Genomic DNA, 54759 nt, shown 5'->3' with positions numbered 1-54759 from the left:
CAGGTGATATTCGATCTGCTCAGGAAATACGGGCTGAAGATGGGTCTCATCTTTCCGCTGACTTCGGTCGATTCCAGCCGCTATTTCTTCCGTTACGATGGAAGCCGCCCGCCGCTGACCCAGGCCGAAATCAACGAACTCGGCATGATCACACTGCAGGCCTTCGACGTGTTCGACCGCATTCGCCGCGCCGAAAAGGCCTGCGCCAACCTTCTCTCGGCGCGTGAACTCGAAGTGCTTCGCTGGACTGCGCAAGGAAAGACCTCGGTCGAGATCGGACAGATCCTCTCCCTCTCCGACCACACGGTCAACGCCTACATGATGAACGCGATCAAGAAGCTCGACTGCGTAAACCGCACACAGCTTGTCGCCAAGGCGATCCGGCTGAAACTGATCTGACGGCTTTCCGTCCTCCCGATCCTGCAGACAACCAGCGCCGCGCTGAAGGACGGCGTCCGACCGCCTCAGCGATCGAGCACCGAGCGGAGTTCCACCATGTTCGAGCGGACGCGAAGCATGTAGAAGCCCATTGTCGCGAGATGCGTCGGCATGATCCAGCCGTCCTCGCTGCCGTTCGAGATGATCGCGGGCTGAATTCTGAGCGCCGCCTGCAACTGCTTTTCCATCTCCGACCATATGGCGGTCAGATTGCGCTCGCGGATGACGTCGACGAAATCGGCGCGCGCCGCCTGCAGCACCGCATACTGCCCATAGAGCTGGCCATAGGCGAACCAGAAGCGGTCGTCCGCGCGGGTGTCGAACCAGCCGGAGTTGAAGTCCTCCGAGCGTCGGCGCAGGATGTCGGACGTGCTGCCGAGATCGCTCGCCAAGCGGTCGAGAAGCTGGACCAGATTGTCGGCGCGCGGATCGACGACGGCCTTGCAGGCGGAAAGATCGGCGTTGAACTTCGTCCAGTTGCGAATGGCCGCACGGTAGAAGCTCGGGGTCGGCGTCTTGAGACCGAAGGGACTGATGCCGAAATACCATGTACCCTCGTCGAACTGGATATTGCCGCGTGCATCCTGCAGGTCGTTGTTGATGCTCGACGTGCCACGCACGCGGCCGAGATTGTCGACGAGCTCGATCGCCATACGGCGGGCGACCTGGTTGACGCCGCGCTGGAAGGAGGCCTTGTTGTCGAAGAAGGGCGTGTGATCCCAGTCAACCCCGAAGAAGCCGAGCTTGTAGATCAGCGTCGAGGAAATCCAGGTGTTCTTGTTGACGTTGGCGTCGGTGAGGTCGGTGACGACACTGACGACCGCCGAATTCTGACAGGTTCCAGGCCGCTCCGCGACCGGCTGGCCGGCCGGAACCGTGCGTTCCTCGAACTTGTAGGCTTTCACGAATTCGGGATCGAAATTGTACCAGACCTGTGTGCGCCAGAAGAACTGGGCGTAGAAGACGAGGACGAGCAGGAGGAACAGGAGGATAGGCCCCCTGACCAGCCAGGTCCGGCGCGAATACCATCCATGGGCGGCGAGAAAGGGCCAGAGCAGCCCGGCGACGACCAGTCCGACACCACGACCGACGGCGCTGAAGACGCGATGGAAGAATGCAATGATCGGATCAAGCATGGTCGTCTCCTTATGCCGTCGCAGCCATGGCGAGAGCTTCTCTCGTCATGCACATATGTCTCGACGGGGCGGGATGCAACAGCCTGACGAAGCACCCGCCGATCGCCTTTGACAGCATCATAGAAGCAGCTTCCGCCGAGACCAAGCGCGACACAGCGTCCGGGAAGCGGCCGACGCCCGCCCTATTTGGTTCCGATGAACGGAACGGCTGAACCCGGAATCATCGTTGCCGGCAACTGGCCGTTCCAACGCTCCGCAGCGATGAGGTCGATTAGCGCCGGGTTGTCGCGCAGCGCCGCCCCCTTCGCCCGGATGGCGTCAGCTTCCGCCTCGCCGGCAAGCCGCGTCGCCGCAGCCTGCGCCTCCGCCTGCGCGCGCACGGCCTGCGCCTGGGCGTTCGCCTGGGTCACGGTGATCTCCGCCTGCACCTTTTCCCGCTCGGCGTTCTGTCGCAGCTTCTGCACTTCGACCTCGGCCAGCATGCGGTTTTCGATCGATTGCTCGTAAGCGTCCGAAAAATCGATGTTCTCGATCTGCACGCTGTCGATGAGGACCGGTCCCTTCACCGCATCGCGGATCGCGGTTTCCGTTTCCGCATTCAGTCGCACACGCTCCTGGATCGCGGTCACGGCGTTGAACTTGCCGAAGACGTTCTTCGCCTGTTCGAAGACGCGCCGGTCGATCAGGCGCTGCACCACGCCGTCCTCGCCACCGTACTCGGCGTAGATGCGCTCGACCTCGTTCGCCGGAAGCCGGTAGTTGACGGAGAGCTTCATCGTCGCAGCCTGCTGGTCGCGGGAATAGGTTTCCACCTGTTCGTAGATCTGGGCACGGCTCTGGACGCTGATCTTCACGACCCGGTCGAGAAACGGGATCTTGAAACCCAGCCCCGGCTCGGCGGTGCCGACCACCGCCCCCATCCGCAGGATCACGCCGCGCTCCCCTTCGTCGACCGTATAGAACGACTTGCTCCCCATGACCGCGACGATCGCGGCGACACCGACGTAGAGCAAAATTCTCGCCCGCCCGCTGCCGCCGGCAGACGACCCGCCGCCATTGCTTCCGAGTGCGTGCCCCAATGCAAGCTTTGCCATTTGTCCCCCTGAACCTTTCCCTTGCGATGTCGTTCGACACCGCTGAACACACCGCAGCCGCGCGCGACGTGGCCGCCCTGCCGGAAGTCTTAGCCGGACGCGTCGTGCTTTTCCAGAAGCCTGACGAAACGACGAGCAAAGGCGTCGTCGGCGAGCGTCTTGCGACGCCGGATCTCACGTGCAGTCTGCGCGCCCTGGCTTGTGGCGTGGATCTCGCCCGCCACGCCCGGCGTGAAGCCGCCGAAGCCCCAGCCCTCGACCGCCCGACAGAGGAGACGTCGTTGCTGCCCGTCGATCGCGAGCTTGTTGAGCAGTGTCTGCATGGCGGCGATGCCGTCGTTCAGCGATTCGACCAGCGCCCGGAAAATGGACGTGGCGCGTTCCAGCAGGGCGTCCTCGGCGAACAGTCCGGACTCGTCGGGCTGCCGCGCCGCCAGGTCGAGCAGGCGCGCCGTCCCCTTCCGGCGTTCGATCAGGTGGACGAGGTCTCCCTCGGCCCTTTGCTGCTGCTCGGAGGCAAACGCACGCTCATCCTCGATCAGGCGAAGGATCGCGCCGGATTTCGAAAGCAGGTCCTCGAGCCTTGCGGCAAGCGTATGCTCCATCGTGCGCGAATGCCGCATCCTTGCGGCTTTCCGCGCAGAGAAGAACGCGACGAAGCGTTCGCGGCGCGTGAACCGCTTGATCGCCTCGAATTCGCCGGCAATCGCCGCCGCCGCTTGATCGAGGCCGAAAACGAGCTCGGCGATCGTCGCGACAATCGCCTCCTGCCGACGGATGGTCTCGGCGACACGGGCGGCTTGCGCGTCGAGTTCTCCGCCCTCCATCCCGCCTTCGGCGGCCGCGATCCTCGCGAGTGCCGCGGTCGACTGCGCCGTCTCTTCTCGCAGGTCTCCGAGGGCGACACGGACCGTCTCGACTTTCCGGTCGAACAGTTCGAGCTTCGCCATTGTCCTTCCCTCCCCTGCGGTTCGCCGCCGATCAACGGTTACCACGTAAGGCTGCGAAAGATCAGCTGAAATCTCCGGTCCGACCATTGCGGCCCCGCCTGCCCGCAGCCCCTCCCGCGCGAAGTACCGGAACGCGCGCGAACAGAAAACCCCGCCACCGAACGGCGACGGGGCTTCGCTCCAATGCCGCAAGCGCCGCTTACTGCGCGGCGGCCGGGTCCTTCAGGTAGGCGATGACGTTCTTGATGTCGTCTTCCTTCTTGAGGCCAACGAAGGTCATCGTCGTGCCCTTCACGAGATCGCGCGGCTTGGGAAGGTAGGACTGCAGGAGGTCCTCGGTCCAGGTCTTGCCGTCAGCTCCGAATTCGGTCATCGCCTTGGAATACTTGAACCCCTGAGCGGTCGCGACCGGACGGCCGATCACCCCCTGCAGCGTCGGACCGACTTTGTTCTTGCCGTCGACCGTATGGCAGGCGGCGCATTGTTTAAAAACCTTGGCGCCGGCAACCGGGTCGCCGTCGGCAGCGGCGAAACCTGCAGGCAGGACCAGCGCGGCGGCCAGGACAAGACAGTTGATTTTCATAGAATACCTCTCTCCACGTCGTTGATGCCCCTGGGTAGCCAGTGACGATCGGAAGATAGACGATTTTAAGGCTTTTGCCACGAGGCGGGTTGCCGCGGCGACACGCATCCGACGGCAGATGCGGAAACCTCAGGCACTATTGAATTTTTCGTCCCAGTGCCGGCGGCAGAAGGAATCATACTTCTCGTTGCCGCCGACATCGATCTGCGCGCCCTCCCGGATGAGGTTACCTGCGGCATCGAAGCGGGCGGCCATCGTCGCCTTGCGGCCGCAATGACAGATGGTGCGTATTTCCCTCAGTTCGTCGGCGAGCGCCAGAAGCGCCATCGAGCCGGGAAAGAGCCGGCCCTGGAAATCGGTCCTCAGCCCGTAGGCCATCACCGGGACGGACATCCGGTCGGCGACGCGCGCGAGCTGCCAGACATGCGCCTCGGTCAGGAATTGCGCCTCGTCGATGAAGACACAGGCGATCGCCCCTTCGGCGGCAAGTTCCTCGATTGCGCAGTAGAGGTCGGTCCCGGCGTCGAAGGTCAGCGCATCCGTCGAAAGCCCGATGCGCGAAGCAACCTTGCCCGCACCGCTGCGGTCGTCGAAGGCGGCGGTGAAAGTCACCGTGCGCATGCCGCGCTCCTGATAATTGTAGGAGGCCTGCAGGAGCATCGTGGACTTGCCCGCGTTCATCGATGCGTAATTGAAATAGAGCTTTGCCATGCTTGTGTCTCCGGTCGCAGCCCCTTTCGGAAAAAGCTCGGCCGGATGGAAGCCCGTGGAGCGAAGAATCACAGCTTTTTCCGGAGGCGGCGACAGACGCGCTTTGCGGGAAAATAAATGTCGAGACGTCGCAAAGGGGGTAGGGAGCACGGCGCAAACGCGCGGATGCGCTTGCTTTTGTGGTGTATAGAATGTTGACTTGGGAACATTAAAACAAAAGGGAGTACCACCAATGCAAAAAATCAACTTGCGCCGCCTTTCGATCGCCACGGCTGCGGCCGTGTTCGCGCTCGGAACCGCTTCGGCCTTCGCTGCCGAGCCGGCGAGCTGTTCGCCTGTCCGCTTCTCCGACGTCGGCTGGACCGACATCACCTCGACGACCGCCACGGCATCCGTGATCCTCAAGGCGCTCGGCTACGAGACCTCGGTGACCGTACTCTCCCTCCCGGTCACCTACACCTCGATGAAGAACAAGGACATCGACGTGTTCCTCGGCAACTGGATGCCGAGCCAGAGCAACGACATCAAGCCTTACATCGACGACAAGTCCGTCGAATCCTTCGGACCGAACCTGGAAGGCGCGAAGTACACGCTCGCGACCAACGCCAAGGGTGCCGAACTCGGCATCAAGGACTTCGGCGATATCGCCAAGCACAAGGACGAACTCGACGGCAAGATCTACGGCATCGAGCCGGGCAATGACGGCAACCGTCTCGTTCTCGAAATGATCGAAAAGAACGACTTCGGCCTCGAAGGCTTCGAAGTGGTGGAATCCTCAGAACAGGGCATGCTCGCCCAGGTCGCCCGCGCCGAACAGGAAGGCGCACCGGTCGTCTTCCTCGGCTGGGCTCCGCACCCGATGAACTCCAACTTCAAGCTGACGTACCTCACGGGTGGCGACGACACCTTCGGCCCGAACTTCGGCGGCGCCTCGGTCTACACCAACGTTCGCGCCGGCTATCTCGACGAGTGCCCGAACGTCGGCAAGTTCCTGAAGAACCTCGTCTTCTCGCTCGACATGGAAAACGTCGTGATGGGCAAGATCCTCGATGAGGGCAAGGACCCGGAAGTAGCCGCGACCGAATGGCTGAAGGCCAACGGCTCGGCGGTCGAACCCTGGCTTGCCGGCGTCACCACCAAGGACGGCGGCGACGCTCTGGCAGCGGCAAAGTCGGCGATCGGTTTCTGATCGGTTCGTTGAAACAAACGCGCGGGAATGGCACCATTCCCGCGCGAGCTTTATGAGCGTTTGTTTGGCGCCAGATTCCGGGAACATTCATGAACTTCTTGACCGACTACAAGATCCCGATCGGGGTCGGAGCGAAGGAAGTGGTCGCTTGGCTGACCACCAACCTTAAGATCTTCTTCGATGCGATTGCCGCGATCCTCAACGCGTCCATCAATGCCATGCTCGTCGTCCTGCAGGCGCCGTACCTGAAAGGAACCGGGCTCGAAGACTTTTACCCGCTCCTCATGATCCTCGTCTTCACGGCGGTCGCCTGGTTCGTCAGACGTTCCGCAGGTGTTGCGACCTTCACGCTCATCGGCCTCCTCGTCATCTATAACCAGGGCTACTGGAAAGAGACGATGGAAACGCTGGCGCTGGTGCTCGCAGCCACCGGCGTGTCCATGGTGGTCGGCGTTCCGATCGGCATCGCCTGTGCGCGCCGTCCGTGGCTCTATGCCGGCGTTCGCCCGATGCTCGACCTCATGCAGACGATCCCGACCTTCGTCTACCTGATCCCGGCCCTCATCCTCTTTGGCCTCGGCATGGTTCCGGGCCTCATCGCGACCGTCATCTTCGCTATTCCCGCACCGATCCGCCTCACCCGTCTCGGCATTATCTCGACGCCGCCGTCGCTCGTCGAAGCCGCCGAGGCCTTCGGTGCCACCAAGACGCAGGTGCTGACGAAGGTGGAGCTGCCATTCGCCACGCCGCAGATCATGGCGGGCCTCACGCAGACCATCATGCTGTCGCTCTCGATGGTGGTCATCGCCGCCCTCGTCGGCGCAAGCGGCCTCGGCGTGCCGGTGGTTCGCGCGCTGAACACCGTCAACATCGCCAAGGGCTTCGATTCCGGTCTCTGCATCGTCATCCTGGCCATTATTCTCGACCGTATATTCCGGTCCTCCGACGAAGGAGACGCATGATGACCGCGGTCAAGTTCGATAACGTCTCCATCGTCTTCGGCGCCAATCCGGAACGGGCGCTTGCGCTGGTCGACAAGGGCAAGACGCGCGACGAGATCGGTGCCGAAACCGGCCTGGTGCTCGGCGTCGCCGATGCCTCGCTCACCATCGAAGAGGGCGAGATCCTGGTGCTCATGGGGCTCTCGGGCTCCGGCAAGTCGACGCTCTTGCGTGCCGTCAACGCGCTCGCGCCGGTCGTGCGCGGCGACGTCAGCGTCTCCAACAGAGGCAAGTTCACCAATCCCTACAAGTGCGACCCGGCGGAACTTCGCGACCTGCGCATGCATTCCGTCTCGATGGTGTTCCAGCAATTCGGCCTCCTGCCGTGGCGCACGGTTGCCGAGAACGTCGGCTTCGGCCTCGAACTCGCCGGCGTTCCGGATGCCGAACGCCACAAGATCGTCGGAGAGCAGCTCGAGCTCGTCAACCTGACCGCCTGGGCGGGTCGCAAGGTGCAGGAACTGTCGGGCGGCATGCAGCAGCGGGTCGGCCTCGCCCGCGCCTTTGCCACCGGCGCCCCGATCCTGCTGATGGACGAACCGTTCTCCGCACTCGACCCGCTGATCCGCAACCGCCTGCAGGACGAGTTGCTCGAGTTCCAGAGCCGTCTGAAGAAAACCATCCTCTTCGTCAGCCACGATCTCGACGAAGCGTTCCGCATCGGCAACCGCATCGCCATCATGGAGGGCGGACGCATCATCCAGTGCGGCACGCCGCAGGAGATCGTCAAGAATCCGGCCGACCAGTACGTCGCCGACTTCGTCCAGCACATGAACCCGATCAACATGCTGACTGCCCGCGACGTCATGCGCATGGGCATCGACGCCGCCGCCACCCGCAACGCGGTGATGGGGACGGCAAAACCGGAAACGCCGCTCGTTGACATCCTCGACGCGATGGCGCGTCAACCTGGCGCAATCGGCGTGGTTGACAACGGCACGGTCGTCGGCTCGATTTCCGCCGAAGACATCGTGGCCGGGCTGACGAGGCACCGGCAGAGAGGCTGACCGGCTCGAAGATCAACGTCGGTGTCGCAGCTTTCTGCGGCACCGGCGCGCATCGCGCGCCGCATGGGCGACGGATGACTGCCCCCGGTCCCTCCGACGAAGAGAGGCGAGCAGGAAAACCATGACGGACAAACCTTCGGTCATTCGTGAAACCGACGACGAGGCGCGCGGGCTCGCCCGCCGGCTGCTGCGCTCGGCCCGTTACGTCGCCCTTGCCGTCCTCGACCCGGAGACCGGCTTCCCCTTCGTGAGCCGCGTGCTGCTCGGCACGGACACCGATGGCTCTGCGGTCATCCTCGTCTCGGCACTCTCGGCACACACGCGGGCCCTGAAGAACGATCCGCGCGCCTCCCTGCTGGCCGGCGTTCCCGGCAAGGGCGATCCCCTCGCCCATCCCCGCGTAACGGTCCAGTGCCTCGCCGACGCCGTCGATCGCGACAGCCCCGAGCACGACCGGTTGCGGGCGCGCTTCATCGCCCGCCATCCGAAATCCGCGCTCTACATCGACTTCGGCGACTTCGGCTTCTTCCGGCTAGTGCCCCAGTCGGCAAGCCTCAACGGCGGCTTCGGACGCGCCTATCTGCTGACCGGAGAAGACTTCCGGATCGTCGCTCCTGAGGCGGGAGATATCGCCGGATACGAGGCGGAGGCACTACTAGATTTAGCTGAGGTGGCACCGGATCTGGCAAACGCGATCGCCACCCAAAAATGCGGCCAAAAGCCCGGAAAATGGGCGTTTTGCGGGCTCGACATGGCCGGCATCGACCTCATTTGCGGCGATTCACTCATTCGTTACGAATTCGGTTGCTTAATTACCAGGCGCAAGGACTTGTCATCAGTCCTGACTAATACAGAAAAACCGATACCTTAAATTTAGGAATATACAATTTTTCTTGGATCGCTAGAGTTTCATAGCGGCTTATTTGACTGATTGTAAACGGCACTTTCTCAACCGGAAGGTGCCGTGCATAGGGAAGACTGAACGTATGAAGACCAAATCATTGTCCGAACAATCGACCGTAGCAGCAGGACTTCTGTCGGCCATGGCGAACCCCAAACGATTGATGATTCTCTGCAGCCTGGTGAAGGGAGAAGTACCTGTCGGCGTTCTCGCAACCCAGGTCGGGCTCAGCCAGTCGGCGCTGTCCCAGCATCTGTCGAAGTTGCGTGCCCAGAAGCTCGTGAAGACACGGCGCGACGCACAGACGATTTACTATTCCAGCTCCTCGGAATCCGTCATCAAGATTCTGGAGACGCTGGAAGACATTTATTGTGAGGCAAATACTAACAGAACGGCCGCGTAACCAAGAAGCCCGCATGAGGGGGACAGAGAAGCTGTCGAGAGGGCGATGAACGCCTGAACTCGATACAGCGGCGATTTCGACTGACGAGCATGCTAATAGCCCTGGCCGGCAGATCCATGATCTGCCGGCCTTTGTTTTTTGCGGCAGGACGGGTGGCGAGGCGGAAAAGGACTTCGCAAGTCCGGGCGAAACCCGTTCTTTCCAGCGATTTTCGCCCCCAATCCATAACCACCGAACAGGGCATCCATGACGTTTTGTGATGCCGGGTTGACGCTTGTCCAAGCCTTGATAATTTGGCCCGGCCATTCGCTTTTTTCGGCAGTTTTGCAGCCAATCGGGAAATGGCCGCCCACAAAATCAACGGCCATGGAGAGCATCATGTCCAACCGCCTGACTTCCACCCCCAACGACCTGCGCGCCTTCTGGATGCCGTTCACCGCCAACCGGCAGTTCAAGAAAGCGCCGCGCCTCTTCGTCGGGGCGAAGGATATGTACTACACGACCCATGACGGACGGCAGGTGCTAGACGGCACCGCCGGCCTCTGGTGCGTCAACGCCGGCCACTGCCGCCCGCAGATCACCGAAGCGATCCGCGAGCAGGCCGGCGAACTCGACTACGCGCCGGCCTTCCAGCTCGGCCACCCGAAGGCCTTCGAGCTCGCCAACCGACTGGTCGACATCGCCCCGGACGGCATGAGCCACGTCTTCTACACCAATTCCGGTTCGGAGTCGGTCGACACCGCGCTGAAGATCGCGCTCGCCTACCAGCGCGTGAAGGGTGAAGGTACCCGCACCCGCCTGATCGGCCGCGAACGTGGCTATCACGGGATCAACTTCGGCGGCATGTCGGTCGGCGGCATCGTCGGAAACCGCAAGATGTTCGGCACGCTGCTCGCCGGCGTCGACCACATCCGCCATACCCACCAGCCGGACAAGAACGCCTTCACCAAGGGGCAGCCGGAATACGGCGCCGAACTCGCCGACGATCTGGAACGCCTGGTCAACCTGCACGACGCTTCAACGATCGCGGCCGTCATCGTCGAGCCGGTCGCCGGCTCCACCGGCGTCCTCATCCCACCGAAGGGTTACCTGCAGCGCCTGCGCGAAATCTGCGACAAGTACGGCATCCTGCTGATCTTCGACGAAGTCATTACCGGCTTCGGTCGCCTCGGCACGCCGTTCGCCACGCAGTATTTCGACGTCAAGCCTGACATCATCACCACCGCCAAGGGACTTACGAACGGCGTGATCCCGATGGGTGCCGTCTTCGTCACCTCCGAGATCCACGACGCCTTCATGACCGGCCCGGAGCACCTCATCGAGTTCGCCCACGGCTACACCTATTCCGGCAACCCGATCGCGTCCGCGGCCGGCATCGGCACGCTCAACACCTATCGTGACGAAGGGCTGCTCACCCGCGCCTCCGAGCTCGCCCCCTACTGGGAAGAACAGCTCCACTCCCTGCGCGATTGCCCGAACGTGATCGACATCCGCAACATCGGCCTCATCGGCGCAATCGAGCTCGCGCCGATCGCCGGCGAACCGACCAAGCGCGCCTTCAACGCCTTCCTGAAGGCGTATGAAGACGGGCTGCTGATCCGCACCACCGGCGACATCATCGCGCTGTCGCCACCGCTGATCATCACCAAGGACCAGATCGACGAACTCTTCGGCAAGCTGCGCAAGGTTCTGCTGAACAATATCTGATCCGCCGTTTCCCTCCCCCGCCTCGCGGGGGAGGCTACCCCGCCGATGCATATTTGCACGCAAAGCACGTTACCTTTCATCGCCTTTCACGCTATTGTCGCATCCGCGACTTCGATAGCCATGAACGAAGCACCGACCCGGCGGCTCCTGAACCGGGGCCTGCCGGAGACGAACGGTGCCGAGCCTGGGCCGAAGGGCCCATCCAAGGAGACGAAAATGAACCTGAAACTCTTGACCGGCACCGCCCTGGTTGCCTCGCTGGCATTCGTACAAGCAGCCCATGCCGAAATCGTCCTCGGACTGATCGCACCGCTGACCGGCCCGGTCGCCGCCTATGGCGAGCAGGTGAAGAACGGCGCCGAAACCGCCATCAAGGAAATCAACAAGAACGGCGGCATTCTCGGCGAGCAGGTCGTCCTGAAGGTCGCCGACGACGCCGGCGAACCGAAACAGGGCGTTTCGGCGGCAAACCAGCTGGTCGGCGAAGGCGTCCGCTTCGTCGTCGGGCCGGTGACCTCAGGCGTCGCCATTCCGGCCTCCGACGTCCTTGCCGAAAACGGCGTCCTGATGGTGACGCCGACCGCCACCGCCCCGGACCTCACCAATCGCGGCCTCACCAACATCCTGCGCACCTGCGGTCGTGACGACCAGCAGGCGGAAGTCGCCGCGAAATACGTGCTCGACGCGTTCAAGGACAAGCGTGTCGCCATCCTCAACGACAAGGGCCAGTACGGCAAGGGCCTCGCCGACGCCTTCAAGAAGACGCTGAACGAGGGCGGCATCACCGAAGTCTTCAACGACGCGCTCACGCCCGGCGAGAAGGACTTCAGCGCGCTCACCACCCGTCTGAAGGCGGAGAAGGTCGACGTCGTCTATTTCGGCGGCTACCATCCGGAGGCCGGTCTGCTCGTGCGGCAGATGCGCGACCTCAACATGGACGCGACGCTCATCGGCGGCGACGGCCTGTCAAACACGGAGTTCTGGACGATCGGCACCGAGGCTGCGGCCGGCACGGTCTTCACCAACGCCTCCGACGCACTGAAGAACCCGGACTCGAAGGCTGCCGCCGACGCGCTTGCTGCCGCCAATATTCCGGCCGAGGCCTTCACCCTGAACGCCTACGCAGCCGTCGAAGTGCTGAAGGCCGGCATAGAGAAGGTCGGAAGCGCCGAGGACGCGGAAGCCGTCGCAACCGCGTTGAAGAGTGGCGAACCGATCGCAACCGCGATCGGCAAGGTCACCTACGGCGAAACCGGCGACCTCACCTCGCAGGCCTTCTCGCTCTACAAGTGGGAAGACGGCAAGATCGTCCCGGCCGAGTAAGGTCGAAATCACCACGACTCCGGGAGGCGGCTGGCGACAGCCGCCTTCTTGCATTTCGAACATGCAGGAAAGTCCGTGGCCGGTCGATCGCCGCGTCAGTCCGCGATCATGCCCGAGGTGAGGTTCACATAGGCGGCCGTCATGGCGCGCGCCCTGTCCGACATCAGGAAGACAGCCGTCTGGGCAACGTCCTGCAGGGTCGGCAACCGTCCGAGCATGGTCGTTCCGGCCGCCGCGCCGAGCCATTCGTCGACCGCCAGCCCCATCGCCGCCGCCTTCGCCTCGAACAGCTTCGCGGTGTAGGAGCCGGCCCTTGGCGCATCCGCGAGCGCATGCGGACCAAGACAAACGGCGCGAATGTTGCGCGGACCGAGCTCCGCTGCCAAGACCCGGGTAAAGGCCTCGACGCCGGCGGACGCGACGCTGTTTCCGAGATGGCCGGGCACGGCAGTGCGGCCTCCCGGCGTCGTCAACGTCAGCACCAGACCCTGACGTGTCTTGCCCATGCGCGGCAGGGCGGCCTTGGTGGTGTTGAACAGCGAAGCGAGAACGCCGTCGACCGGAACCATGAAGGTGTCGACATCGAGAGCGTCGATCTGCGTGCCCTGGTCGTGCGGCACGCTCGTCGCATCCATGACGACGTCGATCTCGTCCACCCCCGCCGCGATCCCGGCGACCGACCGGGCGACCACGTCGGAACGCTGCGTATCCACCACAAAGGTTTCGAGCCTCCCGTGCCCGGTGTCGAGCAAGGACGCCGCTGCCGCGAGCCGCTGAGCATCCCGTGCGCCGATGAAGACCCGGGCGCCCTCGGCGAGGCAGGCACCGGCGACCGCGGAGCCGATCGCCCCCGAGCCGCCGAAGATGACGATGTTTTTGTTCGAGAGAAACATGATGACCTCCACGGGCTGGTGCGAACGGCAATGCCTGCCGCGCGCTACGGCTTTTATTCACCCATATGGTTGAATATCTTCTTCATAGACCGCAGAGACAAGATAATCAACCATGCGGTTGAATATTCATTGCCGGTCTTCGACCAAGGCATCCGGTGACAGCGGCGACCGGGCTGCTATGGTCCGTTCCACGATAGATCGGGAGAACGGCGTCCTCGCGCCGCAGGGGGGGACAAAATGAAGAAGGGTTACAAGGCCTTGCTCGCGGAGGCGAATGCGGTCGTCGAAGCGATCGACGCAGCTGAGGGAAGGACGTTGCACGGTCGCCGTGACGTTGTCTTCGTCGATTTGCGCGATCCGCGGGAGCGGGAACGGGAGGGCACGATCGAGGGTGCCTTCTCCTGTCCGCGCGGCATGCTGGAATTCTGGATCGACCCGGAAAGCCCCTATCACAAGCCCGTCTTCGCCGGGAACAGTCGCTTCGTCTTCTTCTGTGCAAGCGGCTGGCGCTCCGCACTCGCAGCGAAAACGGCCGGCGAGATGGGCCTCGAGAGCGTCTGCCATCTTGAGGGCGGCTTCACCGCCTGGCGGGCCGCCGGTCATCCGGTCGAGGCGGTGGCGGCGAAGCCGCGGACGTGAACCGGAAAGCGCCGCGCACGTTGCTGCTGGCGGCAACCGCCGCGCTTGCGCTATGATCGGTACGTGAAAGGCGGGTGTCATCATGTCGGAGACGATTCTGATCGAGAACGAAGAGCTCGCCGTCGAGGTGCATCATCTCGGTGCCGAGATGCAGTCGTTGAGAACCGCGGACGGCCGCGATTTTCTCTGGAACGGTGACGCCCGATGGTGGACGGGCCGCTCGCCGATCCTCTTTCCCATCGTAGGCAAGGCGCCGGACGACGTGATCGCCGTCAACGGCAAGACCTATCCGATGGCGCAGCACGGCTTCGCCCGGCGACGCATCTTCGACCTCGTCGATCACACGACAAACGCCTGCCGGCACCGCCTCGTCTCGACGGAGGAAACGCGCGAGATCTATCCCTTCGACTTCGGCCTCGCCGTCGAGCATCGCCTCGACGGCCGGACCCTGACTGTCACCGCCGAGGTGACCAATCCGGGAGACAGCCCCCTTCCCTTCGGCATCGGCTTCCACCCGGCGTTCCTGTGGCCCCTGCCCGGCGCGACCGGAAAGGCGCATCACGTGATCCTCGACAACGGCGCCGAACCGGGCGTCGTGCAGCTGGAGAACGGCCTGATCGGAAAGACACTGCACGGCTCGCCCTTCAAGGCGGGGCACCTGGAGCTCGCGCCCTCGCTCTTCGAGAACGATGCGCTGATCTTCCCCGAAGGCACCGGCACCGGCCTCACCTACGGCGCCGACGGCGGACCGAAGCTGCATTTCACCTTCGAGAACCTGCCCATCGTCGCGCTCTGGCAGAAACCCGGAGCCCCCTTCCTCTGCATCGAACCCTGGCACGGCATGGCGGCGCATGCCGGCGGCACAGCCGAACTGGTCGAGCGTCCCTATACGGTGGCTCTCGCCGCGGGCGAGAGCATGCGCTTCGGGTTTGCGGTCGAGATCAGGGCGTAGGTCGCTGGCGGCACGGGCATCGCAACGTCTCGTCGAGATCGCAGATGCCCTGCCGCTTGCTGCCGGAATGCGTAGCCTCGAGGTCGGCTGCGGCCCCGGAGTGCTCGCCAGCCTCATCGCCGAACGGCTGTCAGGCGAATGCTTCGTCCTCGGCATCGACCGCTCCGTCAAGGCCGTCGCGGCGGCGCGTGCGTCGGTTACCGCCTTCGCTTTTCCGAATGCCCTGTCCTTCCGGCAGGCGAGCGCGGAGGAACTGGCGCTTCCGCGCACCTGACCCACTCTCCCGGCCGGCCGTGCCACTTGCCGAACCTTCCGCATCCTCTACTCTCTGCCTGCCAGTCCATTTGGAGAGGATGAAATCCTATGTGCAATCATTGCGTGATCGAGAATGTGAAGCAAAACATGCTGTCGCGACGCTCCCTGTTCACGGGCATGGCGATTGCGGGCGCAGCAGTCGTCGGAAGCGGCATGAAGACGCCGGTGCTCGCACAGCAGAGCCCGGGCAAGGTGGTGGACCTGACCCACGCCTATGACGGGTCCTTCCCGACCTTCGACGGCAAGCCGGGCATCGAATACGAATGGGCCGTGGAGATCGCGAAAAACGGCTATCAACTCCACAAGCTGACGATCTTCGAACACACGGGCACGCATATCGACGCACCGTTCCATTTCAGCGCCGACGGCAAGAGCGTCGACCAGATCGAGCCGGAGAAGCTGGTGGCGCCGCTCGCCATCATCGACATCACCGACCGGGCGAAGGACGATGCCAACACGACCGTCGAGGCCGCTGACATCGAAGCCTGGATCAGCGCCAATGGCGAGATCCCGAAGGGTGCGGTCGTGGCACTGCGATCCGGATGGTCGAAGAAGGTGACCGATCCTTCCTTCCGGACGGACGGCGACGGCAAGTTTGCCTTTCCGGGCTTCGGCAAGTCGGCGACCGATCTGCTCGCGACGCTGGACGTGGCCGCCATCGGAGTCGACACCCTGTCGCTCGATCCCGGCAACTCGGCCGACTTCGCCGTACACAACACCTGGCTGCCGGGCGGGCGCTACGGGATCGAATGCCTGAACAATCTCGAGGAACTGCCGGTCAAGGGAGCGACGATCGTCGTCGGCGCACCGAAGCACAAGGGCGGCACCGGCGGCCCCGCTCGCGTTCTGGCGCTCGTCTGATGGCGGTCTTTCCCGTGCTCACCGACGAGGAGGCGAGTGCGGAAGCACTCGCCGTCTTCAACGAGATCCGCGAACGCCGCAGGACCGATTACGTCAACAACTTCTGGCGGGTCCTGGCCCATGATCCGGTCCAGCTTCGGGCCGTCTGGGAGAAGGCGCAATCGGTCATGGCGCCGGGCGCGCTCGACCCTCTGGTCAAAGAGCTGATCTACATCGCCGTATCGGTCGTCAACGGCTGCAGCTATTGCATCCACTCCCATTCGGCGGCGGCCAGGGTGAAAGGTATGACACCGCAGATGCACGCCGAGCTTCTCGAAGTCATCGCGCTCGCCAGCCAGACGAACGCGCTCGCGGTCGCGCTCGGCGTACCCGTCGACGCCCGTTTCGATGCGGCACAGGCCGACGCAGACCGATAGGGCGAAGTCAAGCGCGGCAGAGGAGCGTGGGGGCGCCGACGCTGGGACGACGACGGCGCGTAAGGGTATGTGGATGTCGCGGCTCGCTGATATCGCTGCCCTTCCCCACCCCCCTCGCAAGTCGCTACAGTGATGCCGGATGGACAAGAATCGGAGACACCGCATGACTGACCTCGAACGCCGCATCGACCAGGGAACGGGACGCGAACCGGCCGACATGGTGCTCAAGGGTGGGCGCTTCTTCGATCTCGTGACCGGCGAACTGGTGGCCTCCGACATCGCAATCTGCGGCGGCACCATCGTCGGCACCTGCGGGGACTACCACGGCCGCGAGGAGATCGACATTTCAGGCCGCATCGTGGTGCCGGGCTTCATCGACACCCATCTCCACATCGAATCCTCGCTGGTAACGCCCCATGAGTTCGACCGCTGCGTCCTGCCCTACGGCGTCACGACCGTCATCTGCGATCCGCATGAGATCGCCAACGTTCTCGGCACCGAGGGCATCCAGTTCTTCCTCGACAGCGCGCTCGAAACGATCATGGATATCCGCGTCCAGCTCTCCTCCTGCGTTCCGGCGACCCATCTCGAAACCTCCGGCGCCGACCTGCCGATCGAGCGTCTCCTGCCCTTCCGCAGTCATCCGAAGGTGATCGGCCTCGCCGAGTTCATGAATTTCCCGGGCGTGATCCACAAGGATCCCGTCTGCATGGCGAAGCTCGAAGCCTTCCAGGGCGGCCATATCGACGGCCATTCGCCGCTTCTTTCCGGCAACGACCTGAACGGCTATCTCGCCGCCGGCATCCGCACCGATCACGAATGCACCACAGCCGAAGAGGCGCTCGAAAAGATCCGCAAGGGCATGCACATCCTCGTGCGCGAGGGCTCGGTATCGAAGGATCTCCACGCGCTGATGCCGATCCTCACCGAGCGGCTCTCGCCTTTCCTCGCGCTCTGCACCGACGACCGCAATCCGCTCGACATCGCCGAACAGGGCCATCTCGACTACATGATCCGCGAGGCAATCGAAAACGGCGTCGACCCGGTCGCCGTCTATCGTGCCGCCTCGATCTCGGCGGCCCGCGCCTTCGGGCTCCGCGACCGCGGCCTCGTCGCCCCCGGCTGGCGCGCCGACCTCGTGGTCATCGACAGTCTCGAGAACTGCAAGGCTGAAATGGTCTTCGCGGCCGGCCGGCGCGTGACGGACGAACTCTTCGCAACCCGCAAGCCGGTCGCGCCCGTCGGCCTCGACAGCGTCAAGGCGCGGATCGTCAAGGCGGCGGATTTCGGCGTGCCGGTAACGGAGGGCGAGACGCCGGTGATCGGCGTGCTGCCGGGCAAGATCATCACCGAACATCGCCGCTACCATCTGCCGACCTCCGGCAACCAGACCGCCGTCGATCTCGACCGCGACATCATCAAGGTCGCCGTCATCGAGCGCCACGGCAAGAACGGCAACCATGCCAACGGCTTCGTGCAGGGTTTTGGACTGAAACGCGGCGCGATCGCCTCCACCGTCGGCCACGACAGCCACAATATCTGCGTCGTCGGCGTCAGCGAGGACGACATGGCGCTTGCCGCCAACCGCCTCGGCGAGATCAAGGGCGGTTTCGTGGTTGTCGACGGCGGCAAGGTGACCGGCGAGATCGCCCTCCCCGTCGCCGGGCTAATGAGCCTCGAGCCGTACGAGACCGTGCGCGACACCCTGCACGACCTGCGTCACGCGGCCTATGCGCTCGGCACCACGCTGCAGGAGCCCTTCCTGCAGGTCGCCTTCCTGCCGCTGCCGGTCATCCCGCATTTGAAGATCTCGGACATGGGCATGGTCGACGTCGACAAGTTCATGCTGCTCGGGTGAGGAATAAAGCGGTCTCCGGCACGTTCGGCTGCAAGCCGCCGTTTTCCGGAAACGCTCACAGCTCCTTGCGGAAATAGACCACCCGTTGCGTCTCCTCGAAACCCAGATGCCTGTGCATCGCATGTGAGACCGTGTTGGCAAGATCGGCGTCGGAGGCAAGCTCCCGCACGCCGATCTCGCGCGCCCATTGCTCGACGGCAGCGACGAGTTGACCGGCAACGCCGCGGCGACGGTGTTCGGGCACGACGAAGATGCCCTCGAGAAAGCCGACCGGCGAGGTTTCGCAACCGTTGACGGAATCCCGACGAAGGCTCGCCTCGGCAAAGCCGCAGACGCTTCCTCCCTCCTCGTACAGGAAGGCGGCGAAACGGTCGGGAGCCTCCAGCATGGCGGCCTGTTCGCCGGAATGCGCATCTACCGGGGTGTCCGGCCAGAGCTGCAGTCGCAGCCTTCCCCATGCAGCCGAATCGTCAACGGTGGCCCTACGGACCTTCATGCGCCTACCCTCACACAGCAGCCATCGAGGGCGCCGAGCCGCAGCTGCCCCTTTTCGATACATCCGGTGCAGCCGGGCAGCTCCAGCACTTCCTTGACGGTAACATGGGCCGGCAAGGCCACGTCCTGCGGTCCACGGCGCATGTTGAAGACGAAGAGCAGTCGTTCCCCGCCCTTGTCGCGCGTGAAAGCGAGCACGTCCTCCTCCATGTCCACGAAGGTCAGGCCGCCTTCGACCATCGCCGGATGCGCCTTGCGGAAGGCGATCGTCCGGCGATAGTGGTTGAGGACGGATTCCTCCGCCGCCTCCTGCACTTCCACGGACAGGGCCTTGTGCTCACCCGGAACCGGCAGCCAGGATTTATGCCCCGACGAGAAGCCGGCATGATTACCGCCGGAGGTCCAGACCATCGGCGTGCGACACCCGTCGCGGCCCTTGTAGGCCGGCCAGAACCGGATGCCGTAGGGGTCGCGCAGGTCCTCGAAGGAAAGCTCGGCCTCCGGCAATCCCAGTTCCTCGCCCTGATAGAGACAAATCGAGCCGCGCAAGGCGGCAAGGATGCTGATCGACAGCCGCGCGACCGCCTCGCGTTCTTCCGCCGATTGCGAAAAGCGGCTCGCATGGCGCTCCACGTCGTGATTGGAGAAGGCCCAGCAGATCCAGCCGTCGGAAATCATCTCTTCCGCAGCGCGGACGCAAGTGCGGATGTGGTTCGCAGTAAAGTCCGGCGAGAGAAGGTCGAAGGTGTAGCACATGTGCAGCTTGTCGCCGCCGCTGGTATAGGCCGCGACGGTCTTCAGCGAGCGGGCGCCGTCACCCACCTCGCCGACGGTCGTGCGCCCCGGATAGCGATCGATCAAAGCCCTCAGTCGTTCGAGGAAAACGAGATTCTCCGGCTGGGTCTTGTCGTAGAGGTGGTTCTGCATGCCATAGGGATTGACGTCGGGCGCATCGAGGCCCGGCGCATCGTCGTCCTTCACCATCGCCGGATTGTCCCGGAGTTCCCGGTCGTGGAAGAAATAGTTGACCGTGTCGAGGCGGAAGCCGTCGGCGCCGCGCTTCAGCCAGAACTCGACGACCTGCAGCAGCGCCGCCTGAACCTCCGGATTGTGGAAGTTGAGGTCCGGCTGGCTCGCGAGGAAATTGTGCATGTAATACTGCTTGCGCACGCCGTCCCATTCCCAGGCCGGACCGCCGAATATCGAGAGCCAGTTGTTGGGCGCCGTGCCGTCCGGCTTCGGGTCGGCCCAGACATACCAGTCCGCCTTGGGATTGTGGCGGTGCGCGCGGCTTTCTTCGAACCAGGGATGCCGGTCGGAGGTGTGCGACAGAACCTGGTCAATGATGACCTTGAGGCCGAGCCGGTGCGCCTCCTTCATCAGTTCGTCGAAATCCGCGAGCGTCCCGAACATCGGATCGACGTCGCAATAGTCGGCGACGTCATAGCCCATGTCGGCCATTGGTGAGGTAAAGAATGGTGAAAGCCAGATCGCGTCCACCCCGAGCGAGGCGATGTAACCGAGCCGCTGCGTCACGCCCCTGAGATCGCCGATGCCGTCGCCGTCCGTATCCTGGAAGGACCGCGGATAGACCTGGTAGATCGTGGCGCCTCGCCACCAATCCGATCGGCTCGTTCGGCTACTGCTCTTACGGTCGGGAGAGGGCATCGAGGCTCCTGCGGTTCGGCCAGTGGTGATCGTGGGGGCAGTATAGGCGACGGCGGCAACGAGGCCAGAGGCCGATGTTGTGAACAGGCGGGTGACATCAACCTGTAACACTGCGGCCACATAAAGCCTGAAGAAAGCGGAGGGTTCCCGCCTTCCGGTGCCGAAGAGAAGTTCGTCCAGGCATGCCCAGAATTGTCATCGTCACCGACGCATGGCGACCGCAAGTCAACGGCGTCGTCCGGTCCATCGAGAACACCAATCGCGAACTCGCGCGCATGGGCGTCGAGGTCGCGATGATTACGCCGGACGCCTATCCGAGCATTCCCATGCCGACCTATCCTGAGATCAGGCTGTCGATGGCGCGTTACAGCCGTGTCGCCCGCGCCATCGAGAGCCACGCGCCGGATTACCTCCATATCGCGACGGAAGGGCCGCTCGGACTGATGGCACGCCACTGGTGCCTGAAGCACGGCATGGGATTCTCGACCACCTACCACACCCGCTTTCCAGAATATGTCGCAGCCCGCGTCCCGGTGCCGATGTCCTGGCTCTATGCCTATGTCCGCTGGTTCCACAACGGCGGCGGCGTCTGCATGGTCGCGACGGAGAGCCTGAAGAGGGAGCTGGAGGGGCACGGGCTCGACAACCTGCGCCTCTGGAGCCGCGGCATCGACCTCGATCTCTTTCACCCGAGGCCTCGCGCGGAGCGTCCCTTCGGCCTGCCGCGGCCGCTCTTCATGACGGTCGGGCGCGTTGCGGTGGAAAAGAACCTGCCGGCCTTTCTCGACCTCGACCTGCCGGGCTCGAAGGTCGTGGTCGGCGACGGTCCCGAACGGGAAAACCTGCAGCGGCGCTATCCGGACGCCGTCTTCACCGGCGCCAGGTTCGGCGAGGACCTCGCCGCCGCCTATGCGCAAGCCGATGTCTTCGTCTTTCCCTCGCGCACCGACACCTTCGGCAACACCATCCTGGAAGCGCTCGCCTCCGGTGTGCCGGTCGCTGCCTTTCCCGTCACGGGGCCGGTCGACATCATTCCGGGAGACGGCAAGGCGGGCGTTCTGAAAGAGGATCTCCGCTCCGCCTGCGAGGCGACGCTGGCATGTTCCCGCGACGACGCGAGGGCTCTTGCCGAGACGTTTTCATGGGAGCGCGCGACGCGCCAATTCCTCGACAATGTCGAGGCAGCCAAAGCGCGGCCCTCGCCGCGCTGGGCGACGGCCACGGGCTAGCGATCAGCGCTTTTTCTTCTTGCCCTCGAACGGGTTTTCGGACGCCCGCAGATGGATGCGGATCGGTACGCCCGGCATCTGGAAATCGTTCCGGAGCCCGTTCGTCAGGTAGCGAAGATAGGATTCCGGCAGTGCTTCCGGCCGCGTGCACGAGATCATGAAGGCCGGCGGACGGGTCTTCACCTGCGTCATGTACTTGAGCTTCACGCGCCGTCCGGAGACGGCCGGCGGCGGATGCTGCACCTGCTGGCTTTCCAGCCAACGGTTGAGCTTCGCCGTCGAGATGCGGCGGTTCCAGACGCGGTCGGTCTCGACCACCGACTGCATCAGCCGGTCGAGGCCGTAACCGGTCTGCCCGGAGATCGGCACCGCGCGGATGCCGCGCACCTGCGGCAAGAGCCGCTCGGTCTTCTCGCGGAGATCCGCAAGGAACGCCTGCGGATCTTCGATCAGGTCCCACTTGTTGAAGGCGAGCACCGGGGCACGGCCTTCGCGGGCGACGAGATCGACGAGATGCAGGTCCTGCTTCTCGAAGGGGATCGTCGCGTCGAAGACGATGATGACCAGTTCGGCGAAGCGGATCGAGCGGAGGCTGTCGGCGACGGAGAGCTTTTCGAGCTTCTCCTGCACCCTCGCCTTCTTGCGCATGCCGGCGGTGTCGAACATCTTGATGGTGCGGCCGCGCCACTCCCATTCGACGGAGATGCTGTCGCGGGTGATGCCGGCTTCGGGGCCGGTCAACAGGCGATCCTCGCCGAGGAAGCGGTTGATGAGCGTCGACTTTCCGGCGTTCGGACGGCCGATGACGGCAATCCGGAGCGGCTTCGTCTCGTCGTATTCCGGCTCGACCTCCTCGTCGTCGTCAGCGCCGGCCGGCTCGCGCACGTCGACGTCGGTGACGGCCACATCGTCCGCCTCCGGGAAGGCGCGCTCCTCGCCGATCGCCGCGACGATCGCGTCGCGCAGGTCGAGCATGCCCTGACCGTGTTCGGCCGAGATCGGGCACGGTTCGCCGAGCCCGAGCGTGAAGGCATCATAGAAGCCGCCGTCCGAGCCGCGTGCTTCCGACTTGTTGGCGACGAGCACGACCGGCTTGCCGCTCTTGCGCAGCATTTCGGCGAGCGTCTGGTCGGCCGGCGTCAGCCCGGCCTTGGCGTCGATGACGAAGAGGGTGACGTCCGCCTCGTCGATCGCGGCGCGCGTCTGCGCCCACATCCGGCCCTGCAGCGTCTCGGGACCGGATTCTTCGAGGCCGGCGGTATCGATGATGGTGAAACGCAGGTCGATGAGCTTTGCCGCGCCCGGACGACGGTCACGCGTCACCCCCGGCGTGTCGTCGACAAGCGCCAGCTTCTTCCCGACCAGGCGGTTGAAGAGCGTGGACTTGCCGACATTCGGACGACCGACGATGGCGACGGTAAAACTCATGGACCTTGCTTTCTGGCTGCCGCCGGTGTGCCGCTTACGGCGCCTTGCCGGAAGCGACGATGTTGTCGAGCATCATCTGTGCCCGGCTGGAGACATTCCCCGGCGTTTCGTTGTCTTCAGTAATCTGCTCGAACCACTCGCGGGCCTTCACCATGTCGCCGGCCTTGTAGGCGGCAAGCCCCAGCACTTCGCGGGCCGAATGGCGCAGCGCGTCGCGGGGTGCTGCGAGCACCTCGACCTCGGCAGAGACCTGCTCGTAGGTGCCGGTGTCGACCAGCAGCCAGGCGGCGCGAAGACGCGCGACGTCGCGGATCACCTGCGGCACGGAAGTGTCCTTGCCGATCGCGGTGAAGGCGTCGATCGCCGCCTGCGTCTCGCCCTTCGCGGCCTGAACGGTCGCCGCCCGCATGCGGGCGAGCACGCTGTAGGCGCCGTAGCCGTCCTTCTCGAGCGCGGCGAGTGCGGCAAGCGCCTCGTCCCGCTTGCCTTCGCTGGCGAGCGTCAGGGCCGCGAGGAACTGGTCGCCAGAGGCCGAGGACTGACGGTCCTGCCAGTATTCGTAGCCGCGGTATCCGGCCGTGCCGACCACGATCAGGACGGCGACGCCGATGATGTATGTCCCGAAGCGGCGCCACACCTGCTTGACCTGATCCGAGCGAAGCTCTTCGTTCACTTCGCGGATGAAGCTGTCGTTGTTCTCAACCATGGTTGTCTCCGGCCTGACGGCCATTCATGCCTTTGTGTTCGTGAGCGGCCTTCTACCCGATTTTTCGGGCCTTGTAAGTGGGAATGCCGCGAATCCTTTGCAAAGCCTACATGACGATCGGCGGAACGCCGATCAGCAAGGCATGCAGCCTCGCGATGAAGAGGCCCCAGACGATCGCGCCGATCACGATCGCCAGCAGGTCGTAACGGGCGGAAACGAAGGGCCGCGGCTTCAGATCGCCCGCCCTTTCCCGCCGCTTCAGGGAAATGCGGACGACGACACCCCAGGCGAGGAAAGAGCCGAAGAGCAGGACGGAGCGCAGATCGCCGTTCGCCAGCAGGTGGGCAAACGCCCAGATCTTCACCGAGAGCACCATCGGATGTTTGGCTCTGGCGGCGATATGGCCCGCCGGCAGCAGGCTTGCCACGAGGACGATCATCGCCAGCAGCATCAGGGTCAGCGTCAGATGCGCCGTCCAGACCGGCGGATAGTAGAGATCGACGATCGGCGCGTTTGCGTAGCCGTAGACGAGCACCACCAGCGCCGCGAAACTCGCCAGCGAATAGAGCCCCTTCCAGCGCTGCTCGCCGAGCTTCGCGACCGTCGCGTCGCGGAAGCCGGGCGCCACGATCCGTGTCAGATGTATGCCGAGAAACACCACGATCCCAAGGATGAGCAAAGCCATCGTTTCGAGCCCCATTTTGAACATTCCCAATGGAATAGAGTGCGTGGGGCGAAATTGCCAGCGCGTTCAAAGCTTCGCCCCATTTTGATGACAGGAAATCCCCTCTCCCGCGAGGGCTCCGTGAAAGGCGCGAGGCGTCTTTCGTGCGGCATCGCCCGAAAATGAGACAAGGCGTCCGGCGGCTCGAACGCCGCAAGCCGCCCCACCGTCAGGATTGCCATGTACCGTTCGCTTCTTCTCCTCTCCACCGCCCTCCTCCTGCCCGTGACCGAGGCCGCAGCCGCGGAGCAGCCGGTCCTCATCAGGCGTCCGCAGATCCTGGTGATCTCGTTCGATGGCGCGGGCAGCAACGAGCTCTGGGCGAGGAGCCGGGCGATGGCGAAGAAGGTCGACGCCCGCTTCACCTATTTCCTCTCCTGCACCAACCTGATCCCGCGCGAGGCGAAGAAGGGTTATGCGGCACCCGGTCAGAAGCCGGGCCGCTCGAATGTCGGTTTCGCGCCGAGCAAGGAGGATGCGGCCGCCCGCCTCGATCACATCTGGCAGGCCCATCTCGAAGGCCATGAGATCGCAAGCCACGCCTGCGGCCACTTCGACGGCAAGGACTGGACGCGCGACGACTGGCTGAAAGAATTCTCGACCTTCGACACCGTGCTGAAGGGCGCATGGCAGGCGAACGGCGTCGGCGAGCGGGAACCGAAGGAATGGCAGGATTTCGTCGAGAACGGCATCACCGGCTTCCGTGCACCCTATCTTTCCGCGACCAAGGCACTCACCGAGGCCGAGCGGGCTGCCGGCTTCGTCTACGACGCGAGCGGCGTGGCCAAGGGGCCGCAATGGCCGGAAAGCGACGGCGGGCTCGTCCGTTTCGCCCTGCCGCTGATCCCCGAGGGGCCGCGGGACCGGCAAATCCTCGGCATGGACTACAATCTCTTCATCCGCCATTCGGCCGGCCTCGACAATCCGTCGAAATCGATCGAATACGAGGAACGCGCCTACGCCGCCTTCAAGAGCGCCTTCGACGCACAATATGACGGCGAGCGCATTCCCCTGCAGTTCGGCTTCCACTTCGTCGAGATGAACGGCGGCGCCTACTGGCGGGCGCTCGAGCGGCTGGTGGGCGACGTCTGCGGTCGCGCCGACGTCGCCTGCGTGAGCTACACAGAGGCCATGCACGTCATCAAAACCGGTCAGCGCCGCGCGGCGCCGGCCTCCAACTAGGACGGTTGCCCGGCGGCAACCCGCCGGGCGAATGTCGGCTTACTGCGAAGCAGGCAGTTCGTTGGCGTCCCGCAGGTAATCCTGGTCGATCTCCGGCAGCGGCTCGTTGTCGATCGTCGCCTCGAAGGCGCGCAGGCGCTTGTAGATGGACAGCAGTTCGACGATCGTCGGCCAGACATTCACCAGGTACTGGAACGAATTGCTCACCTGACCGAAGGCGGTCGCGATCTGCTGATAGATACCGTAAGTGATCTTCACAGCAACGATCGTCGGCACCAGCATGAAGAGCAGGAAGAGAGCGTCCGCCTGACCGTAGAACGACCGAGCCAGGTTGAAATAGGTGTAGTGGAAGTAGAGGCGAAAATAGTTGCGGCGAACATTGCGGTAGAGTTCCGCCACGGTTAGCGGCTGCGCGCGATCGGCTTGGTCTTCGCCATAAACCAGCTCCTTGCGGTAAGCGGCCTCGACACGCTGGTTCCTGAATTCCAGGCCCGGCAGCTTGATGCCGACCAGCGCCAGCAGCGCGGTACCGAACACCGACCAGACCAGCGCCAGCCAGAACAGGCTGTGCGGGACGGCGCCGATGATCGGCAGGTCCGTGACGTATTTCGACAGCGCGAACAGAATCGGGAGAAAGGCGATGAGGTTCATCACCGCGCCGATCAGGCTGACGCTGAGGCCCTCAAAAGTGGTAGCAAATCGCATGGTGTCTTCCTGCACGCGCTGCGAAGCTCCCTCAATATGACGCACCTTCTGCCATACCGACATGTAGTACTCGTTCATTGCCGTGCGCCAACGGAACACATAGTGGCTGACGAAGAAACGAACCACGACGAACACGCCGACGTTCAGGAACGCAATGCTCCAGAACGTGATCATCAAGCTGTAAAAGTCCCACTCCGTAATTCCCGGCTTTCCTGTCAGGGCATTCTGCAGCAAGTCCCCGAAGGGGCGGCGCCAGTTGTTGAGGAGCACCGAGACCTGAACGTCGAAATAGGTGGTGAAGATGATGAAATATGAGCCCCATATGGACCAATGGCGCCACGGATGATCCTTGGCATAAATCTCCCAGAATAGCGCAAAGGCCAGCGCCCACACGCTGACATAGAGATAGAACCACACGTAGTCGCGTGTAACGAAGAAGCTTAAGTTGATGATCGGCTCGGCGTCCTCCGGCAACGGCGGCAGTCCGATGGCCGTTCCCATCTGCGCGCCGAAAAAGTACCACACGAGGATCGACAGGAGGGTCCAGATTGCAAAAGAAGAGAAGAATAGTTTTGGTTGTGGGAAGAATGATTTGAACACGGGCGGATACTTTCCTGGCAGGTGCTGTCGGCGCGTCGGACATTTCGATTGTCGCGAAACTAGGGCAGAACGATGTTGCCAGCAATGCTCTCAGGGGTTTGTTACGACATTGTAACCTGCTGTTCACCACCCCGCGGAAGCCCGCACTAACGCAGCCTCAACCGACGCGTTTCTACACCGGAACCGCCAGAACCGCAGCGAGAACAAGTGCCAGGATCGCGACCGCAGGGTATCCCGTGAAATTGTCTACCGAGATGGACCACCCTTCAGCTGCGACCAGCCTGAACCACCGTTTCAAAGCCCGGCTTGCTCCCACGGCAAAAATCGCTAGTGGAGAAGCGACAATCCGAAGGAGCATCCCATGAACGACCTCACACTGAGCCAGGCCATCGACAACATCTACGCCTCGCTCAACAACAACAACGAGGAGATCGATCTCCACATCGCGGCGCTGAAGGGGGCCATGGCCCGCGAGGGCGTCAAGGAAGCGGTGTTCGAGACGGCGAAGCTCGCCCAGTCCAATCGCCAGGGCCGCAAGATCATGCAGTCTTACTTCAAGAAACGGGGCGTCGCCGTCGCGTTCTCCGCCTGAGATCGGGCGGCCACCGGCGACTCGCCGTCATGGCGCCTCGAAATCAAAATCGTCATCGAGGGGCATCCCTGGCGGGCGTTGCTGCCCGTGGCGAATGCCGAGGATGACGATAACGCCTGGGCGGATTTCGTAATCGACCAGATAGGCTCCCATGACGAAACGGAGGACTCCTGGCACCGGGGTCTCGTCCGATACTTTTCCCAATGCGGAAACTGTGACAGATGCTCCTTGAGCTGCTTCAGGCTGTCGGCAAAATGCCGCGCAGCCTGCGGACTGCGAGCCTTGAGATATCGCGCCTCGGACGAAACGTAGTTCCTGGCCTCCGGGGCGAGCAGCACCTTCAAGCGGCGGCTCCCTTAACGATTGCCTCGACCTCCTTGAGCACGTCGTCGAGATCGTGGACATCGCCAGCATCGACCGCCCGACGCGCTCTTGCGAGTTCGAGAACTTCTCGTCCTTCGTTTGCCAGATAGGATTTCAGCGCCCGGACGATGACCCAACTGCGGCTTCGCTCGCATGTCCGGGCCACGTCCTCGATCTCCGACAGAACGTCCACCGGCAGGCGAAGGGTGATCGGATCGGATAGCTCACGCTTGACGGACATCGTTTTTCACCTCCGTTTGTAATACGAAGATAGTCCCGAACAGGGTCGCGGTCAAACCGGAGGCGCCTTGCCGCCCGCTCTCAGTCGGCGAGCGTCAGGATCAGCGGCCCGTTGCGGGTGACGACCAGCGTGTGCTCGAACTGGACGGTGGGCGCCTTCGGTTCGCTGTAGAGCGTCCAGGCGTCGTCGCCGTCCTCCGCCCAGTGCCCGCCGAGCGACAGGAAGGGTTCGACGGTGAAGACCAGCCCCTCTTCCATGATCCGTGTTTCGTCCGGATCGGGCCAGGTCGCGACCTCCGTCGGCTCCTCGTGCAGCGACCGGCCGACGCCGTGGCTCGCGAGGTTGGTGATCAGCGTGTAGCGGTTCTTCTTCGCGAAAGTGCCGATCGCATTGCCGATGTTGGCGAGCGGCTGGCCGGTGCGAACCTGGTTGAGGCCGACCCAGAGCGCCCGTTTGCCGTCGCGGCAGAGGCGTTCGGTCTTCGACGTGACCGGAGGCACGGCGAAAGACGCACCGGTATCGCCGAAGAAACCGCCCTTCTCCGCCGAAACATCGATATTGACGAGGTCGCCCGCCTTGACGATCCGGTCGCCGGGGATGCCGTGGGCGATTTCCTCGTTGACGCTGATGCAGGTGGCGCCGGGGAACTGATAGCAGAGTTCGGGTGCCGAGCGGGCACCGGCATCCTCGAGGATCTTGCGGCCGATCATGTCGAGTTCGCGAGTGGTGATCCCGGGCTCCAGCGCCGCGCCCATGGTCTTCAGCGCGACCGCGCAGAGGCGGCCGATCTCCCTCAGGCCGTTGAGTTCGTCTTCACTGGAAACAATCATTCGTGCTCTTTCACGCGCAGGCAGACCGGGCAGTGGCCGGTCGCGGCTGTTTCGGGCTGCTTACGCGCCCGTTTCCGCGGGCGTCAACGCATTTCTGACCAGCGGGGCGACTTTTGTGCCGAAGAGCTCGATGCCGCGCATCACCTCCCGGTGCGGCATCAGGCCGATCGCCATCTGCAGCAGGAAACGGTCATTGCCGAAGATCTTGTGGTGGGCGACGATCTTCTCCGCGACTGTCTCCGGATCGCCGACGAAGAGCGCACCCTCCGGCCCGCGCGACTGGTCGAAATGCTGCCGGTTGGTCGGGCCCCAGCCGCGTTCGCGGCCGATGCGGTTCATCACCGCCGCCTGCGGCTCGTAGAAGACGTCCGCCGCCTTCTCGGTCGTGTCGGCGATGAAGCCGTGGACGTTGATGCTGGTCTTCAGCGTCGCAGGATCGCGGTTGGCGCGCCGCGCGCTCTCGCGGTAGAGGTCGAAGAGCGGCGCAAAGCGGCGCGGCTGGCCGCCGATGATCGCGAGCGCCAGCGGCAGGCCGAGCACACCGGCACGGGCGACCGACTGCGGCGTGCCGCCGACGGCGATCCAGAGCGGCAGCGGCTCTTGCAGCGGCCGCGGATAGACGCCGCGGGCGGGGATCGCGGCGCGCGTCTCGCCGGACCAGCTGACGACTTCCTGTTCGCGCAGCGTCAGCAGAAGATCGAGCTTCTCGGCGAAGAGCCGGTCGTAATCGTCGAGATCGTAGCCGAAGAGCGGGAAGGATTCGATGAAGGAGCCGCGACCCGCCATGATCTCGGCACGGCCGTTCGACAGAAGATCGACGGTCGCAAATTGCTGGAACACCCGGACCGGATCGTCCGAACTCAGAACCGAAACCGCGCTGGTGAGCCGGATTCGCTTCGTCCTGACGGCGGCGGCCGCGAGGATCGTCGCGGGAGAGGAGACGGCATAGTCGGCCCGGTGATGCTCGCCGATACCGAAGACGTCGAGCCCGACCTCGTCGGCAAGCGCAACCTCCTCCATGAGGTTCGCGAGCCGGCGTGCGCCTTCGGCTCCCTTGTTTATGGCATTCGGATCGACGTCGGCAAAGGTGTAGAGGCCGAGCTCCATGGCTTTGTCCCTTGGTGACTGGTGAACCGCATGAGAGATAGCAGCCGGTTCACCCGAAACAAGGGACTGTCCCGGCGACACAGTGTTCGCCGGGCTGCTTTGATGTTCGAGTGCTCGGTCAGAAGTCGCTCAGTGTGCGCCGTACCGCATTCCGCCAGCCCTTGAGCTTCATCGCGCGGGTCTTCTCGTCCATCGCCGGCTCGAAGCGGCGATCGCGCGCCCAGGCCCTGGAAAACTCCTCCATGCCCGGCCAGATGCCGGCGCGGCTGCCGGCGAGGAAGGCGGCACCGAGCGCAGTGGTCTCGGTGATCGCCGGCCGGTCGACCGGGGAATCGAGGAGGTCGGCGAGCCGCTGCATGGTCCAGTCGGAAGCGACCATGCCGCCGTCGACGCGCAGCACGGTCTCATCGCCGCCATTGCGCCAGTCCTTGTGCATGGCGTCCAGCAGATCGCGGGTCTGGTAGCAGACAGCTTCGAGCGCCGCGCGGGCGAATTCGGCAGGCCCGGTATTGCGCGTCATGCCGAAGACGGCGCCGCGTGCTTCCGGGTCCCACCACGGAGCGCCGAGGCCCGTGAAGGCCGGCACCAGGTAGACCTGCTGGCCGGGATCGGCGAGTTCGGCGAGCGTGCCCGTCTCGCGGGCGTCGCCGATGACCTTCAGTCCGTCGCGGAGCCACTGCACCGCCGCACCGGCGATGAAGATCGAGCCTTCGAGCGCATAGGTGGTCTTGCCGTCGATCCGGTAGGCGATCGTGGTCAAGAGCCGGCTCTTCGAGCGGACCATGTCGCTGCCGGTGTTAAGGAGCGCAAAGCAGCCGGTGCCGTAGGTCGACTTCATCATGCCCGGCGCAAAGCAGGCCTGGCCGATCGTCGCCGCCTGCTGATCGCCGGCGACACCGAGGATCGGGACGGCCGCGCCGAACACGGCGGGATCGGTCACGCCGAAATCGGCCGCGCAATCCTTCACCTCCGGCAGCATCGCGGCCGGCACGCGAAGGATTTCGAGCAGTTCGGAATCCCACTCGTTCGTCGCGATGTTGAACATCAGCGTCCGCGAGGCATTCGTGGCGTCGGTCACGTGAGCACGACCGCCGGTGAGCCGCCAGATGAGATAGGTGTCGATCGTGCCGAAGCAGAGCTCGCCCTTCGCCGCCCTCGCCCGCGCCCCCTTGACGTTGGAAAGCAGCCAGGAAAGCTTGGTGCCGGAGAAATAGGGATCGAGCAGCAGCCCGGTCTTCCTGACGAAGAGCTTTTCGAGGTCCTGGCGCTTGAGCTTGTCGCAATAGCTCGCCGTGCGGCGGTCCTGCCAGACGATCGCGTTCTGCAGCGGACGGCCGGTTTCGCGGTCCCAGACGACCACCGTCTCGCGCTGGTTGGTGATGCCGATTGCGGCAATCTGGTGCGGCTCGACACGTGCGCGGCCGAAGGCATCGTGGATGGAGGCCAAGACACTCTGCCAGATGTCTTCCGGATCATGCTCCACCCAGCCGGATTTCGGGAAGTGCTGCGGGAATTCCTTCTGGCCGATGCCGACGATCCGCATGTCGCCGTCGAAAACGATCGCCCGGCTCGACGTCGTCCCCTGATCGATCGCAAGCACAAATCCACCCATACACTTCCTCCCCGATATGCGCAGTTTCTTCTCCGGGCGAGAGTTCAATACGACTGCCGGATGCTTGTCAAAAAGAAAGCGCGGCGATCCGGACACTCGCTTCCGGGGCATGGGGAAAAGACGACTGCGCCCCGCAACAACGCAATTGCCACCGTCGCCGGTTTGCGCGTAACTTCGTTCGACTATTGCGGCGCAACAGAACGCCGCGCTGTTCCAGAAAGAAGTTCTCGGGAGAAACTGAAATGGCCAGAACCGTCGTCGTCACCGGCTCCACCAGCGGCATCGGGCTTGCGATCGCCCGCGGCTTCGCCGCCGAAGGCGACAATCTCGTCATCAACGGGTTCGGCGATGCGGCGGAGATCGAAGCGATCCGCAGGAGCCTGGAAGACAAAGGCGGCCGCGCAATTTATCACGGTGCCGACATGACGAAGCCGGAAGAGATCGCCGACCTCATGGCGACCGCCGCCGCCGAGTTCGGCATGGTCGACGTGCTCGTCAACAACGCCGGCATCCAGCACGTCGCAGCCATCGAGGAATTCCCGGTCGAGAAGTGGGACCAGATCATCGCGATCAACCTGTCGAGCGCCTTCCACACCATGCGCGCGGCGATCCCGGCGATGAAGGAGAAGCGCCACGGCCGCATCATCAACGTCGCGTCCGCCCACGGGCTGATCGCCTCGCCCTTCAAGGCCGCCTATGTCGCCGCCAAGCACGGCATCATGGGGCTCACCAAGACGGCGGCGCTGGAACTCGCGGAATTCGGCGTGACGGTGAACGCCATCTGCCCCGGCTACGTGCTGACCCCCCTCGTCGAAAAGCAGATCCCCGACACCGCCAAGGCCCGCGGGATCAGCGAGGCGCAGGTGAAGTCCGATGTCATGCTGAAATTCCAGCCGACCAAGGACTTCGTCGCCGTCGAAGAGGTCGCCGCCGTCGCGCTGTTCCTGGCGAGCGACGCCGCCCGCCAGATCACCGGCACGCACATCTCCATTGATGGCGGCTGGACGGCGCAGTAACCTTGACGGTTCAGACAGCGGAAAGGCACTGCATGACCGACTGCATTCGCTTCATCCTGAACGGGAAGGACGTCGCCCTGAGGGACGTCGATCCGACGGCCACGCTTCTCGACTTCCTGCGCCTCGACCGCCGCCTGACCGGCACCAAGGAAGGCTGCGCGGAAGGCGACTGCGGCGCCTGCACCGTTCTCGTCGGACGCCTCCGGGACGGCGGGCTTCGCTACGAGACGGTGAACGCCTGCATCCGCTTCATGGGCTCGCTGCATGCCACCCACGTGGTGACGGTCGAACATCTCGCCGCGCACGACGGCACGCTGCATCCGGTCCAGCAGGCGATGGTCGACTGCCACGGCTCGCAATGCGGCTTCTGCACGCCGGGTTTCGTGATGTCGCTCTACGGCCTCTGGCTTTCCAACGAAAACCCCTCGCGCGCCGAGATCGAGAAGGCGTTGCAGGGCAATCTCTGTCGCTGCACCGGCTATGAGCCGATCGTCAAGGCGGCGGAGCTCGTCTCCAGGACACGGCCGAGCGCTCTCTTCGATCCGCTCGAACGGGACCGGACGGCAATCAGCGCCAAGCTCTGGGAACTGAAGACCGGGGAAACCATCGTCATCGAGAAGGCCGGACGCCGGCTGATCGTGCCGGGAACGGTCGCAGCACTCGCGGACGTGCTTGCTGCAGAACCTTCCGCGACGGTTGTCGCCGGCGCGACTGATGTCGGCCTCTGGGTGACCAAGCAGATGCGCGATCTCGACCCGGTCGTCTTCATCAATCACCTGGACGAGCTGCAGGCGATCGAGACCGGGCCCGACGGCATCACGCTCGGTGCCGGCGTCACCTACGAGCACGCCTCCGCGAGGCTTCGCGCCGAAATTCCCGCGATCGGCCGGCTGATCGACCGCATCGGCGGGCAGCAGGTCCGCAATGTCGGAACCATCGGCGGCAATATCGCCAACGGCTCGCCGATCGGCGACATGCCGCCGGCGCTGATTGCGCTCGGCGCGACGATCACACTGCGCTCGGCTTCGGGCAAGCGCGTGCGGCCGCTCGAGGACTACTTTATCGCCTACGGCAAGCAGGACCGCCGCCCCGGCGAGTTCGTCGAGAGCATCTTCGTGCCGCGGCCGCGGGATGACCAGCATTTTGCCGTCTACAAGGTCAGCAAGCGCCGCGACGAGGATATTTCCGCGCTCTGCGGTGCCTTCCTGCTCACCCGCGACGAAGACAAGGTGTCCGATATCCGGATCGCCTTCGGCGGCATGGCGGCAACCCCGAAGCGGGCGACCGCCGTGGAGGCCGCCCTTCGCGGCAAGCCGTGGACGGAGGCGACGATTACCGCCGCCCGGCCCGCTTTCGACGACGACTACACGCCGCTCACCGACTGGCGGGCGAGCGCCGAATACCGCCAGCTGGCCGCCAAGAACCTTTTGACGCGCTTCTTCCTTGAAGCCTCGGGAACACCGCAGGAGCTGAAGCGCTTTGCGGAGGAGGAGGCGTGATGGTCGAGCGTCTCTCTACCTCCCCCTTGAGGGGGGAGGTCGCCGCGAAGCGGCGGGTGGGGGTGATCCCTGCCGCCACTTCCGACAAACCAGCCAGCGAGACTGGAACAATGCACACCCCACCCCGGAGCTATGCTCCGACCCTCCCCCTCAAGGGGAGGGTGGAACTGGGAGGCCTTTCCCATGCATAAGTCGACCTACGAAACCTACAAGTACATCAACGGCCCGATGCATCAGGCACTGCGCCATGATTCAGGACACAAGCATGTCGCCGGAAGTGCCGAATATATTGACGATATTCCGGAACCAGCCGGCCTTTTGCACGGCGCGCTCGGACTTTCCGACCGCGCCCATGCCGAGATCCTCTCGGTCGACCTCTCGGCGGTGAAGGCCCATCCCGGTGTGGTCTGCGTCCTGACCGGCGCCGACGTGCCGGGCGTCAACGACATCTCCTCCGGCGGCCACCATGACGAGCCGCTGCTGGCGACCGAAGAGGTCCAGTTCCACGGCCAGCCGGTCTTCGCGGTGATCGCGACGACGCGCGACGCCGCCCGCCGCGCCGCCCGGCTCGCGCGCATCGACTATCGCGACCTGCCGCACTGGACCGACATCGACGGCGCGATCGAAAACGGCGCACCCCTCGTCACCGCCGGCATGACGCTCGAACGCGGTGCGCCCGAGACCGAACTCGACAATGCCGAGAACCGCCTGATCGGCGAGATGCGCATCGGCGGGCAGGAGCATTTCTATCTCGAAAGCCATGTGGCGCTCGCCATCCCCGGCGAGGACGACGAGGTGCAGGTCTGGTCCTCCACCCAGCACCCGTCGGAAATCCAGCATGTCGTCGGCCATGTGCTCGCCATCCCGTCGAACGCGGTCACCGTCCACGTACGGCGCATGGGGGGCGGCTTCGGCGGCAAGGAGACACAGGGCAACCTTTTCGCGGCACTCGCAGCGCTCGCTGCCAAGAAGCTCGGTCGCGCCGTCAAGTTCCGTCCCGACCGGGACGAGGACATGACGATGACCGGCAAGCGGCACGACGTCCGGATGGATTTCGACGTCGCCTTCAACGGCGACGGGCGGGTTCATGCCCTCGTCGCCAATTTCGCCGCGCGCTGCGGCTATTCGGCCGATCTCTCGGGACCGGTCACCGACCGCGCGCTCTTCCATGCCGACTCGAGCTACTTCTACCCGCATGTGAGACTGACCTCGCAACCCTTGAAAACGCATAGTGTTTCCAACACGGCCTTCCGCGGTTTCGGTGGCCCGCAAGGCATGCTCGGTGGCGAACGGATCATCGAGGAGATCGCCTATGCGCTCGGCAAGGACCCGCTCGAGGTCCGGAAGGCGAACTTCTACGGCGCCCCCGGCTCGGGCCGTGACGTCACGCCCTACCACCAGAAGGTGGAGGACAACATCATCGCCCGCATCGTCGACGAACTCGAACGGAGCTGCGACTATCAGGCGCGCCGCAAGGCGATCATCGACTTCAATGCGGAAAGCCCGGTCATCCGCAAGGGGATCGCGCTGACACCGGTGAAATTCGGCATCTCCTTCACGATGACGGCCTTCAACCAGGCCGGCGCCCTCGTGCACGTCTACCAGGACGGCTCGATCCACCTGAACCATGGCGGCACCGAGATGGGCCAGGGGCTCTACACGAAGGTGGCGCAGGTGCTCGCCGAAGCCTTCCAGGTCGACATCGACCGCATCAAGATCACCGCCACGACGACAGGCAAGGTTCCAAACACCTCGGCGACCGCGGCCTCCTCGGGTTCCGATCTCAACGGCATGGCCGCCTACGATGCCGCCCGACAGATCAAGGAACGGCTCGTCGCCTTCGCGGTCGGGCACTTTGAGGTGCCGGCGGACGAGGTGGAGTTCCTGCCGAACCGGGTGCGCGTCGGCGATCAGGAGATCCCCTTCCCCGACCTCGTGAGACAAGCCTATTTCGCCCGCGTCCAGCTTTCGGCCGCCGGCTTCTACAAGACGCCGAAGATCCACTGGGACCGGACGGCCGGGCGTGGCACGCCCTTCTACTACTTCGCCTATGGCGCGGCCTGCACGGAAGTGTCGATCGACACGCTGACCGGCGAATACGTCATGGAACGCACCGACATCCTGCACGACGTCGGCAAGTCGCTCAATCCGGCGATCGACATCGGCCAGATCGAGGGCGGCTTCGTTCAGGGCATGGGCTGGCTGACCACCGAGGAACTCTGGTGGGACGACAAGGGCAGGCTGCGCACCCACGCGCCCTCGACCTACAAGATTCCGCTCGCCTCCGACCGGCCGAAGATCTTCAACACCCGGCTTGCCGAATGGTCGGAGAATGCCGAACCCACCATCGGCCGCTCCAAGGCCGTCGGCGAACCGCCCTTCATGCTGGCGATCTCGGTGCTCGAAGCGCTCTCGATAGCGGTCGCAAGCGTCGCGGATTACAAGGTCTGCCCGCGCCTCGACACCCCGGCGACGCCCGAGCGGGTGCTGATGGCGGTCGAGCGGCTGAAGGCTAGCGGCTGAGGCATGATTTCGGCGCCGCGGGAGCTTCACCCCCCTCTGTCCTGCCGGACATCTCCCCCTCAAGGGGGGATATCCGCGAGAGGCACGATCCGGCGCGAGAATGACCTCCTCGACCTGACCGCTGATCCGGAGCCCGGGGCACGACCCGGCTCACTGGCACTGTTGCGTCGTTGGCTCGCGAAACAGGACCACCAGCATGGAAGATCCGGAATAGCCTGCCTTATCTACCGTTGGGGGGCGAGACGGCGCGTCTGGCCGATCTCCCCCCTTGAGGGGGAGATGCCCGGCAGGGCAGAGGGGGGTATCCACGGATGATAGCGTCCTCCCTCCCCAACTTCCTCGCCAACCACCCCGATCTGATCCTCGTAGAGGTCCGCGAGGCGAAGGGTTCGACCCCACGCGAGGCCGGGGCCTACATGCTGGTCGCACCCGAGGCGTTGTGGGGCACGATCGGCGGCGGGCAGATGGAACTGCTGGCAATCGAGAAGGCCAGGGCCATGCTGGCCGAAGGCGAGGCCGAGAATGAACTAAACCTCCCACTCGGCCCGGAAATCGGGCAGTGCTGCGGCGGCCGCGTCGTCATCGACCTGAAACGGCTCGGGGAAGAAGAACGCCTGCGGCTTCTCGCGCGCGAGGAGAAGGCGCGGAAGGAGCTGCCGCAGGTCTTCGTCTTCGGCGCCGGCCATGTCGGTCTGGCGCTAGCCGCCGCGCTCGCGCCCCTGCCGGTCGCGACCACCGTCGTCGAAACCCGCTCTGATGCGATTGAAAACCTGCCTTCCAATGTCGCAGGACGGCTGGCCGCGCTGCCGGAGGCCGTCGTCGCGGAGATCCCCACGGGTGGTGCCGCAGTCATCCTCACCCACGACCACGCCCTCGATTTTCTCATCGCCCGCGAGGCGCTCGCGCGCGACGACCTCGCCTATGTCGGGATGATCGGTTCGGCGACCAAGCGGGCGACGTTCGAGAGCGCCATGCGGCGCGAGGGCTTCGCGTTGGAACGGCTCGCCCGGCTGATCCTGCCGATCGGCGGCAACGCGGTCAGGGACAAGCGGCCGTCCGTCATCGCCGCAATGGTGGCGGCGGAACTGATAGCCGCTCTCCTCGGGAGACGCGACTCGTAGCGTCAGACACTGCGCGGCGGATGGCACAGCAAGGCTGTTCGCAGCTCGTCCGCGCCGCAAGTCGCCCCCCGCGGCCGTCGCCCGTCGCGCAAGCCGATATCCCTGAGAAGAGACTCCGGCATGGCGCAAGCATCAATCCTGCTATTGCGTGGACGGAAGAAGCGCCGTAGCAGACCGAGCGGCAAAAGACGGAACCGGCGTTCGCTGCCTGCCTGTCCTCCACCCTGATTTTCCGGATCGAGAAGCATTTTTTCGCCCTTCCATTCGTTGGACACCGCCGTAGAATGCGCCTCTGCACGGTCGCAATCCAATCGAATGATCGTCTGCATGGATCAGGAGAACTTATGCATGAAGATGGCGAGACAGTTTCCGCTCAATGCGCTGCGCGTCTTCGAAGCGGTCGCCCGCACATGAGTTTCACCCGCGCCGGCGAGGAACTCGGCATGACCCAGACGGCCGTCAGCTACCAGATCAAGTTGCTGGAGGAACTGTTGGGCGAGCCCCTGTTTCTTCGCCGCCCGAGACAGGTCACACTGACCGATACCGGGGCGAGGCTCGCGCCGAAGGTGGGCGAGGCCTTCCGCGCGCTTCACGAGGCCGTCGCCGGCGTGCGCAAGTCGAGCGAGGAGATGCTCAACATCCATTGCACGGCTACCTTCGCCGCACGGTGGCTTGCGCGCCATCTCGGTTCCTTCCAGCTCGAAAATCCGATGATCGCAGTGCGGCTCGAAACCTCGAACGCAGTGATCGATTTCTCCCGCACGGAAGCCGATCTCGCGATCCGCTGGGGACGGGGCGACTGGCCGGGACTGCGGCGCCACTTCGTGATGCGCGGCCATTTCACGCCGATGCTGAGCCCGGCACTCGCGGAAAGCATCGGCGGCATCACGAAGCCGGAGGATTTGCTGAAACTCAGGATCATCGATCCCCGAGACCACTGGTGGCAAACCTGGCTTGCTGCTGCGGGCCTTGTCGACGTCGATCTGGCCGATAGACAAAGCAGCAAGCTCGGCGTGCAGGCGTTCGAGGCGGCGGCCGCAATCGCCGGGCACGGTGTCGCTATCCTCACGCCCGAGTTCTACGCCGACGACGTCGCTCTCGGACGGCTGATGCAGCCTTTCGACATACTGGGGGACGATGGCGGGCATTACTGGCTCGTCTATCCGGAAGCGCGGCGCAACTCGCCGAAGATCCGCGCCTTCCGGGAATTCCTCCGCAAAACCGTGCCGACCTTCGACCTCGAAGGTCAGTATCCCATGTCGGGCGCATAGAAGCAGCGCAACGTGTCTTCGTTGGGAAAAAGGCAGAGGTGGTATTCCTCGTCCCGCGAGCGCCGGGCGTTGCTCTGGGGCAGGCTAAAGTCATGGCGCCGCGTCACCAGCCGGTGGTCGCCGGGCCCGACCGTTATCTCGTAGCCGTTCCGTGTGACCCTGACGCTCCGCGACGGGATCGTCTGGCAGTCGCCACTCGCATGATCGCCATTGCAGCAGTAAGCGTCGTAGGACCAGCCGGTTGCAGCGTCGTGGGCATAGGCCGGCAGCGCAAGGATCATCATAAGCCACGCAAGAAGACTGCGCATGTCTCACGCTCCTTCCCCCGCCCCCGGATAGGCAGGTGAAAAGCCGCGACGGCGCAATCGTGCCACACAGCTTTGTTCCCTGACAGCGGTAACGGAAGGAGCGCAGCTTAGTTCCCGTGGATCTAGACGACGGGCGGGCTTCGCCCCTTCCCTCACCCCGTGTTTTTCTGCAATCTGCCGACTCGGGAGGCTGGTTCTCCATGAGGGGTTGTCGATGTATGAATTCGCCATTGCCTGGGAATGGCTCTCCTTTGCCGTGCGCTGGTTGCACGTCGTCACGGCCATCGCCTGGATCGGTTCGTCCTTCTATTTCATCGCGCTCGACCTCGGGCTGGTGAAGCGGCCGCATCTGCCGGTCGGTGCCTATGGCGAGGAATGGCAGGTCCATGGCGGCGGCTTCTACCATATCCAGAAATACCTGGTCGCACCGGCCACCATGCCGGAACACCTGACCTGGTTCAAATGGGAATCTTACGCCACCTGGCTTTCCGGCTTCGCGATGCTCTGCATCGTCTATTACGGCGGCGCGGATCTCTTCCTCATCGATCGTCACGTGCTCGACCTCACCCAATGGCAGGCGATCGGCCTTTCCGCCGGGTCGCTCGCGGTCGGTTGGATCATTTACGATCTCCTCTGCAAGTCGCCGCTCGGCAAGAACATCTGGGTGCTGATGGGCGTGCTCTACGTCGCGCTGGTCGCCATGGCCTGGGGGTACACACAGGTTTTCACCGGCCGCGCCGCCTTCCTGCATCTCGGCGCCTTCACTGCGACGATCATGTCGGCCAATGTCTTCCTGATCATCATCCCGAACCAGAAGATCGTGGTCGCGGACCTGATCGCCGGCCGCACGCCCGACCCGAAATACGGCGTCATCGCCAAGCAGCGCTCGCTACACAACAACTACCTGACGCTGCCCGTCATCTTCTTCATGCTGTCGAACCATTATCCGCTGGCCTTCGCCACGGCCTACAACTGGGTGATCGCCGCGCTGGTCTTCCTGATGGGCGTCACCATCCGACACTGGTTCAACACCGTGCATGCCCGCAAAGGTCGCCCGCTCTGGACCTGGATGCTGACGACGGTGATCTTCATCGTCATCATGTGGCTCTCGACCGTCCAGAAGCCGCCGGCGAACGAGGAAAGCTCTGTCGCGCCGGCCTTCCGGCAATTTGCCGAGAACGCGCATTTCTCCGCCGCCCGCGATGTCGTGCAGTCGCGCTGTTCGATGTGCCACGCCGAGCAGCCCGTCTGGGAGGGTATCCCGCGGCCGCCGAAGAACGTTAAGCTCGAAACAGATGCGGACATCGCGGCCCATGCACGGGAAATCTACTTGCAGGCGGGACGCACCCATGCCATGCCGCCCGGCAACATAACCGAGGTGAGCGGCGAGGAACGCGCGCTGCTCGTCGCCTGGTTCGAAAGCGCCGTGGAGGAGAGCAGGACCCGATGAGCGACAGGACGATTATCCGCGGCCGGCTTCTCTCCTTCCTCCGCAAGCCGGAATCGGCGAGCGATGAGGGATGTTATCGTTACGAGAGCGACGGCGCGCTGATCGTCGAGGGCGGCCGGATCGTCGCCTGTGGCGCCTATGCAGACGTGAAGGACAAGGCGCCGGAGGGGACGCGCGAGATCGACCATCGACCCCATCTGCTGATGCCCGGGTTCATCGACACTCACCTGCACTTCCCGCAGATGCAGGTGATCGGCTCCTATGCCGGCGGTCTTCTCGAATGGCTGAACACCTATACCTTCCCGGAGGAGCGCCGGTTCGCCGACGCGGCTCACGCCTCGCGGATCGCGAGTGAATTTTTCGACGAGCTGCTGCGCAACGGCACGACGACCGCGGTCGCCTACTGCACAGTGCACAAGACCTCCGCCGACGCCTATTTCGCCGAAAGCCTCAGGCGCGGCACGCTGATGCTCGGCGGCAAGGTGATGATGGACCGCAATGCTCCGGAGGGTCTCCTCGATACGCCGGAACAGGCCTATCAGGAAACGAAGGCGGTGATCGCTGCCTGGCATGGCCGCGGCCGCAACCTCGTCGCAATCACGCCGCGCTTTGCCATCACCTCGACGCCGGAGCAGATGGAGGTCGCCCGCACACTCACCGGCGAGTTCCCGGACCTCCACATCCAGACCCATCTGTCGGAAAACCACGACGAAATCCGCTACACCTGCGAGCTCTTTCCCGAGGCGAAGGACTATACGGACATCTACGCCCGCTACGGCCTGCTCGGACCGAAGAGCCTGTTCGGGCACGCAATTCATCTATCGGAGCGGGAGGCGGACGCCATGAGCGAAACCCGCTCGGTCGCCGTGCACTGCCCGACCTCCAACCTCTTCCTCGGTTCCGGGCTCTTTCCCTGGCGGACATACGAGCGGCGCGGCAAGCCGCTCAGAATCGCGGTCGCAACCGACGTCGGCGGCGGTACGAGCTATTCCATGCTCTCCACCATGGCCGAGGCCTACAAGATCCAGCAATTGCTGGGCGAGCGCCTCAATCCGCTCGAGAGCTTCTACCACATGACGCTCGGCAATGCGGATGCCCTGTCGCTCTCCGACCGGATCGGCACGCTGGAGCCGGGCACCGATGCCGACTTCATCGTCCTCGATGCTGCGGCCACGCCGGTGATGAAGCTCCGGATGGAAACGGTGAGCACGCTCACGGAAGAGCTTTTCCTCCTGCAAACGCTCGGCGACGACCGCTCCGTCATCGAAACCTATGTGGCCGGCAAACCGATGAAGCCGGCGACATCGCCGGCCTGAACTTCACCCGGGAGATAGATCATGGGCTTGCTGATGCTGAACCTCTTCGTCGGAACCGTGATGATCTCCCTCAATGTGGTCATCCACAGCTTCGGGCTGATCTGGGTGACCCATGCCATGGGCTGGATAACGGATCGGATGCGGCTGCATCGCCGCCGTAGTCACCTGCTCGCAATGAACAGCGTCGTGATCGGCGTCTTCGCCGTTCTGACCTGCGAAGTCTGGCTCTGGGCGATCTGTTACAGCCTCATCGGTGTCATTTCGGACTTCCCTACCGCCCTCTACTTCTCCACGATAACCTTTGCCACCGTCGGCTACGGCGACATCGTCGCCCATTCCGACTGGCGGATGCTCTCGGCCCTGGAGGGCGTGTGCGGCTTCCTGATGATCGGCTGGTCGACAGCCTATCTCGTTGCCGCCGGCATCCGCGTCGGCCCGTTCCGCTCGGGCGAGCACTTCTGACCGGTAGCGCGGTGAGCGCCCGTTTCCGCCCTACCGGATGAAGCCCGTGGCGAGCGCGCTTGCCCAGTCCGATCGGCCGTTCGCCGCGGCAAGCTCCGCCATCGCCATATGATCGTAGGGCACCTGCCGGAACGTAACCGCCCAGGCGTCGCCACGCTTTTCGCACACGGCGTAGCAGGCATGCACGTTGCGGGCTTCCACCTTGTGCGGATAGGGCCGGTCGTCGGTATAGGCCGGGCAGCCCACGCTGCCGGGATTGACGACGAGGCGCCCGTCCGCAAGCCGCACGGTGCGGGGCAGATGGGTGTGACAGCAGAGAATGAGTGGCTGTGAAACGCCCGCCGCCCACGCTTCGATTTCGGTAGCCGGACGCGGCACGACGTGCCCTTCGGACGTGACCGTTTCCAGCCAGTACGTGCTGTCGTCCTTCGGCGTCGCGTGACAGAGATAGACCTCGTCCCGCCAGATCATGTTGGACGGCAAGGCTCTGATCCAGTCCCGGCTGCGCTCGTCGAGCTGCCGGAAAGCGTGAGCATCCGACGGCCCCATGGCCTCCACGGCCTGCTCGACGAGGTAGCGGTCATGGTTGCCGCGCACGGTCGGAAGATCGAGCCCGAGCAGGATTTCTGCCGTTTTCCCGGCCTCCAGAGGTCCGGAAAGGCAATCGCCGAGATTGACGATCGCGTCGATGCCGAGCCGCTGGATATCCTCCAGCACCGCCTCGAGGGCGAGATGATTGCCGTGGATGTCGGCGATCGCGGCGAAGATCATCGCTCAGCTGCCCCGGTAGGTCGAATATCCGTAGGGCGAAAGCAGGAGCGGGACGTGATAGTGCGCCTGCGGATCGCAGACACCGAACCGGATCGGTATCACGTCGAGGAAGGGGGGAACCGTCAGCGGCGCGCCCTGTCCGTGCAGATAGTCGCCGGCATGGAAGAGCAGTTCGTACTGGCCGACCTTGAAATTCTCGCCCGAAAGGATCGCGCCTCCGTCGATCCGTCCGTCGGCATTGGTGAACACGGTGCGGATGATCTCCGCCTCCTCGCCGTTCATCCGCAGAAGCTGGATCTTCATGCCCTCGGCAGGCTTTCCAAGCGCGGTGTCGAGAACATGGGTGGTGAGACCGGTCATAAATGCGGCTCCAGTATCGTGAACGGGGAATCAAAAAAGTACTCTTCCAGATTGTTGCCGGGCCCGTCCCGGTCGACAACCAGAAAATCGCTTACCTCCCCGACGGCCATCAGCGGATGGTGCCAGACATTGCGGCGATAGTTGACGCCCTGGTCCGGTCGCGCGAGAAAAACCTGCGGGCGCCCCGGCCTGCCGCCCTCGTCCGGCGAAACGGCGACGAGAAAGGGCCGCCCGGAAAGGGGCGAAAAGCTCTGGCTGCCGAACGGATGACGCTCCATCATGCCGATCGCATAAGGGAAGGCGCGCGGCTGCCCACGGAAAATGTTGACGATCACCCGCGCGCCCTCGCCCGCGACTTCCGGCGAAAACAGCGCGTGGAAGCGTTCCGTCGTGCCGCCGTTGATGAGACGCATGGTCGAGGGATCGGCCTCGATCACCTCGCCGAAGGGGGAAAAGGTTTCGGCGGTGAGAGACTGGACCGTGAGGGCCTGAGACAATCCTATTCCCCTTGCGCGTATCGGTTGAGAATACCGTCCAGCGTCGCGGCCAAAGCCGGCGCCTCGACGAGAGCGGCCTCGTATACCACACGTAGATTGACCGAAAGATAACCGTGCGCCATGCGGTTTCTCATACCGCGCATAGCCGTCCAGGGTATATCCGGGTGCTCGGCGACGAATTCGGGAGCCTTCGCTGTTACCTGGCTTGCGGCTTCCGCGACGATGAGCAGGGTCATGCCGATGGCCCGCTGCAGCACCAGATCACGCTCAAACTCTTCGAACGACCGGTCTCCCAGCATCTGCCTGGCCTCGCCGGCAGCCTGCCTCATCTCCCGCAGCAGTAACGGCAGGCGTTCTGAGGCATTCATACCGGTCTCGCCTCGGCTAATACTCGCGATCGGATCTCCGGCGGGAGATCACCCGGGGTAAGTAGATTCACAGGGACGCCCTGCAGAAGGTCTTCCAGCGCCGATTGTAGTCCCCCGAGAGTAAACAACGTAGAACCCGGAAGATCGTCTACCAGAATATCCAGGTCACTGTCCGGCCGATCCTCGCCGCGGGCGACGGAGCCGAAGACGCGCGGGTTCGCCGCGTTGAAGCGCTTCGTCGCTTCGCGGATCGCCTGCCTGTTCTTCTCCAATGCTTCCGAGGGGCGCATCTCTTTTGTCTCCTTTCGCCAATATAGCGAAGACCCGCGCAAACGAAAACAGCGCCGGCTTTCGCCGGCGCTGCCGCAATGTCAGTTCGTTCGTCGGGCCTCAGGCCGCAGCGGAAGCCGCCAGCGGAACTTCCGAGATCGTCTTCAGAACCTGCGAGGCGATCGCATAGGGGTCGCCCTGGGAGTTCGGACGGCGGTCTTCGAGATAGCCGCGGTAGCCGTTGTTGACGAAGGAGTGCGGAACACGGATCGAAGCGCCGCGGTCGGCAACGCCGTAGGAGAACTTGTTCCACGGAGCCGTCTCGTGCTTGCCGGTCAGACGCAGATGGTTGTCCGGACCGTAGACGTCGATGTGCTCCTTCCAGTTCTTGGCAAAGGCAGCCATGAGGGCTTCGAAATATTCCTTGCCGCCCACTTCGCGCATGTACTTGGTCGAGAAGTTGCAGTGCATGCCCGAGCCGTTCCAGTCGGTGTCGCCGAGCGGCTTGCAGTGGAACTCGACGTCGATGCCGTACTTTTCGCAGAGACGGAGAAGCAGGTAGCGCGCCATCCAGATCTGGTCGGCGGCTTTCTTGGAGCCCTTGCCGAAGACCTGGAATTCCCACTGGCCCTTGGCCACTTCGGCGTTGATGCCTTCGTGGTTGATGCCGGCGGCGAGGCAGAGGTCGAGGTGCTCTTCGACGATCTCGCGAGCGATCGCGCCGACGTTCTTGTAGCCGACGCCGGTGTAATACGGGCCCTGCGGCGCCGGGAAACCCTGTTCCGGGAAGCCCAGCGGACGGCCATTTTCGTAGAAGAAGTATTCCTGCTCGAAGCCGAACCAGGCATCCTCGTCATCGAGAATGGTGGCGCGGGTGTTCGACGCATGCGGCGTGACGCCGTCCGGCATCATGACTTCGCACATGACGAGAACGCCGTTCGTGCGGGCCGGGTCCGGGTAGACGGCGACGGGCTTCAGCACGCAGTCCGAGCTGTGGCCTTCGGCCTGCATCGTCGACGAACCGTCGAAGCCCCAGAGCGGGAGCTGTTCGAGGGTCGGGAAGTTGTCGAATTCCTTGACCTGCGTCTTGCCGCGGAGGTTCGCTACCGGCTTGTAACCGTCGAGCCAGATATACTCGAGTTTGTACTTGGTCATCCTTGGTCTCTCTTCAGTGGGCACCCATCTGACGCGCCGCAAAGGTGAAACCTCCGGGCGACGCCATTCCGCGTCTAATGAAGCAGGAACCGTGCCAACTGCGACCGACCACGCTCCGGCCGGCACGTTTTGTCGCAGGCGCGGGTTCGCGGGCACGTCTGAGATATGAAGATTCCTTAACAATTTCGGCCCGTCTCGTGGACGCTGACCTGCCTCACTTTTGACCGCCGGCGGAAGAGCGCGATGATGAATTCGTGCTCAGTATCGACCCCGATACATAATTGCCTACTTTTTGTGCATTCAGCACATTTGATGTGCATTCGCTTTCAAAAACTGCTAGAAACGAATTATCGCGCCCGGGCCTTCTCAGCCCGGTGCAGGATGGAAAACGAGAGGCAGCAGCATGGCAACGAACATTGTTCGGGAATCTGCGAAGATCTACGAATTCCCGGTTCGCAACATCCAGAGACTGAAGGACGCGCAGGAGAACCGCGCCCGCCCGCTGATCTACGACAGCGGCTGCGGCAGCTGGTATCACGAGGAAGCCATCCGCGAAGAGGAAGAGGCGCGCAAGCAGTAGCGCGCCCCGGATCCGGAATCAGGCCTTCACACCGAAGAGCCGCAGGCGCATGACGCCGCCGTCGGGATGCATGGCGAAGCGCACATGGGTGACCGGCCCGATATCGGCGATCGCTTCGCCGGCATACTCGTGGACCTTGTCCATCTCCAGCTTCTGGCGCGAAAGAACCGGTTTCCAGGCCTCCGATGCCGCGATGTCGGCTTCCGACAGCGTGTCGCCGAGCTCCGGCAGATAGGCGCCGAGCAACTCGCAAGTGTCGGGATAATTTCCCTTGAAGAAGTGCGTGTCGACGACCACCCGGCGGATGATGCCCGGATGGCCGAGGCGGATCACCGCCCAGTCGTGCCCCGGACCGCGGCGGCGCTTGGTCTCCCAGCCGTCGCCCATGTTGAGGCCACGCCCCGGTCCGAGCATCTTGTCGGGATGACCGTAATGGGCATCCGACCAGGCGAGCGATTTCGCACCGTGAAAGATATAAGCGAGATCGATTTCCTCGTCTGATCCGACCTTGGACCAGTCGAAATAGGCCGTGCCGTAGACGCGGAAACGGGCAATGCCACCGTCCGGATAGATGTGCAGGCGAAGATGCGTCCAGACCCGCTCACGATCGGCGTTCTCGAAGAAATGCTGCGACGAAGGGCCGAGCGGACTCTTCGGCAGGAGTTCGGTCCAGACCGTCGCATCTGTCGGATCGCCGTCCGCCACGAAAGCCGCCTCGATCGAGCAGTGCGGCGGATAATTGCCGGTGAAGAAGTGCGTGTCGACGTCGAAGCCGGCGATCCGGCCCGGCATGGCAAGGCGGATCACCGACCAGTCGTGGCCGGGCACGCGCTTGCGACGGCTTTCCCAGCCGTCCATGTACTTGCCGTTGTCGTCGTAGAGGTCGGGATCGAAGGCGGCCGGCGCATCGTTCAGCATGCGCTCCAGCGGCGCGAAGAACTCGTCGGTCGCAAAGACGCCCTTCGCCCCGAGGCGAGCCGAGGCGAGGTTGACGCAGCCTGCCGCGAAACCGGGCAGGAGGACGGTCGAAATTTCGGGCATGTCAGTCGTTCTCCGGAATGAGGCTTTCGAGTCGAAGCCGGGCAATCTTCTCGACCTGCGCACAGGCGGTCTCGAATTCCTGCTCCCGGCTGTTGGCGATGCGGGTTTCGAAGGCGGACAGGATGTCGTCCCTGGTCAACCCCTTGACGGCAATGATGAAGGGAAAGCCGAACTTTTCCGTATAGGCCTCGTTGAGCGCGGTGAAACGGGCGTGCTGCGCAGGCGACAGCCGGTCGAGGCCGGCGCCGGCCTGTTCCTTGCGACTGTCCTCGGTCAGTTCGCCGGCGATCGCCAGCCGCCCCGCGAGGTCCGGGTGCGCGCGCAGCACGCCGAGCCGTTCCGCTTCGCTCGCTGCACGGAATGCCGCGCACATGGACGCGTGCACGCCGGCGGCGGTGAGAGGTTCGCGAATGGCTCCGGCGTCGAAAGCACGCTCGGCAATGAAGGGGGAATGCTCGAATACGCCGCCGAAGCGCTGAACGAAGTCCGCTCTGTCCATTCACATATCCATCTGTCATGAGGCCGCAGCTACAAAGCGCGGCGAAGGGAAGCGCCTCGCCCTTGAGCGCGAAGCAGCCGAAGGAAGAATTAGCCGAGGCTCAGACGCTTGTCGAGTTTCCCTCGGTGTCGGGCTCACGCCTCCAGCTGATACCCGTTTAGCTCCGGAAACGGCCAGTCCTTGAGCAAAGCCATATCCGGCCGGTACATCTCCACCTTCAACGGATAGCATTTCGCCGCATCGCTCGAATGGCTGGCGCTGCAATCCCCGCCCGGGCAGGCCGAGAGCGCACCCAGGAGATCGATTTCCGCGAACATCTCGAGGAAATCACCGGGGCGCACAGGGCTTGCCTTCATGAAATACTGCTGCGTGTCGCGGGTGAAGCCGGTGCACATGAAGACGTTCAAGACGTCATGCACATGCGGCTCGGCCGCCTTGATGTCGATCCCCTTGTGGTGCGCCAGCGCCCGGCAGAGATTGAAATGGCAGCAATGATGATAGTCGCCGCCGGACAAGAGCCGGTTGGTACAGGGATCGCAGCGCGTGCCGATCACGTCAGGCACCCCGCCACCGAATTCGTCGAAGCCGTACCAGCCGAGCGTGTCATGGCTGATCGTCGCCATAGGTCTGAGCGACGGCAGATTGCTCCAGAGACGATTGCCGGTCGTGACATGGGTGGCATGCAGCGCCCGCGTCTTGCCGGAAAAGAAGCGCTCGGAGAGATCATGGGCGTTCCATAGGTTGAGATCGCCAACCTGCGGCCCCTCGACGCTGACGATGCGGAAGAAATGCCCCTTCGGCGCTTCGAACGTATTGCCCTGCGCGGCGGCACGATCACCTCGCCGACCTTCTCCATCGTCGCCCGTGCCCGCTCCAGAATGCTCATGTCGGGCGCTTTCAACGACTCGACCGGATAGCAGACGACGGGCTTCACGGCCCGGCGGGCAGCCGCATCGGCGGGAACGGGAATACTGGCGTTGAAGGGGGGGGCATAGGAGGCTCCGAGGATAGGAGGATGTTTAGCGGGGAACGTGCCCTACCAAAATGCCCCTGGCAACGTCTTCCTCAATCTCTTAGGGAACACGACTTGAAATATATAACACCGTGTTATATATATACGTCATCGAGCCATGGTGGCCGATCTTAGAAAAGGAGAAAGAATGCATGATTCAAACCAGAATACAGTTTTGCAGTCGGAGGCAGAAGCTCGCGAACTAGGTTCGTTCGAGCTGAAGCTTTTGGCTTCGATAAACAAGCTGCGAGATCGGGCATGGGGTTCCAACCTCCAAGCAGATCTTAGTCAGATAGTTGGGCGGGATGTGGCCATTGGCCAACTCTACCTTGCGCTCTCCAAGCTGGAGAAGAAGGGGATGATCTCGGCCGACAAAAAAGATCCAGAGCCTGTTAGAGGCGGCCGTTCAAAGAAGGTGTACAGACTTGAGACACCTGGTGCGAAGGCTCTGGCTAGAACGGTCGATTTCTTAAATGCACCAAGTGTTCTCCGTCCACAGGAGAATAAACATGGCGAGTTCGCCCACTAAGTTCGTACGCTTTCTTGTCTGGTGTTCGGTCGAGAAAGACTATCGTGAAGACGCTTTGACCGCTCTCGATGAGGGGTTTGAGCAAGCATACTCTGAATTTGGGCCCATTTCCGCCCACATTTGGAGCGTTGGCCAGGCCGTACGCTCACTGCCCTACGGTTTGATCATGACTTTGGCTAAGTTCGGCGCGTCTATTGCCGCACTTGTGAGCTAGTAACCGAGGGTGAAAGTCACAACTTTCACCCTCGCTCCTTCTTTTTTGAAAGAGCAGGTAAAGCTCTCCTCACCACGCCGGCTTGTGAAACTTGTGCCAATGCTCGGCGATCTCGATCCGACGCGGGATCCAGACCTTTTCGTGCGAGAGCACGTAGTCGATGAAGCGGGCGAGCGCTGCGGCACGGCCAGGTCGTCCGACGAGGCGGCAGTGCAGGCCGACATTCATCATCTTCGGCGCACCGTTCTTCCCTTCTTCGTAGAGCACATCGAAGGCATCTTTCAGATAGGTGAAGAACTGGTCGCCGGAATTGAAGCCCTGCGGCGTCGCGAACCGCATGTCGTTGGTTTCGAGCGTATAGGGGATGATGAGGAAGGGCTTTCCGTCCAGGCCCTTCACCCAATAGGGCAGATCGTCGGCATAACTGTCGGAGGAATAGAGGAAGCCGCCCTCCTCCATGACGAGCCTGAGCGTGTTCTCGGAGGGCTTGCCCTGGTACATGCCGAGCGGGTGCGAGCCGGTCAGTTCCTTGTGAAGGCGCACCGCTTCGAGAATATGCTGGCGCTCGACCTCTTCCGGGAAATCCTTGTATTCCAGCCAGCGATACCCGTGGCTGGCGATCTCCCAGCCGGCTTCCTTCATGGCGACGACCGCTTCCGGGTTGCGGGCCATGGCAAGCGTCACGCCATAGACGGTCACCGGCACCTTGCGTTCGGTGAACATCCGCCAGAGCCGCCAGAAACCGGTCCGCGAACCGTATTCGTAGATCGATTCCATGTTGAGATTGCGTTGGCCTGGCCAGGGTTGCGCCCCGACGATCTCGGAAAGCAGGTTTTCCGACGCCGGATCACCGTCGAGGATCGAGCTTTCGCCGCCCTCCTCGTAATTGACCACGAACTGCACGGCAATGCGGGCGTCGTTCGGCCATTTCGGATCGGGAGCAGCGCGGCCGTAGCCGACGAGATCACGCGGATAATCGTCCTTCAGCATCAAATCACCTTCGTCATGCGGATGCCGAACGGTAAGCATGGAGACCGGCGATGTCGAGACGGAAAAGATGCGCGGAGCGCTGCCTTTCCGGCAGCGGTGACGACCGCCCGGTCAGGCGATCTTGCGCACCGAAATCCGGCCGAGCGGGTGCAGCGAATGTACCTGGAAGGGAGCGCCCGGCTCCCGCTCGACGAAGAGCGCGAGATTGGCGACGGCCAGCCGGTCCTGCAGCACAGGATCGAATTGATGACGCAGTGCCGCTTCGACCCTCTGAAAATCCTTGGCGAGCAGCGGCCCCGTCAGCGTCATGTGAAAGCGAAACTCGTCCATCACGTAAGGATGGCCCCAGCGGTAGAGATTGGCGAACTGCGGCGCCGACAGTCCTTCCGGACTGCGCCGTTCGATCTCCGCCTCGCTGAATGGCGCACGGAAGGCATCGAACTCCTGGACGACGGACGCAGCGAGATGGTCGAGCTGCGGGCAGGCATTCGACAACAGGAGACCGTAGAAATCGCCGAGCCGGGCGACCTCCAGCCGCGGAAGCGCGATCGGTTCGACGGTGCCGGCAAAGCGCATGAGGCGATTGAGAAGCGAGGCCTCCGTCTGCCCCTCGGCCAGCCGGAACGGTGCCTTGAAGGTCGCATGGAAGCCGGCGCGGCGCGGCAGCGCTGTATGGAAAGCAATCTCGTGCAGACCGAGCCCGGGCACCACCGGATGGTCGACGGGAAGGTCCGAAAAGACGTTCCGCCCGAGCCATGCCGAAGCGGCGTGGGTCAGAGGATCGCCCGGAGGCGGCGTGAAATAGATCGCATACCGCATCGCAACTTCTCCGCGTGACTGCTGACGGCGAACTTTAGCAATCGCCGTTACACGCAAGCTGATAGGTGATTTGCGTGACAGTATGACGACGGGAGACCGTTGAAATTTCTCGTTTAACGAGAGGCGACGGCGACGTGGCTCGAAAGGTGGAAGGATGTCGGAAGAACAGGAGCGCCGCCTTCGACGGCCTGCAGCGCGGCGTCGGCGAGCCGGTGCGCGAGACCGAAACTGACCTTGAAACCGCCCGTCAGCGCGATCACGTTGCGGTGATCGGGATGCTCCCCCACCATCGGATCGCGGTCGATCGCCTTCGGCCGCAGGCCGGCCCAACGCTCGACCACGTCGGCGTTTTCGAGCACCGGAGCGAGGACGCGCGCACGCGCGACGACCTCGTCCAGTTGCGCGTCGGTCGAGAAGGGATCGGCAAAGCGGTTCTCGCTGGTGCTGCCGACGGCAACGCGCCCGCCCTCGTGCGGAACGACATAGAGACCATCGAGATAGAGAAGCGGCAGGTCCGGATCGACATCGGTTTGAAGCAAGGCAGCCTGCCCTTTCACCGGTTGGCCGAGCGGGCGGGGAAGCGGTGCACCGAGCGCCTCCAGGATCGGGAACGACCGGTATCCGGCCGCGACGATCGCATGACCGAAAACCACCTCTTCTCCGGTGGAGAGCGTTGCAATGCCGCGGGCGGCGTCGAAGCGGTCGAGTTCGGCGCCTTCGCGAATTCGCACATGCCGTGCCGAACGCAGGAAGGCTCCGAGAAGAGCAGAGACGCGACGCGGGAAGACATGGGCGGCCAGCGTGTCGAAGACCAGGCCTGATGCAGCGTGCTCGGCGGCCGGCCAGTCGTTTCCGCAGGGTGAGACGTCACGCACGCTCCATGCGAAACTGCGGTCGCCCGCAATCCAGCGCTCGCCGGCCTCCTTCTCGTGCTTCTCGGCGATCACCCGCAAATGCGGCTTCGGCAGCGGGATCAGCCGGCCGCTGCGCCGATAGCCCGCCAAAACACCGGTCTCACGCTCCAGCGATGCGATCTCCTCCTCCAGCGAGACGAGCGCCTCGAACTGGAACTGCTTCTTGTCCGACCAGTTGTCCGGCATATGCGGCATCAGCGCGCCCATGAGGCCGCCGCTCGCGCCGCGGCCGATCTGGCCGCTGTCGATCAGCAGGGTGTCAATGCCGCGGCGCTCGGCCCGAACGGCCGCCCAGAGGCCCATGACGCCGCCGCCGACAATCAGGAGGCCGACGCGCGATTGACCCGCGCGAACATGAGCAGTATCGGCTACGTGCATGACAGGATCCAGTTCGACACCGACGGCCGGCGACAGCGGCACGCTCTTGTGGCACGAGGGCGATATGCCCTATTCGGCCGCCTTTGGCGATCACTTTTATTGCCAGACGGACGGCCGCCTCGAATGCGGCCATGTCTTCCTCTCGGGCAACGGGCTGCCGGCGCGCTGGGAGACGGACGGGCTCTTCCGGATCGGCGAACTCGGCTTCGGCACCGGCCTCAACGCCTGCGAGACCTGGCGGCAGTGGAAGCTCACCCGCAGGCCGGGCGGCGTACTGCACTTCGTCTCCTTCGAGCTTTATCCGATGTCGACAAACGATCTTTCGCGCGCGCTCTCCCGCTGGCCGGAAATCGAAGCCGAGCGCGAGATGTTGACGGCGCTCTGGCCGCCGGAACCCGGCGGCACCATCGACCTTGCGCTTGACGAGGCGACCCGGCTGACGGTCGTCTGCGGCGACGCGTTCGCGTCCGTCTCAGCCACCGAACTCGCCTTCGACGCCTGGTATCTCGATGGCTTTGCGCCCTCCCGCAACAGCGCCATGTGGTCGGCCGAACTGATGAACGCCGTCTTCGCGAAGACCGTTGAAGGCGGCACGTTTGCGACCTATGCGGCGGCGGGCTTCGTCAGGCGGAACCTGATTGCCGCAGGCTTCGAGGTCGAGCGGCGAAAGGGCTTCGCCGGCAAACGGGAAATGCTCTGCGGCGTGAAGCCGGCCCGTTCAGGCGCCTGAAACGGCGGCCTTGGCCCCGTCCCGGGACCCCGCGAGCCAGCGCCCCATCTTGGCGGCGAGTTGTTCCGGTCCGACCGGCTTGGAGAGATAGTCGTCCATACCCGCGCCAAGACAGATGTCACGGTCGCTGTCGAGCGCATGGGCGGTGACGCCGATGATCGGGACGTGCCGGCCGTCTCCCGCTGCCCTCTCGCGCTCGCGGATCGTCTGCGTCGCCTGAAGCCCGTTCATGACCGGCATCGAGACATCCATCAGGATGAGACGCGGGCAATGCCGCTCCCAGGCGTTCACGGCGGCCTGGCCGTCGGTGACGATGGCGAAGCTCAGGCCGGCGGCCTGCAGGATCTGGGTAAAGACGATCTGGTTGACCTCGTTGTCCTCCGCCACCAGGATTTCGTAGCCGGCTGCGGCAACACCGGTTTCCTTCTCCGCCTCACCGGCGGGCAAGGCTCCTGACAAATCCGGAAGGGCGGACGTTGCCTCCGAGGCAGAATTGCCATGGCGCAGGCGCGCCGCACGCACCACGTCGATGATCGCGTTTCGCAGGAGGTTGCTGCGCGCCGGCTTCATCAGATGGGCATCGACCTTCAACTGCTCAAAGGCGCGCTCGTCGCCCACCGCATCCATCGATGTGAGGAAGATGAGCGCCACGTCGCCGAAGCGCGCGTCTTCGCGAATCCTGCGCGCCAGATCGACGCCGCTCATGCCCGGCATCTGATCGTCGATGATCAGGGCATCGACAGTCACACCGACGCGGAAGGCCTCCTCGAGGATCGCGAAGGCGGCCGGACCGTCGTCGACGGCCAG

59 protein-coding genes and 2 pseudogenes (2 of these 61 cut by a window edge) are annotated in these 54759 nt (G+C 63.8%); 28 read left to right on the top strand and 33 right to left on the bottom strand.

Features of this window, described 5'->3' with window-relative positions; genetic code table 11:
* Positions 1-399 carry the 3' portion of a helix-turn-helix transcriptional regulator gene (locus tag DFR48_RS00865; RefSeq protein ID WP_114361275.1) on the top strand. It extends 318 nt beyond the left edge of the window, so only the last 399 of its 717 coding nucleotides appear in the window; its start codon lies beyond the left edge, outside the window; the stop codon is at positions 397-399.
* Between the two features lie 65 nt (positions 400-464).
* Here DFR48_RS00865 and DFR48_RS00860 read toward each other — a convergent pair whose 3' ends face one another.
* The 5 genes from DFR48_RS00860 to DFR48_RS00840 form a co-directional block, all read right to left on the bottom strand.
* Positions 465-1574 carry a DUF2333 family protein gene (locus DFR48_RS00860; protein WP_114361274.1) on the bottom strand — a complete coding sequence of 370 codons (1110 nt, stop codon included), beginning with the start codon at positions 1572-1574 and terminating at the stop codon, positions 465-467.
* A 182-nt stretch (positions 1575-1756) separates the two neighbouring features.
* The gene (locus tag DFR48_RS00855) at positions 1757-2551 is read right to left on the bottom strand and encodes a prohibitin family protein (RefSeq protein ID WP_114361796.1); all 795 of its coding nucleotides are present in this window, start codon (positions 2549-2551) and stop codon (positions 1757-1759) included.
* A gap of 206 nt (positions 2552-2757) precedes the next feature.
* On the bottom strand, positions 2758-3618 hold the full coding sequence (locus DFR48_RS00850; protein WP_114361273.1) for a hypothetical protein: 861 nt from the start codon (positions 3616-3618) through the stop codon (positions 2758-2760).
* A 199-nt stretch (positions 3619-3817) separates the two neighbouring features.
* Complete coding sequence (locus DFR48_RS00845; protein WP_114361272.1) at positions 3818-4201, bottom strand: c-type cytochrome; 384 nt, start codon at positions 4199-4201, stop codon at positions 3818-3820.
* 129 nt (positions 4202-4330) lie between these two features.
* The gene (locus DFR48_RS00840) at positions 4331-4912 is read right to left on the bottom strand and encodes a thymidine kinase (RefSeq protein WP_114361795.1); all 582 of its coding nucleotides are present in this window, start codon (positions 4910-4912) and stop codon (positions 4331-4333) included.
* Between the two features lie 232 nt (positions 4913-5144).
* Here DFR48_RS00840 and DFR48_RS00835 point away from each other — a divergent pair, with 232 nt between their 5' ends.
* The 5 genes from DFR48_RS00835 to DFR48_RS00815 all read left to right on the top strand — a co-directional run bounded on the left by DFR48_RS00835 (position 5145) and on the right by DFR48_RS00815 (position 9413).
* The gene (locus DFR48_RS00835) at positions 5145-6101 is read left to right on the top strand and encodes a choline ABC transporter substrate-binding protein (protein WP_114361271.1); all 957 of its coding nucleotides are present in this window, start codon (positions 5145-5147) and stop codon (positions 6099-6101) included.
* Between the two features lie 89 nt (positions 6102-6190).
* The gene (gene choW / locus DFR48_RS00830; protein WP_114361270.1) at positions 6191-7063 is read left to right on the top strand and encodes a choline ABC transporter permease subunit; all 873 of its coding nucleotides are present in this window, start codon (positions 6191-6193) and stop codon (positions 7061-7063) included.
* Entirely contained in the window at positions 7063-8109 is a 1047-nt protein-coding gene (choV, locus tag DFR48_RS00825) for a choline ABC transporter ATP-binding protein (RefSeq protein WP_170141765.1), read from the top strand. Before choW ends, choV begins: the two co-directional genes overlap by 1 nt.
* A 121-nt stretch (positions 8110-8230) precedes the next feature.
* On the top strand, positions 8231-8980 hold the full coding sequence (locus DFR48_RS00820; RefSeq protein WP_114361268.1) for a HugZ family pyridoxamine 5'-phosphate oxidase: 750 nt from the start codon (positions 8231-8233) through the stop codon (positions 8978-8980).
* Between the two features lie 115 nt (positions 8981-9095).
* Entirely contained in the window at positions 9096-9413 is a 318-nt protein-coding gene (locus DFR48_RS00815) for an ArsR/SmtB family transcription factor (RefSeq protein ID WP_114361267.1), read from the top strand.
* A gap of 92 nt (positions 9414-9505) precedes the next feature.
* Here DFR48_RS00815 and DFR48_RS21735 read toward each other — a convergent pair whose 3' ends face one another.
* Positions 9506-9793, bottom strand: coding sequence for a hypothetical protein (locus DFR48_RS21735; RefSeq protein WP_170141764.1), 288 nt, complete (start codon positions 9791-9793; stop codon positions 9506-9508).
* Between DFR48_RS21735 and aptA the strand changes: the two genes are divergently transcribed.
* Positions 9792-11120, top strand: a complete 1329-nt coding sequence (gene aptA / locus DFR48_RS00810) for an omega-aminotransferase AptA (RefSeq protein ID WP_114361794.1) — start codon at positions 9792-9794, stop codon at positions 11118-11120. The two genes, DFR48_RS21735 and aptA, sit on opposite strands and share 2 nt — an antisense overlap.
* 216 nt (positions 11121-11336) lie before the next feature.
* Positions 11337-12443, top strand: coding sequence for a branched-chain amino acid ABC transporter substrate-binding protein (locus tag DFR48_RS00805; protein WP_114361793.1), 1107 nt, complete (start codon positions 11337-11339; stop codon positions 12441-12443).
* Between the two features lie 95 nt (positions 12444-12538).
* On the opposite strand, the gene DFR48_RS00800 is transcribed toward DFR48_RS00805, so the two are convergent.
* A complete protein-coding gene (locus tag DFR48_RS00800; RefSeq protein ID WP_114361266.1) occupies positions 12539-13336 on the bottom strand; it encodes an SDR family NAD(P)-dependent oxidoreductase in 798 nt (265 codons plus the stop codon).
* A 237-nt stretch (positions 13337-13573) separates the two neighbouring features.
* Between DFR48_RS00800 and DFR48_RS00795 the strand changes: the two genes are divergently transcribed.
* The 6 genes from DFR48_RS00795 to ade all read left to right on the top strand — a co-directional run bounded on the left by DFR48_RS00795 (position 13574) and on the right by ade (position 18377).
* The gene (locus DFR48_RS00795; RefSeq protein ID WP_114361265.1) at positions 13574-13975 is read left to right on the top strand and encodes a rhodanese-like domain-containing protein; all 402 of its coding nucleotides are present in this window, start codon (positions 13574-13576) and stop codon (positions 13973-13975) included.
* An 82-nt stretch (positions 13976-14057) separates the two neighbouring features.
* A complete protein-coding gene (locus DFR48_RS00790; RefSeq protein ID WP_114361264.1) occupies positions 14058-14927 on the top strand; it encodes an aldose 1-epimerase family protein in 870 nt (289 codons plus the stop codon).
* Positions 14827-15201, top strand: a complete 375-nt coding sequence (locus DFR48_RS22340) for an SAM-dependent methyltransferase (protein ID WP_114361263.1) — start codon at positions 14827-14829, stop codon at positions 15199-15201. The genes DFR48_RS00790 and DFR48_RS22340 overlap by 101 nt, the downstream gene beginning before the upstream one ends.
* A gap of 89 nt (positions 15202-15290) precedes the next feature.
* On the top strand, positions 15291-16103 hold the full coding sequence (locus DFR48_RS00780; protein ID WP_114361262.1) for a cyclase family protein: 813 nt from the start codon (positions 15291-15293) through the stop codon (positions 16101-16103).
* On the top strand, positions 16103-16519 hold the full coding sequence (locus tag DFR48_RS00775; RefSeq protein WP_114361261.1) for a carboxymuconolactone decarboxylase family protein: 417 nt from the start codon (positions 16103-16105) through the stop codon (positions 16517-16519). The genes DFR48_RS00780 and DFR48_RS00775 overlap by 1 nt, the downstream gene beginning before the upstream one ends.
* Positions 16520-16682: 163 nt before the next feature.
* Positions 16683-18377, top strand: a complete 1695-nt coding sequence (gene ade, locus DFR48_RS00770; RefSeq protein ID WP_170141763.1) for an adenine deaminase — start codon at positions 16683-16685, stop codon at positions 18375-18377.
* Between the two features lie 55 nt (positions 18378-18432).
* Here the strand turns inward: ade and aac(6') are convergent, their stop codons facing one another.
* Complete coding sequence (gene aac(6'), locus DFR48_RS00765) at positions 18433-18936, bottom strand: aminoglycoside 6'-N-acetyltransferase (protein WP_425359222.1); 504 nt, start codon at positions 18934-18936, stop codon at positions 18433-18435.
* Entirely contained in the window at positions 18870-20540 is a 1671-nt protein-coding gene (gene bglA, locus DFR48_RS00760) for a beta-galactosidase BglA (protein ID WP_114361258.1), read from the bottom strand. Before bglA ends, aac(6') begins: the two co-directional genes overlap by 67 nt.
* A gap of 182 nt (positions 20541-20722) precedes the next feature.
* Between bglA and DFR48_RS00755 the strand changes: the two genes are divergently transcribed.
* Positions 20723-21769 (top strand): glycosyltransferase family 4 protein, encoded by a 1047-nt coding sequence (locus DFR48_RS00755; RefSeq protein ID WP_114361257.1) that lies wholly within the window; start codon positions 20723-20725, stop codon positions 21767-21769.
* A gap of 3 nt (positions 21770-21772) precedes the next feature.
* On the opposite strand, the gene der is transcribed toward DFR48_RS00755, so the two are convergent.
* The 3 genes from der to DFR48_RS00740 form a co-directional block, all read right to left on the bottom strand.
* Positions 21773-23197 carry a ribosome biogenesis GTPase Der gene (gene der / locus DFR48_RS00750; protein ID WP_114361256.1) on the bottom strand — a complete coding sequence of 475 codons (1425 nt, stop codon included), beginning with the start codon at positions 23195-23197 and terminating at the stop codon, positions 21773-21775.
* Between the two features lie 34 nt (positions 23198-23231).
* Positions 23232-23903: a tetratricopeptide repeat protein gene (locus DFR48_RS00745; protein WP_114361255.1), complete on the bottom strand. Its 672-nt coding sequence runs from the start codon at positions 23901-23903 to the stop codon at positions 23232-23234.
* A gap of 106 nt (positions 23904-24009) precedes the next feature.
* A complete protein-coding gene (locus DFR48_RS00740; protein WP_114361792.1) occupies positions 24010-24588 on the bottom strand; it encodes an NnrU family protein in 579 nt (192 codons plus the stop codon).
* A 219-nt stretch (positions 24589-24807) separates the two neighbouring features.
* Between DFR48_RS00740 and DFR48_RS00735 the strand changes: the two genes are divergently transcribed.
* Positions 24808-25809: a polysaccharide deacetylase family protein gene (locus DFR48_RS00735; RefSeq protein WP_114361254.1), complete on the top strand. Its 1002-nt coding sequence runs from the start codon at positions 24808-24810 to the stop codon at positions 25807-25809.
* A gap of 39 nt (positions 25810-25848) precedes the next feature.
* Here DFR48_RS00735 and sbmA read toward each other — a convergent pair whose 3' ends face one another.
* A complete protein-coding gene (sbmA, locus tag DFR48_RS00730) occupies positions 25849-27114 on the bottom strand; it encodes a peptide antibiotic transporter SbmA (RefSeq protein WP_114361253.1) in 1266 nt (421 codons plus the stop codon).
* Positions 27115-27475: 361 nt separating this feature from the next.
* Between sbmA and DFR48_RS00725 the strand changes: the two genes are divergently transcribed.
* Entirely contained in the window at positions 27476-27706 is a 231-nt protein-coding gene (locus DFR48_RS00725; RefSeq protein ID WP_114361252.1) for a hypothetical protein, read from the top strand.
* Positions 27707-27733: 27 nt separating this feature from the next.
* Here DFR48_RS00725 and DFR48_RS22335 read toward each other — a convergent pair whose 3' ends face one another.
* The 5 genes from DFR48_RS22335 to glpK form a co-directional block, all read right to left on the bottom strand.
* Entirely contained in the window at positions 27734-27859 is a 126-nt protein-coding gene (locus tag DFR48_RS22335) for a hypothetical protein (RefSeq protein ID WP_280956388.1), read from the bottom strand.
* 187 nt (positions 27860-28046) lie between these two features.
* On the bottom strand, positions 28047-28310 hold the full coding sequence (locus DFR48_RS00715) for a CopG family ribbon-helix-helix protein (RefSeq protein WP_114361251.1): 264 nt from the start codon (positions 28308-28310) through the stop codon (positions 28047-28049).
* Positions 28311-28390: 80 nt separating this feature from the next.
* Entirely contained in the window at positions 28391-29140 is a 750-nt protein-coding gene (gene map, locus DFR48_RS00710; RefSeq protein WP_114361250.1) for a type I methionyl aminopeptidase, read from the bottom strand.
* Positions 29141-29200: 60 nt separating this feature from the next.
* Positions 29201-30247: an LLM class flavin-dependent oxidoreductase gene (locus DFR48_RS00705; protein WP_114361249.1), complete on the bottom strand. Its 1047-nt coding sequence runs from the start codon at positions 30245-30247 to the stop codon at positions 29201-29203.
* A 118-nt stretch (positions 30248-30365) separates the two neighbouring features.
* Positions 30366-31859 (bottom strand): glycerol kinase GlpK, encoded by a 1494-nt coding sequence (glpK, locus tag DFR48_RS00700; RefSeq protein ID WP_114361248.1) that lies wholly within the window; start codon positions 31857-31859, stop codon positions 30366-30368.
* A gap of 242 nt (positions 31860-32101) precedes the next feature.
* Here glpK and DFR48_RS00695 point away from each other — a divergent pair, with 242 nt between their 5' ends.
* The 4 genes from DFR48_RS00695 (at position 32102) to xdhC (ending at position 38018) form a co-directional block, all read left to right on the top strand.
* Entirely contained in the window at positions 32102-32875 is a 774-nt protein-coding gene (locus DFR48_RS00695) for a 3-hydroxybutyrate dehydrogenase (RefSeq protein ID WP_114361247.1), read from the top strand.
* Positions 32876-32907: 32 nt separating this feature from the next.
* Positions 32908-34374 (top strand): xanthine dehydrogenase small subunit, encoded by a 1467-nt coding sequence (xdhA, locus tag DFR48_RS00690; RefSeq protein WP_114361246.1) that lies wholly within the window; start codon positions 32908-32910, stop codon positions 34372-34374.
* Between the two features lie 183 nt (positions 34375-34557).
* The gene (xdhB, locus tag DFR48_RS00680; RefSeq protein WP_114361244.1) at positions 34558-36897 is read left to right on the top strand and encodes a xanthine dehydrogenase molybdopterin binding subunit; all 2340 of its coding nucleotides are present in this window, start codon (positions 34558-34560) and stop codon (positions 36895-36897) included.
* Between the two features lie 311 nt (positions 36898-37208).
* Positions 37209-38018, top strand: a complete 810-nt coding sequence (xdhC, locus tag DFR48_RS00675; RefSeq protein WP_114361243.1) for a xanthine dehydrogenase accessory protein XdhC — start codon at positions 37209-37211, stop codon at positions 38016-38018.
* Positions 38019-38020: 2 nt separating this feature from the next.
* Here the strand turns inward: xdhC and DFR48_RS21730 are convergent, their stop codons facing one another.
* The gene (locus tag DFR48_RS21730) at positions 38021-38347 is read right to left on the bottom strand and encodes a hypothetical protein (protein ID WP_147273495.1); all 327 of its coding nucleotides are present in this window, start codon (positions 38345-38347) and stop codon (positions 38021-38023) included.
* A gap of 19 nt (positions 38348-38366) precedes the next feature.
* On the opposite strand from DFR48_RS21730, the pseudogene DFR48_RS00670 reads away from it, so the two are divergent.
* Positions 38367-39289, top strand: a pseudogene (locus DFR48_RS00670) (LysR substrate-binding domain-containing protein).
* On the opposite strand, the gene DFR48_RS00665 reads toward DFR48_RS00670, so the two are convergent.
* Positions 39265-39597, bottom strand: a complete 333-nt coding sequence (locus tag DFR48_RS00665; protein WP_114361242.1) for a hypothetical protein — start codon at positions 39595-39597, stop codon at positions 39265-39267. The pseudogene DFR48_RS00670 and the gene DFR48_RS00665 sit on opposite strands and share 25 nt — an antisense overlap.
* A 214-nt stretch (positions 39598-39811) precedes the next feature.
* Here DFR48_RS00665 and puuD point away from each other — a divergent pair, with 214 nt between their 5' ends.
* The 3 genes from puuD to DFR48_RS00650 are packed head-to-tail and all read left to right on the top strand — an operon-like array spanning position 39812 to position 42825.
* Positions 39812-41047 (top strand): urate hydroxylase PuuD, encoded by a 1236-nt coding sequence (gene puuD / locus DFR48_RS00660; RefSeq protein ID WP_114361241.1) that lies wholly within the window; start codon positions 39812-39814, stop codon positions 41045-41047.
* Positions 41044-42363, top strand: a complete 1320-nt coding sequence (gene guaD / locus DFR48_RS00655) for a guanine deaminase (protein WP_114361240.1) — start codon at positions 41044-41046, stop codon at positions 42361-42363. The genes puuD and guaD overlap by 4 nt, the downstream gene beginning before the upstream one ends.
* A gap of 21 nt (positions 42364-42384) precedes the next feature.
* The gene (locus DFR48_RS00650) at positions 42385-42825 is read left to right on the top strand and encodes a potassium channel family protein (RefSeq protein ID WP_170141762.1); all 441 of its coding nucleotides are present in this window, start codon (positions 42385-42387) and stop codon (positions 42823-42825) included.
* 30 nt (positions 42826-42855) lie between these two features.
* On the opposite strand, the gene DFR48_RS00645 is transcribed toward DFR48_RS00650, so the two are convergent.
* From DFR48_RS00645 to DFR48_RS00620, 6 genes are all read right to left on the bottom strand, one after another.
* The gene (locus DFR48_RS00645; protein ID WP_114361239.1) at positions 42856-43596 is read right to left on the bottom strand and encodes a metallophosphoesterase family protein; all 741 of its coding nucleotides are present in this window, start codon (positions 43594-43596) and stop codon (positions 42856-42858) included.
* A gap of 3 nt (positions 43597-43599) precedes the next feature.
* On the bottom strand, positions 43600-43956 hold the full coding sequence (gene uraH / locus DFR48_RS00640; RefSeq protein ID WP_114361238.1) for a hydroxyisourate hydrolase: 357 nt from the start codon (positions 43954-43956) through the stop codon (positions 43600-43602).
* The gene (locus tag DFR48_RS00635; protein WP_114361237.1) at positions 43953-44453 is read right to left on the bottom strand and encodes an ureidoglycolate lyase; all 501 of its coding nucleotides are present in this window, start codon (positions 44451-44453) and stop codon (positions 43953-43955) included. Before DFR48_RS00635 ends, uraH begins: the two co-directional genes overlap by 4 nt.
* Positions 44454-44455: 2 nt before the next feature.
* Positions 44456-44821, bottom strand: a complete 366-nt coding sequence (locus DFR48_RS00630) for a HepT-like ribonuclease domain-containing protein (RefSeq protein ID WP_114361236.1) — start codon at positions 44819-44821, stop codon at positions 44456-44458.
* Positions 44818-45111, bottom strand: coding sequence for a nucleotidyltransferase family protein (locus DFR48_RS00625; protein ID WP_114361235.1), 294 nt, complete (start codon positions 45109-45111; stop codon positions 44818-44820). The genes DFR48_RS00630 and DFR48_RS00625 overlap by 4 nt, the downstream gene beginning before the upstream one ends.
* 100 nt (positions 45112-45211) lie before the next feature.
* Positions 45212-46246, bottom strand: a complete 1035-nt coding sequence (locus DFR48_RS00620; RefSeq protein WP_114361234.1) for a glutamine synthetase beta-grasp domain-containing protein — start codon at positions 46244-46246, stop codon at positions 45212-45214.
* Between the two features lie 403 nt (positions 46247-46649).
* On the opposite strand from DFR48_RS00620, the gene DFR48_RS00615 reads away from it, so the two are divergent.
* Entirely contained in the window at positions 46650-46826 is a 177-nt protein-coding gene (locus tag DFR48_RS00615; protein ID WP_114361233.1) for a DUF2735 domain-containing protein, read from the top strand.
* A gap of 18 nt (positions 46827-46844) precedes the next feature.
* On the opposite strand, the gene alc is transcribed toward DFR48_RS00615, so the two are convergent.
* The 3 genes and pseudogenes from alc to DFR48_RS00600 form a co-directional block, all read right to left on the bottom strand.
* Positions 46845-47867 (bottom strand): allantoicase, encoded by a 1023-nt coding sequence (gene alc / locus DFR48_RS00610; RefSeq protein WP_114361232.1) that lies wholly within the window; start codon positions 47865-47867, stop codon positions 46845-46847.
* A gap of 1 nt (position 47868) precedes the next feature.
* A complete protein-coding gene (uraD, locus tag DFR48_RS00605; RefSeq protein ID WP_114361231.1) occupies positions 47869-48366 on the bottom strand; it encodes a 2-oxo-4-hydroxy-4-carboxy-5-ureidoimidazoline decarboxylase in 498 nt (165 codons plus the stop codon).
* Between the two features lie 134 nt (positions 48367-48500).
* Positions 48501-49336, bottom strand: a pseudogene (locus DFR48_RS00600) (urea carboxylase-associated family protein).
* 190 nt (positions 49337-49526) lie between these two features.
* On the opposite strand from DFR48_RS00600, the gene DFR48_RS00595 reads away from it, so the two are divergent.
* Positions 49527-49907 carry a PadR family transcriptional regulator gene (locus DFR48_RS00595; RefSeq protein ID WP_170141761.1) on the top strand — a complete coding sequence of 127 codons (381 nt, stop codon included), beginning with the start codon at positions 49527-49529 and terminating at the stop codon, positions 49905-49907.
* Between the two features lie 283 nt (positions 49908-50190).
* Here the strand turns inward: DFR48_RS00595 and puuE are convergent, their stop codons facing one another.
* The 3 genes from puuE to DFR48_RS00575 all read right to left on the bottom strand — a co-directional run bounded on the left by puuE (position 50191) and on the right by DFR48_RS00575 (position 53222).
* Entirely contained in the window at positions 50191-51111 is a 921-nt protein-coding gene (gene puuE / locus DFR48_RS00585) for an allantoinase PuuE (RefSeq protein ID WP_114361228.1), read from the bottom strand.
* Between the two features lie 111 nt (positions 51112-51222).
* Positions 51223-51930: a DUF1045 domain-containing protein gene (locus DFR48_RS00580; RefSeq protein ID WP_114361227.1), complete on the bottom strand. Its 708-nt coding sequence runs from the start codon at positions 51928-51930 to the stop codon at positions 51223-51225.
* A 113-nt stretch (positions 51931-52043) separates the two neighbouring features.
* The gene (locus DFR48_RS00575; protein WP_114361226.1) at positions 52044-53222 is read right to left on the bottom strand and encodes an NAD(P)/FAD-dependent oxidoreductase; all 1179 of its coding nucleotides are present in this window, start codon (positions 53220-53222) and stop codon (positions 52044-52046) included.
* On the opposite strand from DFR48_RS00575, the gene mnmC2 reads away from it, so the two are divergent.
* Complete coding sequence (gene mnmC2 / locus DFR48_RS00570) at positions 53221-53952, top strand: tRNA (5-methylaminomethyl-2-thiouridine)(34)-methyltransferase MnmC2 (RefSeq protein ID WP_114361225.1); 732 nt, start codon at positions 53221-53223, stop codon at positions 53950-53952. The two genes, DFR48_RS00575 and mnmC2, sit on opposite strands and share 2 nt — an antisense overlap.
* Here the strand turns inward: mnmC2 and DFR48_RS00565 are convergent.
* A protein-coding gene (locus tag DFR48_RS00565; protein ID WP_114361224.1) for a PAS-domain containing protein crosses the window boundary here: on the bottom strand, positions 53941-54759 show its 3' portion. Its footprint extends 2823 nt past the window's final position; 819 of the gene's 3642 nt are visible here — the last part of the coding sequence; its start codon lies beyond the right edge, outside the window — the gene reads right to left on this strand; its stop codon occupies positions 53941-53943. The genes mnmC2 and DFR48_RS00565 overlap by 12 nt on opposite strands.

Source organism: Ciceribacter lividus, assembly GCF_003337715.1.
Lineage (GTDB): Bacteria > Pseudomonadota > Alphaproteobacteria > Rhizobiales > Rhizobiaceae > Allorhizobium > Allorhizobium lividum.
Note: the sequence above shows the minus strand (reverse complement) of the source record. Positions and strands in the feature narration are given on the sequence as shown.

Coding starts and splice junctions, on each gene's coding strand:
- uraD (WP_114361231.1), bottom strand. CDS start 48,366: ATGGACAGAGCGGACTTCGTTCAGCGCTTCGGCGGCGTATTCGAGCAT.
- xdhA (WP_114361246.1), top strand. CDS start 32,908: ATGACCGACTGCATTCGCTTCATCCTGAACGGGAAGGACGTCGCCCTG.
- DFR48_RS00845 (WP_114361272.1), bottom strand. CDS start 4,201: ATGAAAATCAACTGTCTTGTCCTGGCCGCCGCGCTGGTCCTGCCTGCA.
- mnmC2 (WP_114361225.1), top strand. CDS start 53,221: ATGACAGGATCCAGTTCGACACCGACGGCCGGCGACAGCGGCACGCTC.
- uraH (WP_114361238.1), bottom strand. CDS start 43,956: ATGACCGGTCTCACCACCCATGTTCTCGACACCGCGCTTGGAAAGCCT.
- DFR48_RS00665 (WP_114361242.1), bottom strand. CDS start 39,597: ATGCGCAGTCTTCTTGCGTGGCTTATGATGATCCTTGCGCTGCCGGCC.
- DFR48_RS00805 (WP_114361793.1), top strand. CDS start 11,337: ATGAACCTGAAACTCTTGACCGGCACCGCCCTGGTTGCCTCGCTGGCA.
- puuE (WP_114361228.1), bottom strand. CDS start 51,111: ATGCTGAAGGACGATTATCCGCGTGATCTCGTCGGCTACGGCCGCGCT.
- DFR48_RS00800 (WP_114361266.1), bottom strand. CDS start 13,336: ATGTTTCTCTCGAACAAAAACATCGTCATCTTCGGCGGCTCGGGGGCG.
- DFR48_RS00625 (WP_114361235.1), bottom strand. CDS start 45,111: ATGCGCCCCTCGGAAGCATTGGAGAAGAACAGGCAGGCGATCCGCGAA.
- DFR48_RS00705 (WP_114361249.1), bottom strand. CDS start 30,247: ATGGAGCTCGGCCTCTACACCTTTGCCGACGTCGATCCGAATGCCATA.
- DFR48_RS00780 (WP_114361262.1), top strand. CDS start 15,291: ATGTGCAATCATTGCGTGATCGAGAATGTGAAGCAAAACATGCTGTCG.
- choV (WP_170141765.1), top strand. CDS start 7,063: ATGACCGCGGTCAAGTTCGATAACGTCTCCATCGTCTTCGGCGCCAAT.
- puuD (WP_114361241.1), top strand. CDS start 39,812: ATGTATGAATTCGCCATTGCCTGGGAATGGCTCTCCTTTGCCGTGCGC.
- DFR48_RS00575 (WP_114361226.1), bottom strand. CDS start 53,222: ATGCACGTAGCCGATACTGCTCATGTTCGCGCGGGTCAATCGCGCGTC.
- DFR48_RS00740 (WP_114361792.1), bottom strand. CDS start 24,588: ATGGCTTTGCTCATCCTTGGGATCGTGGTGTTTCTCGGCATACATCTG.
- DFR48_RS00850 (WP_114361273.1), bottom strand. CDS start 3,618: ATGGCGAAGCTCGAACTGTTCGACCGGAAAGTCGAGACGGTCCGTGTC.
- DFR48_RS00840 (WP_114361795.1), bottom strand. CDS start 4,912: ATGGCAAAGCTCTATTTCAATTACGCATCGATGAACGCGGGCAAGTCC.
- alc (WP_114361232.1), bottom strand. CDS start 47,867: ATGCCCGAAATTTCGACCGTCCTCCTGCCCGGTTTCGCGGCAGGCTGC.
- DFR48_RS00615 (WP_114361233.1), top strand. CDS start 46,650: ATGGCAACGAACATTGTTCGGGAATCTGCGAAGATCTACGAATTCCCG.
- DFR48_RS00695 (WP_114361247.1), top strand. CDS start 32,102: ATGGCCAGAACCGTCGTCGTCACCGGCTCCACCAGCGGCATCGGGCTT.
- DFR48_RS00855 (WP_114361796.1), bottom strand. CDS start 2,551: ATGGGGAGCAAGTCGTTCTATACGGTCGACGAAGGGGAGCGCGGCGTG.
- DFR48_RS22340 (WP_114361263.1), top strand. CDS start 14,827: ATGCCGGCGGCACAGCCGAACTGGTCGAGCGTCCCTATACGGTGGCTC.
- bglA (WP_114361258.1), bottom strand. CDS start 20,540: ATGCCCTCTCCCGACCGTAAGAGCAGTAGCCGAACGAGCCGATCGGAT.
- DFR48_RS00815 (WP_114361267.1), top strand. CDS start 9,096: ATGAAGACCAAATCATTGTCCGAACAATCGACCGTAGCAGCAGGACTT.
- glpK (WP_114361248.1), bottom strand. CDS start 31,859: ATGGGTGGATTTGTGCTTGCGATCGATCAGGGGACGACGTCGAGCCGG.
- DFR48_RS00860 (WP_114361274.1), bottom strand. CDS start 1,574: ATGCTTGATCCGATCATTGCATTCTTCCATCGCGTCTTCAGCGCCGTC.
- guaD (WP_114361240.1), top strand. CDS start 41,044: ATGAGCGACAGGACGATTATCCGCGGCCGGCTTCTCTCCTTCCTCCGC.
- DFR48_RS00595 (WP_170141761.1), top strand. CDS start 49,527: ATGCATGATTCAAACCAGAATACAGTTTTGCAGTCGGAGGCAGAAGCT.
- DFR48_RS00580 (WP_114361227.1), bottom strand. CDS start 51,930: ATGCGGTATGCGATCTATTTCACGCCGCCTCCGGGCGATCCTCTGACC.
- ade (WP_170141763.1), top strand. CDS start 16,683: ATGACTGACCTCGAACGCCGCATCGACCAGGGAACGGGACGCGAACCG.
- DFR48_RS00620 (WP_114361234.1), bottom strand. CDS start 46,246: ATGACCAAGTACAAACTCGAGTATATCTGGCTCGACGGTTACAAGCCG.
- DFR48_RS21735 (WP_170141764.1), bottom strand. CDS start 9,793: ATGATGCTCTCCATGGCCGTTGATTTTGTGGGCGGCCATTTCCCGATT.
- map (WP_114361250.1), bottom strand. CDS start 29,140: ATGATTGTTTCCAGTGAAGACGAACTCAACGGCCTGAGGGAGATCGGC.
- DFR48_RS00820 (WP_114361268.1), top strand. CDS start 8,231: ATGACGGACAAACCTTCGGTCATTCGTGAAACCGACGACGAGGCGCGC.
- DFR48_RS22335 (WP_280956388.1), bottom strand. CDS start 27,859: ATGGGAGCCTATCTGGTCGATTACGAAATCCGCCCAGGCGTTATCGTC.
- DFR48_RS00795 (WP_114361265.1), top strand. CDS start 13,574: ATGAAGAAGGGTTACAAGGCCTTGCTCGCGGAGGCGAATGCGGTCGTC.
- DFR48_RS00650 (WP_170141762.1), top strand. CDS start 42,385: ATGGGCTTGCTGATGCTGAACCTCTTCGTCGGAACCGTGATGATCTCC.
- DFR48_RS00790 (WP_114361264.1), top strand. CDS start 14,058: ATGTCGGAGACGATTCTGATCGAGAACGAAGAGCTCGCCGTCGAGGTG.
- DFR48_RS00715 (WP_114361251.1), bottom strand. CDS start 28,310: ATGTCCGTCAAGCGTGAGCTATCCGATCCGATCACCCTTCGCCTGCCG.
- DFR48_RS00725 (WP_114361252.1), top strand. CDS start 27,476: ATGAACGACCTCACACTGAGCCAGGCCATCGACAACATCTACGCCTCG.
- DFR48_RS00735 (WP_114361254.1), top strand. CDS start 24,808: ATGTACCGTTCGCTTCTTCTCCTCTCCACCGCCCTCCTCCTGCCCGTG.
- aptA (WP_114361794.1), top strand. CDS start 9,792: ATGTCCAACCGCCTGACTTCCACCCCCAACGACCTGCGCGCCTTCTGG.
- DFR48_RS21730 (WP_147273495.1), bottom strand. CDS start 38,347: ATGCAGACGATCATTCGATTGGATTGCGACCGTGCAGAGGCGCATTCT.
- DFR48_RS00645 (WP_114361239.1), bottom strand. CDS start 43,596: ATGATCTTCGCCGCGATCGCCGACATCCACGGCAATCATCTCGCCCTC.
- xdhC (WP_114361243.1), top strand. CDS start 37,209: ATGATAGCGTCCTCCCTCCCCAACTTCCTCGCCAACCACCCCGATCTG.
- xdhB (WP_114361244.1), top strand. CDS start 34,558: ATGCATAAGTCGACCTACGAAACCTACAAGTACATCAACGGCCCGATG.
- DFR48_RS00630 (WP_114361236.1), bottom strand. CDS start 44,821: ATGAATGCCTCAGAACGCCTGCCGTTACTGCTGCGGGAGATGAGGCAG.
- DFR48_RS00835 (WP_114361271.1), top strand. CDS start 5,145: ATGCAAAAAATCAACTTGCGCCGCCTTTCGATCGCCACGGCTGCGGCC.
- DFR48_RS00745 (WP_114361255.1), bottom strand. CDS start 23,903: ATGGTTGAGAACAACGACAGCTTCATCCGCGAAGTGAACGAAGAGCTT.
- choW (WP_114361270.1), top strand. CDS start 6,191: ATGAACTTCTTGACCGACTACAAGATCCCGATCGGGGTCGGAGCGAAG.
- der (WP_114361256.1), bottom strand. CDS start 23,197: ATGAGTTTTACCGTCGCCATCGTCGGTCGTCCGAATGTCGGCAAGTCC.
- DFR48_RS00775 (WP_114361261.1), top strand. CDS start 16,103: ATGGCGGTCTTTCCCGTGCTCACCGACGAGGAGGCGAGTGCGGAAGCA.
- DFR48_RS00755 (WP_114361257.1), top strand. CDS start 20,723: ATGCCCAGAATTGTCATCGTCACCGACGCATGGCGACCGCAAGTCAAC.